We start from the raw sequence: 40,403 nt of genomic DNA, 5'->3' as shown, positions 1-40,403 counted from the left end.
TATCGGCCGTCAGCCGGTCCTCCTCGGTCGCTCGATGGAGAAGTACTCCGGAACCGCAGAGCGACTCGACTTCGTCGACTTCCCGGACGATCTGGGAATGTTCGGCCATCGCAAGTCCGTCGACCGCACGTTCAAGCGGATCATGAACGAGGGCAAGGAGAACTTCCTGCCGGTCGTCACCGGCCACCAGGGCGAGCCCCGCGCGATGCTCACCCGGATGGCACGCGGCGAGACGCCGTACGAACTGGACGACGGCGACAAGGTCGTCTTCTCCGCACGCGTCATTCCGGAGCCGACCAACGAGGGTCAGCGCTACCAGGCCGAAAAGCTGCTCGGCATGCAGGGCGCCCGAATCTACGACGACATCCACGTCTCCGGTCACATGAACCAGGAAGGACACTACAAGATGCTCGACGCGCTTCAGCCCCAGAACATCATTCCCGCCCATCAGGATCTGAAGGGGCTGTCGGGATACGTCAAGCTCTGCGAAGGCGAAGGGTACCAGATGGGACGGGACCTCCACGTCTCGCGAAACGGCAACCTCATCCAGATTGTCGACTGATATGACGACCCCAGAGGCACGAGAAGAGGCGGTGCTCGAGGCGGTCCGCAAGCGCCGCGAGCAGGTCAACGAGGCGATCCCCGAAGAACTGCCGATCCAGCGACCCGAACGGCTCTACGAAGCGTCGCGGTACCTGCTGGATGCGGGCGGTAAACGGCTTCGTCCGACCGTCTTACTCACGACGGCAGAAGCGCTAGCGGACGTCGACCCCCTGAGCGAGGACTACCGCGAGTTCCCGACGCTCAATGCCGAAACCGCCGGGTCTCGATCCGCGGCCGACACGAGCGGTCAGTCGGAAGCGCCCGACCTGATCGACGTGATGAACGCCGCCGTCAGCGTCGAGGTCATCCAGTCGTTTACGCTGATCCACGACGACATTATGGACGACGACGACCTGCGACGGGGCGTTCCTGCCGTCCACAAGGAGTACGACCTCGAGACGGCGATTCTCGCCGGCGACACGCTCTACTCGAAAGCCTTCGAGATCATGCTCGAGACGGGTGCGGCTCCCGATCGCATGGTCGAGGCCCTCGAGGTGCTCGCAACGACGTGTACGAAGATCTGCGAGGGACAGTCCCTCGACGTCACCTTTGAGAATCGCGGCGACGTGTCGCCCGAGGAGTACCTCGAGATGGTCGAACAGAAGACCGCAGTGCTGTACGCTGCCTCGGCGTGTCTTCCCGCGATATTGCTCGGTGCCGACGATGAGACCGTCGACGCACTCTACGGCTACGGCCTCGATATCGGCCGCGCGTTCCAGATCCAGGACGACGTCCTCGATCTGACCGTTCCGAGCGAGAAACTCGGGAAACAGCGCGGCAGCGACCTCGTCGAACACAAACAGACGCTGATCACCGTCCACGCCCGCGATCAGGGCGTCGATATCGAGGGGCTCGTCGATACGAACGACGTCGACGCGGTCACCGAAGCCGAGATCGACGACGCCGTTTCCGAACTCGAGGAAGCGGGGTCGATCAGTTACGCCAACGAGACGGCCCAGGACCTCGTCGCACAGGGGAAGGGGCGACTCGAAGTGCTGCCGGACAACGACGCTCGCGAACTGCTGTGTGATCTGGCGGATTACCTGATCGAACGCGGCTACTAGCCGAAACAGCCGCTTTCACACTGGTGCGTATTCTTCCGTCGGTACCGCTCTGCTCAGTTAGTGCTATATCCCCTCACAGGCTCTGAGAACGAGCGTCGAGTTATCGACGATGACGAAGCTCCCACTGGGTGCCATCGAAAACTCACTGAACGCACACCGCGGAGGTTTTGGGCCGGGACCGAATACGTCTCGGTAATGGACGACGAGTTACGAGACCGTGTCGAGCGTGAGGCCGAAAAGCACGCGCTGTTGAACGCCGTCAAACACGAGAGCGACGCCAACGTCGGCGCGATCATGGGGCCGCTGATGGGAGACAACCCCGACTTCCGTCCGCATGGCGACGAGATCCCAAGAATCGCCGGTGGCGTCATTGGCGAGGTCAACGACCTCGAGTACGAGGAAAAGCGCGAGCGCCTCGAGGATCTCGCACCCGAGGAACTCGCCGAAATCGAGGCCGAAGACGAGGCGGACGAGCACGACCTTCCCGACCTGCCAAACGCTGACGAGTACGACGAGATCCGGATGCGCTGTGCGCCGAACCCGAACGGCCCGTGGCACGTGGGCCACGCCCGAATGCCCGCCGTCATCGGCACCTATCGCGACCGCTACGACGGCTGGTTCTGCGTTCGCTTCGACGACACCGATCCCGAGACGAAACGGCCCGATCTCGAGGCCTACGACGCGATCCTGGACGACCTCGACTACCTCGGCTTCGAGCCCGACGCGACCTATCGGGCAAGCGACCGCCTCGAGACGTACTACGATCACGCCCGCGAACTGATCGAGATGGGCGGGGCCTACACCTGCTCGTGTTCTGGCGAGGCGTTCTCGGAGCTGAAAAACAACGGCGAGCCGTGTCCGCACCGCGACAAAGACGGGGAGACCGTCCGCTCCGAGTTCGAGGAAATGATCGACGGCGAGTACGAAAGCGGCGAGATGGTCCTGCGGGTCAAAACCGACATCGAACACAAAAACCCCGCACTGCGCGACTGGGTTGCGTTCCGAATGATCGACACGCCACACCCTCGAGAGGAGGCCAGCGAGTACCGTTGCTGGCCGATGCTCGACTTCCAGTCCGGCGTCGACGACCACCTGCTCGAGGTCACCCACATCATCCGCGGCATCGACCTTCAGGACTCCGCGAAGCGCCAGCAGTTCGTCTACGACTACTTCGGCTGGGAGTACCCCGAGGTCATCCACTGGGGTCACGTCCAGCTCGACGCCTACGATGTGAAGATGAGCACCTCGACGATCTCCGAACTGATCGAGCAGGGCGAACTCGACGGCTGGGACGACCCGCGCGCGCCGACGCTCAAGAGTCTCCGCCGCCGCGGCATTCGCGGTGATGCCATCGTCGACGCGATGGTCGGACTCGGCACCTCGACCAGCGACGTGGATCTCGCGATGAGTTCCATCTACGCGGAGAACCGCGACCTGATCGACGAGGAGACCGACCGCCGGTTCCTCGTCCGTGAGGGGAACCAGCTCCCGCTCGGCGGCAGCCCGCCAGACGAGGCCAACCCGCCGCTACACCCCAACCACGAGGACCGCGGTGTCCGGGAGATTCCGGTCGGCGACTCCGTCATGCTCGAGTCCGACGATCTCCCCCAGCGCGAGGCGCGAATCTGGCTCAAGGGGCTGGGATGTTTCCAGTTTACCCGCGATACGCTCCAGTATACGGGCGAAGACATCGACGTCGTTCGAGAGGGCGACGTCGACGTCGTTCACTGGGTCCCCGCCGACGAGTCCGTGCCCGTTCGGATGCGAACGATGGAGGGGGACGTCCGAGGCCACGCCGAACCCGGCGTCGGCAACCTCGATTCCGACGAAATGGTGCAGTTCGAACGGGTCGGGTTCGCGAGAATCGATCGTCACGAAAGCGACGACGAAGGCGGTGCCGAGGAGACCGTCGCCTACTACACGCATCCCTGAATGAGGGTCGGCGGGATGTGGATTAGGAGACGGTGGCTGTAGCCGTAACTTATTCCCCGAGTCGCTCGAGGTCGGTACTCCCACACTCCGGACACGAGTCGGCGTCGTTGTAGAGCCCCGTCTCGCAGTCACGGCAGCGGTACTTGGCGCTGTCCTCGCGTCCGGCTACCGCTTCCTGTTTGATCCGTTCGACTTTCTCGCCGAGACGCTCGAACATGCTCATAGCAACAGTAACATGTTGCAGACGGATAAGTTTCGGCGTCGGGTCCAAATCGGGACAGAACGGCGGTACAGGGGCTGGCGACAGGGACGGCGTGGCGAGAACTCGATTGCCGTTACAGAGACTCGGGTAACTGTGGCTCGAGAGTCACGTGCTGCTCCGTTAATCGCCCGAACCGAACGACCGCGTCCGTTCGTCCAGGTTCGTAGCCGTCCGCCTCGACAACCATCATATACTCGCCGTGATCGAGTTCGATTGTGAACTCGCCGTCCGCAGATGTCGTCGCTGTCGTTGTCGCTGTCCGCGTGGTGTCGTCGATAACCGTTACCCTCGCCTCAGGGATCGGTTCGTCGGCATCGTCCGTCACCGTTCCGGTGACCCAGCCGTTGTGATGGATCGTCCGATCCTCGTCCGGAACCTGGATTCGTGATCGGGTGAACCCGTCCTCCTCGACGTACACTTCGTCGTACCCATCGCCGTAGTCGTCGATACCCGAGACACGAATCTCCCACCAGCCTTCGGGTACGACGAACCCCCGTTCCCACTTGTCGCCGTCGGGAATCGTCCCGCCCGGTGCGACGACGCTGTGTTCTTCGCCGTTGCCGTAGATCGTCACCAGGCACTCGAGCGTCGGTCCGCCGCCGACCTCAGTCACGTAGACGTCGAACTCACCCTCGCCGGGACCCCACTCGCGTTCGAGTCCGAAATCGACCGTGACGGTCTCGTCCGTTGTGACTTCGATCGTTTGCGTTTCGGTAGCGTACCCGTCGGCAGCTACCGTAAGCGTGTACCATCCGGGCTCGAGATCGCGTTCGTACGAGCCGCTCCCGTCGGTTTCCGCGCTGTACTCGTCACTGAAGAGGACGTCGATATCCGCGAGGGGGTGATCGCCATACGTAATCGTTCCCTCGACGTGTCCCGTCTCCTCGGACGTGACCGAAGCGGCCCCGGCTGCGTTCGTGGTGCTCGCGGTGCCGAGAAGACCCGCGGTGACGAGACTCGAGCGCTGGATAAACGTCCGACGATTGGGCTGCATGATAGCTGTGGGTGTGGAGTGGCCATCCAGTCATATCTCTTCTGAACTTCGACGTTATCGCAATTCGAAACGAAAATTTCTGACGAATGTATTGAAATATATTGTGTCGGCCAGGATATTATTTCTTCCCGGACGGTATCCAGAACGCGTCCATCTCTGTAGGGAGGACACTCCCGTGTACAGTGCGCTCGAGACACCTATCGCTCGTCCTCGAGTAAATCGTCTCCGCGCTCCGTTTTCGGATCGGCGACGACGCCGTCCTGCTGGCCGAGCACGCGAGCGTGTGCGGCACAGACCGTTCGGTTGTCGGCCCAGGGAATGTGGAGTTCGACGGTTGCAGGCCGGTCGCAGTCGTCTTCCGGACAGGTCATAGCGGCTATACGACGGCACGGTAGTCAGTGTTTGTGGCGAGTCGGGACTGGAACCGAAACGGGATCACCGTACTCCGAAGACGAACACCGCGATCAGAACAGGAAGACCGAGATGACGAACGCGAACAGGATCGTGGCCGTCAACAGCGCCTGAATCGCCGTCGAGGCGAGCAGCCCGCCCGTCGCATAGAGTGCGGATCGCGTACTGTTTGCGGCGTCTCTGCCCCGGACGTACTCAATCGCGAAGACGGTTCCGAACAGTCCGACGAGCAGTCCCAGCGGACCGGTAACGATCATGAGGACGACGGCGACGACGGTGGCCACGGTGGTGGTCAGCCACGACGCGCCGCCCGCTCGAGCCGCGATCGATCCGCCGAAGAACTCGGCCACGAGCGTCAGCACGCCGAGGAAGGTGAGCACGGCGAGCGTGATGGTTCCGGGCTCGGCAAAGCCGGAGTGCCACCAGTAGAGGTACAGCCCGGACAGCGAGAGCAGTCCGCCGGGGACGAGCGGGAGGAGCGTTCCGACAACGGCGGCGACGAGCAAGGCGACCGCGATGATGGAGACCGCATCGACCATACGATAGGTGCCCAACGGCCGGAGACGACAAAGGTGTACGGCCTTCGGCACTTCGATCCCGCCCGTCGTGTCCGTCGCTGAACTGCGCTCCAGTACCATTACGTGCACCCGTACGAACGTGAGGATATGACGCAGACACGCGGTGCGATCATCGTCGGCGCGTCGTCGGGAATCGGTGAAGCGGTAGCCCGCCGGCTCGCCGACGACGGCTACGAAATCGGGCTGACGGCCCGTCGCACGGATCGACTGACGGAAATCGGCGGCGAGTTACCGACGAACGCCTACGTCGCGACGATGGACGTCACCGACACCGAAGACGCTCGCGACGGGTTTTTCGAACTCGCCGACGCGATGCAGTCGGTCGATCTCGTCGTCATCAGCGCGGGCGTCGCCCACGCGAACTACGATCTCGAATGGTCTCAGGAACGCCAAACGATCGACGTCAACGTCCGCGGGTTTACGGCGATCGCGACGGCCGCGATAGAGTACTTCGAGACCACGCCCGACCACGCGAGCGACGGCGACGGCCACCTCGTTGGGATCTCCTCGGTCGCGGCCCACTTCGGCAACGGCGGCACGCAGGCGTACAACGCCTCGAAAGCGTACGCCTCGACGTATCTCGAGGGGCTCCGAAACCGACAGGCCGGTAGTGACGCCGACGTGACGATTACGACGATCGAACCCGGATTCGTCGACACCAGACTCTCCTACGGCGATCTGTGGAAGTGTTCCCCCGAAACGGCGGCCGAGCAAATCGCTCGAGCAATTCGGAAGGAGCGATCCCACGCCTACGTCACGCGGCGCTGGCGGCTGCTGGCGTGGGCCTTCGATCTGGCTCCGGAGGGACTCCTGCGACGATTGCTCTGAAGCGGTCTCGATTCCCGCTCTTCCTCCTCGGTGTCAGCGAATCGATCCCGTTCGTTCTACTCGGTATACTCGGGGTCGGCGAACCGCTCCCGTTCCTCGAGTGCTACAGCCGGCCCGTATCGGTCGACGAGCGGGCAGAACGCGTCGCCGATCGCCCGCTTGCACTGCCCCGTCGAGTGGTACTCGAGGCGATTCGCGACGGTCGCCCAGTCGTGAGCCTGGAGGGCACGCAGGACGAGCAACCGTTCCTCGCGGACGGTCAGGTCTATCTCGTCGGGGTCGTCGATGAAGTAGCGAACGACGAGTTGACGAAACGGGCCGGGATCGACGTCGAACAGTCCGGGCCCGTACGCTGCGCCGGCGACGACGCGCCACTCGTGGTCGGTAATCTCGAGTGCCGGTGCCGCCGCGGCGTCGGCGGATCGCAGGGCTTCGCGGGCGATGTCGGGATCGAGATCGGACAGCGAGTCCGAACAGAGGGCTGCAAACCGATTCGCAAACCAGTCGGCGTGGCGGTCGTGGAGCGCGGCCCCAGAATCGCTCGTCGGCGCGAGCATGAGCGCGGAGTACTCCCCGCTGGCGTCGTTGCGGGTCGTCGAGAGGTGGACCGTCCGATAGCCGTTCTCGCGCCAGAACTCGAGAAGGGCCGGCGTCGCGCCGAAACCGGTACCGAGCCAGTCGATCGACTCGCGGGACTGTCGGTTTTGGTCTGCGTCCGAATCCCGACTCCGTTCCCCGTTGTAGGCGCATTGCACCTCACCGTCGGTTACTTCCTCGCGGACGGACTCGAGCAGGTGCGACCCGAGCCCTCGCGACCGAACTGCGTGGTGGGTCGCGATGCGGACGACCCGAAGGCCGGCCGGTTCGCTCGCGGCTTCGTCGCGAAGCTGGCTCGTGAGGACGTCGGGGAGCATGTTTCCGCGGACGCGGCCACCCTCGTACATCATCGTCCGTGTTTCCGGCGGGAGGTTTCCCTCGCGAGCCAGCAGGGCGACGCTGACGACGTGGCCGTCGTGGACGAGCGCGCGGGCCTCGAGATTCGGCGCGTCGAACAGCCGCGCGAGGTCGTTGGGTTCGGTGCGGTAGTGTGCGAGCACGAGCAGCCCGAAGGCCTCCCGAAGCAGCTGTTCGTCCGCGAGCAGCGCGTCGGGTTCGAGTCGCCGATAGGCGACGCTGTCCGGCGTCGCATCGTCGACGAGCGGATCGACTGGGGGCCGCGCATCGAGGAGCAGCGCGCGGAACGCCCAGACCTCGACGGGGTCGCCCGCCGCATACCGGATCGGCTCGAGGAGCGTTCGATCGACCACCTCGTGGTCGCTCTCGGCGAGTCGATCCCGGAACCGGACCGAGAATCCTCGACCTGCTCCCTCGTAGCCGTGGACCGTCGTCGCGAACGCGACGCGGTCAGCCTCGAGGAGCGATTCGAGTACCGAAACCGGGAGCGCAGCGGCTTCGTCGACGATGACGATATCGGCGGATTCGGGTCGGTCGGCGGCGACAGCCGGTTCGAGAAAGCGAACCCGACCGCCGGTCCCCGTCTCGAGGTGACGACGCCCCGCTGCGGTGTCGGTGTCCGCGAGCGCCTCACAGAGTTCGCCGGCGCGGTGGAAAATCTCCGCCGCGTTCCGCGACCGAGGGGCCGTGATGAGCACGTCCATCCCGTCGGCGGCGAACGCCCCCGCCGCGAGTCCCGCCGCGCTCGATTTGCCGCGCCCGCGATCCGCCTCGAGAACGACGGCTCGAGGAGACGGCTCGAGGAGGGATTCCAGGGCTTCGACCGCGTCGGCCTGATCGCTCGTGAGACAGGCTTCGTAGGCCTCGTCGGGGAATCGTGACCGAGACTCCAGGCGGGACTGGGCCTGCCATCGACCGGCCGTCGATGTCTCGAGCGACGACCGCCGGTCGCTGATCGGCTTCAGTTTCGGGCTCGTCGCCTGTTCGTCTTCCGACCGTTGGCCCGTCTTCCTCTCCCGTTGATCTTCCAGCCGCGGACCCGGGTTCGTTAGCCCGTCGTCGATGATTCGTCCGGTCTCGAGGGTGACGATGGCGATGCCGCGGTGCGCTCGGAGCGTCTCGGCGAGTCGGCGTCTGAACCGACCGGTGACGTTCGACAGCGAGAACGGAGGGACGGCGAGCGACTCGTCGAACTCGCCGTGTTCGGCGGGCCAGTCCTCGAGCGGTGGCGTCAGCAAGAGCAGGAGGCCGCCGCCGTCGACCGTGCCGACCACTTTGCCGAGTGCGTTCGGCCGAAGTCCCTCGTGAGCGTCGAGTGTGACGACATCTCGAGTCGTTCCGAGAAGGTCGCTCGCGTTGGCCTGCGGGAGCTGTTCACAGCGGAGGCGGTCGTCCGGGCCGACCAGCGTCGTCGCGGTGATCGGGACCGACAGCGTGTCGAGAATCGACTCGAGAACGTCGTATCCGGACTCGCGCTCGCCGGCGAGTACCAGCAGTCGTCGCTCGTTGGCTCGCGTCGCCTCCTCGAATAACGATTCGGCGAGTTCGACGACCTCCTCGTCCATGTGATCGAATTGGGGGCTCGAGAGTAATAGGCAACGGAAGACGACAGGCGACGGATCATCAAACCGATCAGTACGTTCTCTCCGTCCGTACTGCTCGGGGTAAATATTTCCACCGTCGTATCGGGTCGCAGTGTGTGAATTTCATTGCCGTTCGAGGCGTGCTAGAACCGGGTTTCGATCGCAGCCGAGTTCAGCAGAGGGGAGATTCTGCCGACGCGTACGAAACCCAGCGGAGCGACAGGAGAAGACCATGGTATCCACAGAAACGCAAGCGGAGATAGAGGAGTATCTCGGGCAGGTTCCGAGCTGGATCGAAGCGCTTCCGGCGGAAGCCGCGGACAACAGCTGGCACACGGTTCGTGACCTCCAGTTCGGAGAGACGGAGCTCTCACAGCGAGAAAAGGCACTCGTCGCCCTCAGTGCGGCAGCGGCCATCCAGTGTCCCTACTGCACGCACTTCCACACGGAAGAGGCGAAGCTCGAGGACGTGACCGAGACCGAACTCGCGGAGGCGGTCGCCGTCGCCAGCGACGTTCGGTACTTCTCGACGGTACTTCACGGGATGTCGATCGATCAAGACGCGTTCGAAACCGAGACCGCGGAGATCGTCGAACACGTCAAGAACCAGCAGGCTGCAGCGCCGAGCGACGACTGATACGGTTTACTGTAGTCAATCACCGCCGATCGCCGACCCCGTTCTGGCGATCGGCAATAAATAGTTACAGCAATCCGTATGAGACGGAGTGGTGGACTCGCATACGATACGACTGTCCACCGCGGACAACACCGAGAACACCGTACAGCAGCCCGGATAACTGCTGGACGTCCGGCCACTTTTCACTTTTTCGCCCGTGCCTGCACACGAAAAATTGGGAGAAAGCAATGCGGCGAAACGAGTCGCCAAACTGACTGGTCGTCGATCGAGAGAAACGCCGAATTAGCCGTGCGTCACCGTCCCATAGCCTCGGCCGTTTGAACACGCTTTTAAGGGGGGCAACGCTACTGACGAAGTACACCCTACGCGGGGTTGATGATGCTCCTAGCCTCACAGGACTTCCGCCGGAATCGATTCGGCACGGGGTACCCAGTGCCCCGGACGGCAGGGGAGCGCGAGCCCACGTGTAGGAGAGGTGAACAACCAATGTCAGTCTACGTAAACACAGACATCCCAGCCGACCTCGCCGACGACGCCCTCGAGGCGCTCGAGGTCGCACGAGACACGGGCCGAGTAAAGAAAGGAACCAACGAAACGACGAAGGCAATCGAGCGCGGCAACGCCGACCTCGTCTACGTCGCCGAGGACGTTTCTCCCGAAGAGATCGTCATGCACATTCCGGATCTCGCAGACGAGAAAGGCATTCCCGTCGTCTTCATTGAGACCCAGGACGACGTCGGCCACGCCGCCGGCCTCGAGGTCGGTTCGGCTGCCGCAGCGGTCGTCGACGCCGGCGAGGCGTCCGACGATGTCGAAGATATCGCCGACAAGGTCGAGGACCTCGACTGAGGTGATCAGAGATGAGTGCTGAAGAGGAAGAAAGCGGCTCTACGCCCGCCGAGGTCATCGAGATCGTCGGTAAGACCGGCATGCACGGTGAAGCCATGCAGGTCAAATGCCGGATCAAGGAGGGCGAGAATCAGGGACGAATCATTACCCGAAACTGCCTCGGGCCGGTTCGCGAGGGGGATATCCTCCAGCTTCGCGAGACTGCCCGCGAGGCGGACTCCATCGGAGGACAATAACCAATGGTCGAGAAGCGAACCTGTGACTACACGGGCGAAGAGATCGAACCCGGCACAGGAATCATGTACGTCCGCAACGACGGTACCGTGCTCCACTTCGTAGACTCGAAGGCGGAGAAAAACTACAAGCTCGGGCGCGAACCGCGCGATCTGGAGTGGACCGAAGAAGGCCGTCGCGGCAAGGGTCCGACCCAGGCCGACACGCCAGCCGACGAGGAAGTCGATCAGGACGAGGCCGTCGACGTCGAAGATGACGACGACCTCGAGACTGAAGACGAAGACGAAGCCGTCGACGAAGACGACGACTCCGAACCCGCCGGTGACGAGGACGTCGCCGAGGGCGAGGCCGTCGAAGGCGAAGCCGAAGCGGCTGCCGACGGCGATGCGGAGGACGTCGCTGGCGGCGCAGAAGACGACGAAACCACGGACGAGGCCGAAAGCGAGGCTCAACAATGAGCGACCACGAGCGGACCTTCGTGATGGTCAAGCCCGACGCCTTCGCGCGTGGACTCGTGGGCGAGGTTATCTCGCGACTCGAGGACCGCGGACTCAAACTCGTCGGAATCAAAGTCGAAACCATGCCCCGCGAACGGGCCGAGGAACACTACGGTGAACACGAGGACAAACCGTTCTACGACGACCTCGTCGACTTCATCACCTCCGGCCCCGTCGTCCCGATGGTCTGGGAGGGCCAGGACGCGACCCGACAGGTTCGTCAGATGATCGGCGAGACCGATCCACTCGAGGCCGAACCCGGAACGATCCGCGGCGACTATGCGCTCGATCTCGGTCGCAACGTCGTCCACGCTGCCGACCACGAGGACGAGGGCGCAAACGAACGCGAGATTGCGATCCACTTCGACGACGACGAGCTGACCGATTACGATCAGCACGACGCCGAGTGGCTCTACGAGTAACGAACGGAGAGCGACGACCTGCACTCGAACCGTCTCCCGGTCGGAGACAGCGTCGCACCGCGTCGTATTGCAGCGTTTTTCTTGACTCTGTGAGTATCGCGCCGACTGACCGGTCCTTCGGCAGCCCCTGTAAAAGGCGCGTAGCCTCGGCAGTATTCCGCGAACTGTCTCATAGATTCAACACATGTATTTTTCTAGGTAGACGTAACATCTAATGTGTCGGCTGCAGTAGAGTCGGTTGGTGGTTTCGAATGGCAACGTACGGTAGGTGGTTCGTGGATGCGTGAGACAGAGGGAGAGTCGGCGAAGATCACGGCGGAGGTAACGCCATCGTTGGATCTGATCTTCGACCTTCTCTCGAACCGGCGGCGGCGGTACACACTGTACTTTCTGCACGACCAGCCGGACGGCGTCGCAACGATCGACGAGGTCACGGAGGCCGTCGTCGCACTGCAGTCTGGTGACTCCGACGCGGGGTCAGAACACGCGCAGACGGCGATGGATCCCGGTCCCGGTCCCAGTGCCGGCCCCGATTCCGAGATCCACGCTAACGCCGACTGTAGCTCGGATCTCGAGCAACGGCGACTGCGGGTCCGGACGGAACTTCAGCATACACATCTGCCAAAACTCGAGGATGCGGGCGTCCTCGAACACGATCAGCGCAGCGAGACGGTTCGCTACTGGACCCAGCCGTCACTCGAGGAGTGGCTCGAACACGCACAGCACAAAGAGCTTTCGTAGCGAGGAGGACGGTGTTGACAGGGCTGTGACTGCCTGATGCGGACTGCTGGACGTCATTCCCGGAGCGGGGGCGAACAGTCCTGCGGTCACTTCGGGAAACAGTTACACCAGACCGTATGAAAGGTTTAACACGTGATCCGTCGTGGGATCACCCGAGGAGTGGCGAATCACACGACGGGACGACGACCGATTATGCGGTGTGGTATCGTTTCCCTCCTCAAAACTTAACAGGAGAGATGCAGATATCAAACCACGGGTGAAACCAATGGCTGACCACGAACTTCCACCACTACCGTACGATTACGACGCGCTCGAACCGGCACTGTCCGAACAGGTCCTGACCTGGCATCACGACACGCACCATCAGGGCTATGTCAACGGTCTCAACTCCGCCGAAGAGACCCTCGAAGAGAACCGCGAGTCGGGCGATTTCGGCTCGACGCCCGGCGCTCTTAGCAACGTCACCCACAACGGCTGTGGACACTATCTCCACACGCTGTTCTGGGAGAACATGGCGCCGGACGGTGGCGGCGAACCAGAGGGTGACCTCGCCGACCGCATCGAGGAGGACTTCGGCTCCTACGAGAACTGGAAGGGCGAGTTCGAGGCCGCCGCCGGCGCTGCCGGTGGCTGGGCGCTGCTGGTGTACGACCCGGTTGCCAAGCAACTGCGCAATCTCGCGGTCGACAAGCACGACCAGGGCGCGCTCTGGGGCGCACACCCCGTACTCGCGCTGGACGTCTGGGAACACTCCTACTACTACGACTACGGTCCGGACCGTGGCGACTTCATCGACGCCTTCTTCGACGTCGTCAACTGGGAGAAGGCCGAAGACGAGTACCAGACCTGCCTCGACCACTTCGAGTAATCCAGTCGCAGTTACGCGACGAGCCAGTCAATCTCGACGTTTTTTCGACCACCAGTCATCGAGCGCTGCGTCTCTAACTCGAGTGCGGATTGCCCCGTCCCCGATCGGCTCTCTCCGACTCCCTCACCACCCGACAGATCGCCTCCGGCACTGTGTGAGAATGGCACCCATAATTTTGGTCCTCGACAGCCCATTGCTGGTATGGCTACGGACCCAGTCGTGAGCGACGATCGGGTGTTCGAGCCCGCTCCGGCGGAGATCGACGTCGAAACGGCCGGCGATCTCGCGGCCGACCTCGAGGCCGCAGTCGATGGCGACGTTCGCTTCGACGAGTACACGCGGGTGCTCTACGCGACCGACGGCAGTGTCTACGGAGCCCAGCCGGCGGGGGTCGTCTTGCCGCGACACGAAGCCGACGTCCGTGCCGCGGTCCGCGTGGCGGCCGAGCACGGGATCCCGGTCCTCCCACGGGGTACCGGCTCCTCGCTCGCCGGGCAGGCCGTCGGACCCGGTTGCGTCGTCCTCGATCTGTCTCGCCACATGGACGACATTCGCGAGATCGATCCGGACGCAAAGCGTGCGACCGTCCAGCCGGGAGTCGTTCAGGACGACCTGGACGACGCACTCGAGCCCCACGGGCTCCGCTTTGCGCCCGATCCGGCCTCGTCGAACCGAGCGACGATCGGCGGCGGCATCGGAAACAACTCGACGGGTGCACACTCCGTTCGCTACGGGATTACGGACGCCTACGTCGAGGAGTGCGACGTCGTCCTCGCCGATGGGTCGCTGATCCGGACCCGAGACGTCGTCCTCGATAGCCCCGAATGGGAGGAAATCGTCTCGAAGGGCGATCGCGAGGCCGAAATCTACCGGTCGGTTCGGGCGATCGTCGAAGACAACACCGACGAGATCGAAGATCGGTATCCGACGCTCAAACGCTGTGTCAGCGGCTACAACCTGCAAAAAGTGTGCCGAACCGACGCCGAGGGAAACCGGATCATCAACCTCTCGAAACTGATCGTCGGCGCGGAGGGAACGCTCGGTGTCGTCGTCGAAGCCGAACTGTCGCTCGTGACGCGGCCCGAGCGAACCGGGCTCGCGGTCTGCTGTTACGACGACTTGCTCGAGGCCCTCGCCGCGGTGCCCGAAGCTCTGGAACTCGAGGCCAGCGCGGTCGAACTAATGGACGAGGAGGTGTTCCGGCTGGCGGCCGACTCGCCGGAGTACGCCGAGTACGCGGCTCCGATCCCGGACGAGACCGCCGCGGCGTTGATGATCGAGTTCGACTCGGAGGTAATCGACGACCTCGCCGAGGCACTCGAGGCCGCCACGACCCATCTCGTCGCCGAGGGATCCGCGTTCGACTCGATCGAAGCGCTCGCTCCCGAACGACAGGATCGGCTGTGGAAGCTTCGGAAGGCCGCGATCCCCCTCCTGATGAGCATGGAAGGGGATCCGAAACCGTACCCGTTCGTCGAGGACGCCTCCGTCCCGCCCGACGAACTCGCCGAGTACGTGGCCGGCTTTCAGGAGATTCTTGCGGACCACGACACGACGGCCGCCTACTTCGCCCACGCGGGCGTCGGAACCCTTCATATCCGGCCCGTGTTGAATCTGAAGACGGATCGCGACGTCGAGAAACTGCGCTCGATCGCCGCGGACGTCACCGACCTCGCGCTCGAGCACGACGGCGCGTTCTCGGGGGAGCACGGCGACGGCCTCGCCCGGACGGAGTTCAACCCGAAACTGTACGGTCCCGACCTCTGGCAGGCGTTCAAGGACGTAAAGTCCGCTTTCGATCCCGATTGGCAGCTGAACCCGGGGAAAGTCGTCTATCGGGACGACGAGCGGACCGATATTCGCGAGCACCTCCGATACGGAGCCGAGTACGCCTCGCTCGAACCGCGGACGGCGCTCGATTTCGACGATGACGGCGGCTTTTCCCACCTCGTCGAACGCTGTAACGGCTGTGGGGCCTGCCGACAGACCGGGAGTGACGTGATGTGTCCAACCTATCGGGCAACTGAGGAAGAAATCGCGACGACTCGCGGCCGAGCCAACCTGCTCCGGGCGGCGATCAGCGGCGAGATCGATCCCGAAGCCCTGTACGGCGAGCAATTTCAGGAGGACGTGCTCGGCCACTGTATCGGCTGCAAGGGGTGTCAGAGCGACTGTCCGACGGGAGTCGACCTCGCGAAGCTCAAAGCGGAGGTGAAACACCAGTATCACGACCGCGAGGGCGTTTCCCTGCGGGAGCGGCTGTTCGCGAATATCGATCGCCTCGCCGCGACTGGAAGTACAGTCGCACCGGTCGCGAACCGCGCGACGGCCCTACCGGGCGCACGAACGGCACTCGAGAAAACGATCGGTATCGCACCCGATCGAACGCTACCGACGTTCAAACGAGAGTCGCTGGTCGACTGGTTCCGGAGTCGGGGCCCACAGGTCGATCCGGAAACGGCGACCGAGGGCGTCGTCCTCTTTCCCGACACGATAACGAGCCACTCGAATCCCGCGCTCGGCAAAGCCGCCGTCCGACTTCTCGAGGCTGCGAACGTCCGCGTTACGGTCCCTGATCTCGGTCCAACCGGACGGGCAGCGTACTCGCAGGGGTTGCTCGACGAGGCCGCAGACCGCGGCGAGGACCTTCTCAAGGTGTTCGAGCCGTACCTCGAGCGTAACTATTCGCTCCTGTTCGTCGAACCGTCGGACGCGTCGATGGTCGTCGACGAGTACCGGTCGCTGCTTTCGACTCGAGTCGACGATGCCCGTCTCGAACGGTTCGCGTCGAACGCGTACGGCGTCTGCGAGTATCTCGATACGAACCGGCTCGACGAACGGCTATCGTTCGATCACGGGGACGACCGGGGACGGTTGACCTACCACGGCCACTGTCACCAGAAGGCTCGCGGGGCCGACCACCACGCGGTTGGGCTGCTCAGACGGGCGGGCTACGCGGTCGATCCCGTCGACTCGGGCTGTTGCGGAATGGCCGGCAGCTTCGGGTACGAAGCCGAACATTACGACCTCTCGCGGGCGATCGGCTCGCTCTTGCGCGATCAACTCGAGGCGACCGCAGGTTCGGACTCGACGGCCGGGCGGGCTGATCCGACCGTCGTGGCGTCGGGTACCTCCTGCCGGACGCAGATCGGGGACTTCGACGGCTACGATCGGCCATCACACCCGATAACGGTACTTGAGAGCGCACTCGAGGGCTGAGTCGGCGGGTGTGGTAAGTCGGCAAGTTGACGACCCTGAAACCGAACCGTTCGCGTGATCGAGAACGAACGATTTAGGCCTTCGAGGACGGTACCATCGAAAGATGCCCGTTCCAAAATCCGAGTTCGACAGTCTCCCCGACTGTGACTTCTACACGCCCGAAGAGCTTCTCGAGGACGATCAGATGTACACCGTCTACGAGATCGCCCGTCTCATGCAGGATCTCGAGCCGGACGCGGAGATCGATCAGGGGACCGAGCGCGTCCTGCTCGACTGGACGATTCCGTGGGTCATTATGAACGCCGACGACCTCGTCATCGCAGAGCCGCGAACTGACGACGAACCCGCTCGCTACGGTCTGAAAGAATGATCCTCCTCGTGGTCGGTGCCGATCGCGTCGACGCCGGCAAGACCACGTTCTCGACCGGCCTGCTCGAACGCACCGGCGCGGTCGGCTACAAACCGCGTGCGGGCAACGACTACTGGTTCGACCACGACGACTGCGAGCGGGCGCTCGCCGACGGACGACTCTACGGGAAGGACGCCGAACGGCTCGCGCGAGCGGAGAAGCGCGGCCGCGAGCCGGAAGCGCTCAATCCAGTTCATCGGCTGTGGCAGCCCACACCCGGCGGCGGAACCGGCCTCCTCGGCCGGGCCGACCGCGAGTTTCTCGTCGACCGCGTGGGCCGCCCGGAAGACGACGGCCCCGATCCGACGTTCGTCCGCAACGCCACCGCCGACATCCCCGACGCGGTCGCCGATTCGCTCCCGCTCGAGGACGCGATTCCGGTCGAAACAGTCGACGAATTTAACGACCTCGCCGAACGGCGGTACGTCCCCGCGTTCGAGCGGGTCGCGGCCGAGATCGAATCGACCGAGGTCGCCGTCGTCGAATCCTACAGCGACATCGCCCGACCGCTTCAGTCGCTCGATCCCGCGGCGATCAGCGCCGTCGCGGTCGTCGAACCGGCTCGAGCGCAGATCTACCCCGGCGATCGCTACTGTCGGGCCTGCGAAATCGCCAGCTCGAGCCCGAAAGACGGGGCCCTCGAGAAACGCGTCCCGGACGTCCTCGAGTATCTCGATCCGATCGCGCGGATTCGGCTGCCGGCGCTCGGCAGCGACGAGCGGGAGGACCCCGCACGGACCGCTCGAGCGTACGACGCCGCCTACGACGCGTTGCTGGATGCGGCGAGTCGGGTGTGATAGAGAGACAGCATCGTACGACCGCTTCGATTTCGCCTCGAACGTTCGGTCTGTTTACAGCCGGTTTGTACGCGATTCGGCGGACGATAGAATCGTTCTCGCCGCCGTGTTCTTCTTTGCACCATCGGAGTGGAGAAATCGGCAGCAAGGGCGACGATTCCCATCGACCATCGATCACAGTGGTTAAGACTACCCAGTGGAACAACCGTGTAATGAGACGACGAACGTTTCTCGGCGCTGTTAGTGGTGGAGCGACACTCGGGTTGGCCGGTTGCCTGACCCAAGACGGTGATGACGATGAAAACGGAAATGGAAACGGAAGCGGAAACGGAAACGGAAGCGGAAGCGAGGAAACAGACGACAACACGCTGACCGTCGTCACCTACGAGTCGATGATCGACGGCGAGAATCCGGCGGGGCCGTGGCTCAAAGAGGCGTTCGAGGACGAACATCCCGACGCCGAAATCGAGTGGGAACAGCTTCCCAGCCAGGGAATCAACCAGTACATCGATAGCGCGTCTCAAGATCGCGACATCGAGCCCGACGTCTATCTCGGGCTGAATATCGACGATCTCGTGCGCGTCGACGACAACCTCGAGGACGGCGGTCTCTTCCGCGAACTCGACCGAGACCAGATCGAGCGATCGGATCGCGTCCGCGACGGGCTCGATATGGGAGACCCACACGACCGCGTGCTGCCCTACGATACGGGTTACATCAGCCTCGTCTACGACGAGAGCGAGATCGACGAGCCCGAGACCTTCGACGACCTGACGGCGTCGGAGTACGAAGACGCGCTCCTCGCCCAGAACGCACAGACGTCCGATCCCGGACAGGCGTTCTTGCTGTGGACGATCGACGCCTTCGGCGAGGACGGCTACCTCGACTACTGGGAGGAGCTCGCCGAAAACGGCGTTCGAACCCTCGAGGACTGGACCGAGTCCTACTACGGCGCGTACATGGAAGCGGAGCGACCGATGGTCGTCTCCTACTCGACCGATCAGGTGTTCGCGAGCGCGGAAGGGAACGATCTCACGCGCCACCAGATCGCGTTCCCGAACGACCAGGGCTATGCCAACCCCGAAGGAATGGCAATCTTCGAGGACGCTTCTAACGTGGGTCTCGCCTACGACTTCTTCGACTTCGTTCTCTCGAACGAACCGCAGGCGGAGATCGCCCAGCGAAACGTCCAGTTCCCCGCCGTCGAAGACGAGTACGTCGACCTGGACGACGACTTTGACCAGTACGCACACGTGCCGCCGGAGGCCGTGACCGTCGGCTACGACGACCTTCGGGGTAACCTCGACGAGTGGGTCGACGACTGGGCCCAGCAGATGGCCGGCCACTAACCCGTGTCCCGTTCCCGTCCGGGTCGTATCGCTTCGGGAGCCGGTCGCATCCGCGCCTGGCTCGAGCGCAACGCCATCCGGCTGACCGCGCTCGTGACGGCGGGCATCCTCGCCGTCATGTTGTACCTCCCCGTCGGCGTCGTCTTCGTCGAGGCCGTCGTCGACGAGGGCGTCCCGACGCTCGGCCACTTCGCTGCGGTCCTGACGGATCCCTTTTATTTCGGCGTCCTCGCGGACGTCTTCGCGGACCCGCTCGCCGTCGGTACCCACCTCGGCTCGCTGGCCGGCTGGCTCGCCGCGGTGTCGATCTCGCTGTCCCTCGAGTACCCGATTCCCGGGATCGACGTCCCCGTGCCGTGGCTCGCCGTCGATACGCCCGGGGTCCGGCAGGGGCTGTTCGGCTTTACGGCCTATCAGGCCGCACTGTCGACGCTCGCGAGCGTCGCGCTCGGCCTGCCAGCCGCGTACATCCTCGCCAATTACGAGTTCTACGGTCGGCGGACGCTGCGGTCGCTGACGATCCTCCCGTTCGTCCTGCCGGGCATCATGGTCGCGGTCGGCTTCTACGCCATGTTTGGCCGCGCGGGGACGCTCAACGGTATTCTCGGCGTCGCCGGGCTCGGTCCGTTCGCCTTCATCGAGACGAGTCCGCTGACGATCGTCATCCTCGCCCACGCGTTCTACAACGCGCCGCTGGTCGCCAGGCTCACCGTCGCCGCCTGGGAGTCCGTCGACACCCGGACGGTCGAAACCGCCCGCAGCCTCGGGGCGAGCGAGCGACGCGCCTTCCGGGATATCGTCGTGCCACAGCTCGCGCCCGCGGTCCTCACCGGCGCGTTGCTCACCTTCATCTTCACGTTCATGACGTTCCCCATCGTGCTCGCCCTCGGCGGACTCCAGCTTGCGACCGTCGAAGTCTGGATCTACGACCGCATCCAGCGACTCGACTACGCCGAAGCCGCCACGCTCGCGATCCTCGAGACGATCCTCTCGCTGGGGCTGACATACGCCTATCTGCGCTACGAGTCGGTACAGTCGGGCTTCTCCCAAGCGCCGTCGCCGCCGCCGAAGGAGGCGCTGTTTCCCGACCTGCGGACGGCCCTTTCGCCGCGACGGCTGGCGATCTGTGGCTACGGCCTCGTCGCGCTCGTTCTCTTCGTCGGACCGATGGCGAGTCTCGTCGTCGGTAGTTTCACCGACGGCACCGGATTCACCCTCCGGAACTACGCGTTCTTGCTCGAGCGCCAACTCGAGGGTGCGAGCTTCCAGACGCTGCCGTTGCCGGCGATCCGGAACTCGCTGTTGTTCGGCGTCGCGACCCTCGCGGTTGCGGTTCCGATGGGAGTTGTCATCTCGGTGCTGACGGCCCGAACGGGCCGCAGCGGGACGATCATCGATACGCTCGCGATGCTTCCGCTCGCCGTCAGTGGCATCGTCTTCGGAATCGGGCTCTTGCAGGGGCTGGTCTTCGGGATTTCCCTGCCGGGGGGCTGGCGGCTCCAGATCACGGGCGCAGTCGCCATCGTCATCGCCCACGCGGTCGCGGCCTACCCGTTCGTGACGCGAAACGTCTCGCCGCTGCTTTCGAATCTCGACCCGGCGATGGTCGAGTCCGCCCGCGCGCTCGGCGCGTCCCGGTTTCGGGCGCTCGTCGACGTCGAACTCCCGCTGGTCGCCAACGGCATCGTCGCCGGCGCGGCCTTCGCCTTCGCCATCTCGATCGGCGAGTTCTCTTCGACGGTGATTTTGGCGAGCGGCAGCGAGAGCTACACCATGCCCGTCGCGGTCGAACGCTACCTGGGTCGTCGCTCCGGACCGGCGATCGCCATGGGAACGCTGCTGTTGCTCGTGACGGCCGCCAGTTTCGTCGTCATCGACCGCGTCGGCGGGAGGTACGAGCTGTGACCGAGCTTCGACTCGAGGGCGTTTCGAAGCGCTACGGAACCGGCAGGGACGACGGAGCGGCCGCGCTGCAGGACGTCGACCTGACCGTTCGGGACGGCGAGTTCTTCACCCTCGTCGGCCCCTCGGGCTGTGGGAAGACGACCACGCTCCGCACCATCGCGGGCTTTGAAGCCCCCAGCAAAGGCGTCGTCTCCTTCGACGGCGAGTCGATGATCGGCGTGGCTCCCGAACGGCGCGACGTCGGCGTCGTCTTCCAGAGTTACGGGCTCTTTCCGCACATGACCGTCGCCGAAAACGTCGGTTACGGCCTTCAGTTCCGGGAACCGCCGGACGGAACGGGCGTCGACGAACGAGTCGACGAACTCCTCGAGCTGGTCGATCTCGAGGGGATGGGCGGGCGAAACCCCGACCAGCTCTCGGGCGGCCAACAACAGCGCGTCGCGCTCGCCCGGGCGCTCGCACCCGAACCCGACCTGCTCCTGCTCGACGAGCCGATGAGCGCCCTCGACGCCCGGCTTCGGGAGTCGCTTCGGCGACAGCTCAAACGGATTCAGTCGACACTCGAGATCACGACCGTCTACGTCACCCACGATCAGGACGAGGCGCTGGCGCTCTCGGATCGCCTCGCGGTGATGAACGACGGTGAGATCGAACAGATCGCGACGCCGCGGACGATCTATCACGAACCGGAGACGCGGTTCGTCGCCGAGTTTGTCGGAGATAACAACGTCTTCGACGGGACCGTCCGCGCTCGAGACGCCGAACGGACGCGGGTCGACGTCGCCGGGACGACGTTCGATCTGCCGCCGGGTGTGGGTTTCGACGGGTCGGCACAAGAACAAGAACGAGAACGGATCAGCTTCTGCGTGCGACCGGCCGATCTCTCCCGAGCCGTCGACCAAAACCGGTTCGCCGTAAACCTCGAGACGAGCGAGTTCCGCGGCGAGAGCGTGCGCGCGTACGGGCAGTGGAACGACGTGCCGATCGTGTTGCAACTCGGAGAGGTTCTCGAGTCCGAGAAAGACGCGACCGTGACCGTCGGATTCGCGCCCGAAGACGCACACGTTCTGAACGGTGGGTGAAGACTGTTCGGGCGCGATCAGGCCTGGCGAGCCATCCGCGAGGAGAGTTCGACGTGGTCGTACGGCTCGCTCGTGACGCTCGGCCCGTGGCCCGTATGCAGTTCCGCGAGCTCCGGGTCGATCTGCTCGAGGACGCGATCGATGCTCTCGACGAGTGTTCCTCGATCCCCTTCCTCGAGGTCCGTGCGGCCGAAGCTCCCGTTCTGGAAAACGAGATCGCCCGCGAAGAGGACGCCGGCGTCGGCCGAGTAAAAACAGAGGTGGTCGTCCTTGTGGCCCGGCGTGTGGAGAGCGACGTACTCGTGATCGCCGAGTTGGACCGTTTCCTCGTCTTCGATCGCGTGGTCGACGCCGTCGATCGAGGTGTCGTACCCCCATGCGTCGACATCGAAGGCGTCTTTGACGGCCTCGAGGTTACCGACGTGATCGGGGTGGGTGTGGGTCAGGATGACGGCGTCGATGTCGTCGACCCGCTCGCGGACGGCCGCGACGGCGTCGAAGTTCGCCCCCGGATCGACGACGACGGTTCGCTCGCCGTCGACGAGATAGACGTTGCTCGTGAATGCGTGTACGCCCTGCGCGAGATTGGCGATCATGGCCGACGATACGCCGTCGACTGGTTTGTGCGTATCGACACGGGTCGAAGGGACGACTCGAGACGGAACGACGCCGTACCGGGACGGCGAACCCGAAGCGCCGGAATTTTCGGCGTAATATGACAAGTTGTTGGAACTGATGATTAGATAACATCAAAACGGTTTCTGGCAGAATACCCGCACAGACGCGACGTATTCGGCTCACAGGCCGTCGAAGTACTCGGTGGCATCGCCGTTCCGGTATTCACAAGCATTTTTAGCTCCGGCACGTAGTGGTAGACGAATGAACCGGTCGGTCTCCGTCGGTGTGGTCGTCTTTATCGTCGTCGTTTCCATCGCCGCTCTCGGCGTTCCGATGGCGTTCGCCGACACCGGAGGCGATGGACCCGCCGTGGATCACCCCCAGCAGACGGCGGCGGAGACGGAGACGGACACGTACGCGTACACGCAGACGCAACCGTTCACTGGAACCCACCAGCAAGTAACCCGGGAATCGGCGGCGTTCGATTCGATCGGCATCTCTTCACAGGAGTTTGATACGACGACGTTCGAAATTACCGTCCACGAGAACGGCAGTGCGACGTGGACGTTCAGACACGATCGGCGGTTCGGTACCGATAACGACTCCGAATCGGACGACCGCGAGGCGTTCGAAGAGTTCGCCGAGGAGTTCGAATCGGAAGAAACCGAACTGTACGATCGATTTACCAGTCAGGCCGAGGCGATGACCGAGAGCGGTGCCGAACTGACCGACCGAGAGATGGCGGCGACGAACTTCAACCGATCGGCGACCATCGAAGAGCAGTTCGGAACGCGAGGGATCGTCGAAATGTCCTTCCTCTGGGAGGAGTTCGCGGTCGTCGAGGACGACACCGTCGACGCCGGGGATGTCTTCCAGGACATCTACCTCGGCCCCGATCAGTCGATCGTTTTCGAGGCCGGCGACGGCCTCACGTTCGACCGCGTCGAACCCGAAGCCGAAGCACAGCACTCGAGAGAATCGCTCGAAAACGCCGATTCGGTTCGCTGGAGCGGTGAACAGCAGTTCCTCGCCGGCAATCCGCGAGCCGTCTTCGTTCAGAGCGAGGCGTCGAACGGCGGCGAGACTACGGGGTCGGTCTCGACGATCGTCAACGGTGGCGAGACGCCGTGGTATCTCGCCGCGGGCGTTATCCTCGCGCTGGGACTCGCCGTTGGTGCCCTCTGGTATCGACGCCAACGGACTGGGACCGACGGAGACGACGGCGAAAACGAGAGACGGAATGCCGCTCACGCCGCCGACTCGGACGAACCCGCGTCGGAAGCGAACCCACCGTCCGACGCTGATTCGGTAGCCGGTGAGGACGCCGAGTCGGATCCGCTTCCCACCGACGAACTGCTCACTGACGAAGACCGGGTCGTCAAACTCATCCGCGAGAACGGCGGCCGGATGAAGCAGGTCAACATCGTCCAGGAAACCGGCTGGTCGAAATCCAAGGTTAGCATGCTCCTCTCGGATATGGAAGAAGCGGGAACCATCAGCAAACTCCGCGTGGGTCGTGAGAACATCATCAGTCTCGAAGGATTCGAACCCGAGGCCACGAAGTCGCCGTTCGACGAGTAACGGTCACCACCGGCGTCGAGCCGCGGACATTCTCCTGGCCACTTGCAAACGGCGGATCCCCGTCCGCGGTGGAATAGTCTCGACGCGGCCAGATCCGTGGTACTGAACGACACTCCTGCGTCGAAACGGAATCCTTAAACATCGTACCGCGCAACCATTGAATGCAGACAACGCCCGCTCCGATGGTGTAGTCCGGCCAATCATATTACCCTCTCACGGTAATGACCTGGGTTCAAATCCCAGTCGGAGCACTCTTTTGCGGAACGGCGTAACGTAGACGGGAGCGCACGCTCTATGGTTTGTAGACGACCCCGCCGTTCTTCGCGGAGTTATCGACCGCAGAGTAGCCGGTAGTTGACGATTATCGTTCGTGATATCCGGCGACGTTCAGACGCGCATTCGGCCGACACCGTCCGCGCGCACCAGCCAGCAGCCTTCGGTGCCTCTCGAGCGTTTCCTCATTATCGTTCCTGATCTTAGACGGTGGTCCCGAAACCCAACGTCGGTTAGGTGCAATATTTACGAAAGTCTTACTCGGTGTTGAATACTAATTCCAGAGGAGTAAGCCGGACAGTGCCTCGAGCGGTCGCGTTCGCTCTACTCCCTCGAGGAGCGAGTCGTCCAGCCCGGGCTTCTCCGATCAACCACCAGTAACTATCACGGAAAACGATGATCGTAGAGAACAGTCTGTCTACACGGGGATTTTTGACGTTGAAGCCGTACGATCACGGTATGCAACTACACAACAGAGCGGTTCGCCAGGACGTCAGGGAACTCGGTGCGTTGCTGGGTGACGTCCTCGAGGACCAGACCTCTCGACGGGCGTTTGACACGGTCGAATCGTGTCGACGGGCCGCGATCGATTACCGGTCGGGCGACCTCGACTCTCGCGAGCCACTTGCCACGCAGCTCCGCGGGCTGTCGCCACACCAACAGCGGATCGTCGCTCGCGCGTTTACCACCTACTTCGAACTGATCAACCTCGCCGAAGAGCGCGAGCGGGTCCGCACGATCCGGACGGCCTCTCACGAGGGGACGCTCGAGGACAGCCTCGAAACGGCGGCCGAAGAGCTGGGCAACAGCGACGTCGACACCGTCAAGCAGGTGCTAGACGACGTCTTGATCGAGCCCACGTTCACGGCCCACCCGACGGAGGCCCGACGCAAGACGGTCAAATCGAAGCTGCGGACGATCTCGACGCAACTCGAGACCCTGGACGAACGGCTGTTGACCGACAAAGAGGAGGGGCAGGTCTGGCGGGATATCGACGCCGAAGTGACGAGCCTCTGGCAGACGCCGCAGGTCCGCAACCGCCAGCCCGAACCCGAAGACGAGGCGCGAAACGTTCAGTGGTACCTCGAGAACACGCTGTTCGACGTCGTCGGCGAAGTCTACGACGAACTCGCCGATGCGATCGACGAGGAGGTCGCGGGCGACATCGATATCCCGAAACTGTTCGAGTTCCGATCGTGGGCGGGCAGCGACCGGGACGGCAACCCCTACGTGACCCCCGAGGTCACCGCGAACACGCTCGAACGCCAGCGCTCGGTCGTCCTGGAGCAGTATCGCGACGAACTCAAGCGCCTCTCGGGAGTCCTGAGTCAGGACGGAAGTCGGATCGATTCCGGCTCCGCGTTCGAGGCGACGCTCGAGGAGGATCAGGAACGACTTCCGGGGAGCGCTCGAACCGCCGAGGAGCGATACCCCGACGAACCCTATCGCCAGAAGCTCAAGCTCATGCGCGAACGGCTGCAGCGGGTCGGCGACGTGCGTCCGGGCGGTTACGACAACGTCGACGAACTGCTCGAGGACCTCGAGATCATCGCCACGAGCCTGCGGAACAACGGCGCCGAAAGCGTCGTTGAAGCCCACGTCGACCCGATTCGGCGACAGGTCGCCACCTTCGGCTTCTCACTCGCGAGTCTCGACCTGCGCGAACACCAGCAGAAACACACCGACGCCATCGCGGAGGCTCTCGAAAGCGAGGGGATCGACTACCACAGTCTGACCGAAGACGAGCGCACCGAGTTGCTAACGGAGAGCATTCTGCAGGACCAGCCGGTTATCGACCTCGACGAAACGGCGGACCTCTCGGCGGAATCAGCGCGCGTCCTCGAACTGTTCGATAGCCTCGGCGACTGGCAGACCGAGTACGGCGTCCACGCTATCGACACCTACGCGATCTCGATGACCGAGGAGCCAAGTCACGTCCTCGAGGTGCTCTTCCTCGCCGATCAGTCCGGGGTGGTTTCCCTGCCCGAACACTGCGGACTCGACATCGTACCGCTGCTCGAGACCGAGTACGCGCTCTCGGGTGCCCGCCGGATCATGGGCACGCTGTTCGAAAACGAGGCCTATACGCAGGCCCTCGAGGCCCGCGGCCGAACCCAGGAGATCATGCTGGGCTACTCGGACTCGAACAAGGAGAACGGCTTCCTCGCGGCGAACTGGTCGCTGTACAAGAACCAGCGTCGGCTGGGCGAGATCTGTGACGACCACGACGTGACGATGCGGCTGTTCCACGGCCGCGGCGGCTCGATTTCGCGGGGCGGCGGACCGATGAACGAGGCGCTGCTCGCGCTGCCGAACAGCACCGTAACGGGACAGGTGAAGTTCACCGAACAGGGCGAGGCGATCGCGGAGAAGTACGCCAACCCTCGAATCGCCGAGCGAAACATCGAACAGATGCTCAACGCACAGCTTCGGGCGCGACTGCACGCGACGGACCAGCCCGAAGAGGACGTCCGCGAGGAGTGGACCGACGCGATGGAGACCATGGCCGACGCCGCTCGGGAGGAGTATCGCGACCTCCTCGAGAGCGACGGGTTCGTCCAGTACTTCGAGCAGGCGACGCCGATCACCGTCATCGAAGATCTCGACCTGGGCTCGCGGCCCGCCTCGCGCAGCGGCGAGCGGACCGTCGAGGACCTGCGCGCTATCCCGTGGGTGTTCTCGTGGACCCAGTCGCGGTGTATCCTCCCGGGCTGGTACGCGCTTGCGACGGGACTCGAGGCGTACCTGGAGGGCGAGGAGTCACGCTCCTCGGGAGACTCGAGCGGCGACGAGCCGCGAGAGGACGGCGGATCGATAAAGACCCTGCAACGGATGTACGAGGAGTGGCCGTTCTTCCGGACCACGCTCGACAACGCCGCGCTCTCGCTGTCCCGAACCGAACTCGAGATCGCCCAGCAGTACGCAGATCTGGCGGACGAAGACCTCCGGAACCGATTCTTCCCGCGGGTGACCGAGGAGTACGAACGGGCGACGGAACTGATCACCGAGATCGGACAGCGGGACCGTCTGCACACCCGGGACTGGCTCGGCGAAAACCTGGCGCGGCGCAACCCCTACGTCGATCCGTTGAACCTTCTGCAGGTCTACCTGCTCAACCAAACCCACCGAACTGATATCGAGGAGCGAACGCTTCGATTGACCGTCAAGGGGGTCGCGGCCGGAATGAAGAATACGGGCTGAGGCGGTCGCCCTCTCCTATCGTTGATCGCGCCTTCCGCCATCGCCCTCGTTGTCGTCCTCGTCGTCGCTCCGCTCGTACCGCTCCGCAGCCGATTCGAATCCCAGTTCGTCGTCCTCTCGGCCTCGGCGCTCCTCGAGCGCGGCGATCGCGCCCGTATCCGGGGCCGCGTCGTCGGTGATCCGCGCCCACGAACGGTGGACTTTGCTGTGACACCAGCGGCAGAGATAGACCGTGATCTCGTGGGAGAGTTCCGTCCCGTCTCGAGCGTAGGAGAGATGGTGTTCCTCGAGGAGCGGCCGTTCGTCGTCGTGAGCCATCCGCTTTTCTTCGAGGCCGCAGCGAACGCACTCGCGGTCGTGGTTGCACGAACGAAAGTGCGGACAGTCCATCCACGACCAGTCGGTTTCGGGATCGACGACGGGACAGTCGTAGTCGTCTCGGGCACGCTCGCGGGCGAACTCGGGATCGTGTTCGTAGTGGTCGAAGGCGTACCGACACTGTCCCTCGCCGGTCAGATGATCGCAGACGCCCGCGAACTCGTAGGGATCGTCGACGCCGACCGACGTTCCCTGTGGCGTTTTCTCCATGCCTGCTGTCCGCCTTTCGGGTCGCGTCCGTTTGAATCCTCCGAGCACGTTCCCGCGAGGGACACCGTTCTCGAAGTCACGTGTCAAAATTAAAGGGCTTGACGTGTCGGTATACTAGCTGAAACGGGAAGATTTTTTAAATATACGTAACTTGTCCATGTTAATGCTCGATACAGTCAGGGGGATTGTCCCATCATTCATTCGGCGAAGTTACGCCATGAAGTTTGGTATTGCGCTGTTATTACTGGGTCTCTCAGTAGGCGCAATCGGCTTCGTTGCAACGGCACAGATCACAGATAGTGTCGAAGAAAATACACTCGAAGATCAGCAAGCGATCGCTGGTCAGCAAGCGAACATCATCGACAACTGGAACGAACAGAACGAACGCCGAACCGCGAGTACGTCCAATACACCGGTCGTCGAATCGGGTGATGACGACGAAATTCAATCGTACGTAACCTCGCTCCAACTCGAGCTGTCGGGCCAGGTCGAATCGATCCATTACGCCGATCAGGAAACCAACGAACTGATCGCCACGACGGCAAGTGACGTCGACACGCTCGAGGATACCGGATTCCCCGACTCGGACCAGATCGAATCGGCTCGAGCCGATAGCGTCGAGCGAACGGAGGCCTACGTTACCGACGGAACGCCCGTCGTCGCGTACTACATCAGTACGAGCGGCTCTGACGACACGGCCATCGTGATGACGTTCGCCCTCGAGGACATGATGTCTAACTTCGGCGTCGAGGGTGAGTCGGTGACGCTCGCGGTCGACCGTGACGGACAGATCGTCCTCGACGACACGATCACCGGAACCGGTTCGGATGCGCTCTCCAACGACTTCGTCGACAGCACGTTCTTGACTTCCTACGACGAAGACCACGAACTCCTGACTACCGCACTCGCATCCGAGAACGCGTCGCATTCCGGCTCGATGACGTTCGAGGCCGCACCGGCATCGGTGATCAGCGAGGAGCCGTATAACTTCGACGCCGACGAGTACGTCGCCGCGTATCACGCGACCGAGATGGGGTGGACCGTTCTGGTCCACACCTCGAGCGACGATGCATACGGGTTCGTCAACACGGTCAACCAGTACGGGAACATGGCTACGGCGGGTGGCGTCTTGCTGATCGGCCTTATCGGTGCCGTGATCGGCCGCAACACGGCGGCGTCGATCGACCGCCTGACCAGAAAAGTCGGCCAGATGGAAGAGGGTGATCTCAACGTGGACTTCGAAACCAAACGCATCGACAACATCGGCCGCCTCTACGGCGGCTTCGACTCGATGCAGAGCGAACTGAAACAACAGATCACCGAGGCCGAAGAGGCGAGAGCGGAGGCCGAACGCGAACGCGAGCGCGTCCAGGAGATCAACGAGGAACTCCAGCAGGCCGCGACGACGTACTGCGGCGTCATGGAAGACGCCGCGAACGGCGATCTCACCGTTCGGATGGATCCCGAGGCGTCGGACAACGACACGATGCAAACGATCGCGACGGACTTCAACGAGATGCTCAGCGAGATCGAGGCAACCGTCGAGAACCTCAACCAGTTCGCGACCGAGGTCGCTATCGCCAGCGAACAGGTCACCGCCTCGAGCGAAGAAGTTCGATCGGCCTCGAAGCAGGTCAGCGAGTCGATTCAGGAGATTTCCGACGGTGCAGAGAATCAGTACGAGTCGCTGCGGGCGGTCGACTCGGAGATGAACAATCTCTCGACGACGACCGAAGAGATCGCCGCCTCCTCGAACGAGGTCGCCGACGTCGCCGAGCGAACCGCACAAACCGGCCGCGACGGTCGCGAGCAGCTCCAGGAAGCTATCGAAGCCTGTGAGCAACTCGAAGAGGAGCGGGATGCCGTCGTCGAGGAGTTCGAGCAACTCCGCGACGAGGTCGGGCAGGTCGACGACCTGATCGATCGGGTTGCCGAGATCGCCGAGCAAACCAATATGCTCGCACTCAACGCCAACATCGAGGCATCCAGATCCTCGTCCGGAAACGACGACGGCGGGTTCGCCGCCGTCGCGGCCGAAGTCAAGGAACTCTCCCAGGACGTAAAGTCGGCCACTGACGAGATCAGCAACCGTCTCGAGCAGATCCAGGAACAGACCGATCGGTCGGCCGAGGAAGTCGACCGGACGAGCGAGGAGATCGAACAGGTCAACGAACTCGTCACGAACGCCGGTTCGGCGCTCGAGGAGATCGCGGAGTACGCCCAGAAGACGAACGACGGCGTGCAGTCGATCTCGGCCGCGACCGAAGAGCAGGCGGCCTCCACTCAGGAGGCCGTTGCGATGGTCGACGAGGTTGCGACGATTTCCGAGGAAACGACCGCCGAGGCCGAGAACGTCGCTGCCTCCGCCGAGGAGCAGACGTCCGCACTGACGGAGGTATCGTCGTCGGCAGACGATCTCTCCCAGCAAGCGGTGACGCTTTCGGAAGCGCTCGACCGGTTCGAGACCGACGCCGACGCCGACGAGAACGCGTCGGCCGTCGACATCGACTCGGCTGAGCCCGTCGCCGAACCCGCCGTCGCCGGTGAGGTTTCCGAGTCGGACGATGAGGACGTCGCTCCAGCGACGAACGAGAATACTGTTGTGGCGCCCGCTGACGACGAGGCCGAGCTAGCCGCCGACGACGGTGACGACAACGGTGGTGACGAGGACGCCAACGACGACGACGGCGACCCACAGGAGGCTACCGACGAGACGTTCTCCTTCGGCGAGTAAGCCGAATCCGACGGCCCGTTCGGATAGCGACTGACGTCGAACTTTTTTCGCACCCAATCGATAGCCCGCACACCGCAGTCTCGAGCGCGAAAACTACGAGTATCCGCCGACGTTGCGTTCGATCCCGGCGGGAAGATTTTTGCTCCCAGCCTTCCGACTCGAGGGCGTGCGTCTGGTTCACTACTCGGCTGCCGAACGCGACACTGATTCGAAAACGAATACCGCTCCGGCGGGTCGCGGCGACGTGCTGGCGACGAACGTCGATATCGCAGACGCCATCCTGAGCCAGACTCGCGGGCTGATGTTTCGCCGATCGTTGCCCGACGACTACGCCCTCGCGTTTCGATTCGATACGGCCAAGCCTCGAGACGTCCACATGCTGTTCGTTTTCTTCCCCATCGACGCCGTCTGGATCGCCGACGGTGTCGTCCAGCGAGTCGAACGGCTCCGGCCGTGGCGCGGGTTCGCCCGCGAGGAGTGTGACTTGCTCGTCGAACTCCCGGCCGGCACTGCAGCGGATGTTGAACCGGGTGATCGGCTCGTCCTCGAATCGCCGTGAGTTACTCGAGGACTTCGACTGCCCCGTCCCGGACCCGAACGTCGAGTAAACTCGTCACGTCACGGGAAACCGACTCGTGGTCGGCGTCGACCCGCCGGAGAACGACGACGATGTCGACGAGTTCGGCCTCGGCGGCTTCGAGTGCGTCACAGACCGCTTCGATCGTGCCGCCCGACGAGAGGACGTCGTCGACCAGCACCACTCGATCGCCCGCGTCGACGCCGTTCAGGTAGAGTTCGCTCTCACCGTAACTGGTTTCCTGGTGGACGGCGACCTCGTCCGGAAACCCGTAGGATCGCTTTCGAACGACGGCCATCGGAATGTCGCTCGCGAGCGAAAGCGCCGTTCCGTGATGAATTCCCATCGCTTCGGGGGCGACGAGTTTGTCGACGGACTCGAGATCGATCCGGGCCGTGATACCGTCGGCGACCGCCTGCAACACCGCCGGTTCGACCGGCGGTACGCCGTCGGTAACGCCGTGGACGAAGTACTCGTACCCGTCGCGGTCGACGACCGGCGCCTCGCGGAGTGATCGCGCGAGCGGCTCCAAGGTAGGGTCCATGCTCGAGGACTGCTACGGCGGGGAGATGGAAGGTCGTTCGGGTCGAGCGTGTGGTTTAGGTCTCGGATCCGATCTCGATTCGGCTGTAACCCGATCGACACGTCGCGCAGATCATACCGTGACCGGCGGAGTTAAGTCGCCCTGATTCGATAAGGTGACATACAATGGCACGAGATTCCTTCTCAACGCCGGAGTCCGAGGATAGAGGAAGTCGGGGCAACCCGGCTGGGCGTGAAATTCCGCGACCAAACTAATCGCAGTTCATCACTCTTGCCTGTAACTCACTCCGCCGAGCAGACGATTCAATCCGACCGTACAGTCCGCCTTCTCGATACGACGCTTCGCGACGGCGAGCAAGCACCGGGTGTCTCGCTGTCACCCGACGAGAAAGTCGAAATCGCTCGCGCGTTAGAGCGAGCAGGCGTCTCCACCATCGAGGCGGGAAGCGCCTGTACCGGCGCGGGTGAACGCCAGGCAATCTCCCGCGTTACCGACCTCGATCTCGACGCCCGCGTCACCAGTTTCTGTCGCGGGATGCAAACCGATATCGACCTCGCACTCGACTGTGACGTCGACGGCATCCACCTCGTGGTCCCCTCGAGCGATCGACACGTCGAGGGCAAGGTCGGTACCTCTCGCGAGGATAATCTCGAAAAAACCGCCGAACTCGTCGAGTACGCCGCCGATCACGACCTCTGGATCGAAGTCATCGGCGAGGACGGCTCCCGGGCCGATCTCGACTATCTCGAGGCCCTCATGGGGACCGCCCTCGATGCCGGTGCCGACCGGGTCTGTTTCGCCGACACCGTCGGCCATACCGGGCCCGAGCGCACCGCTGAAGCGGTGTCCCGGCTCGCCGAACTCGGGCCGGTCAGCGCCCACACCCACGACGATCTCGGACTGGGCGTCGCGAACGCGCTCTCGGCCGTCTCCGCCGGCGCGGACCTGGTTCACTGCACCGTCAACGGCCTCGGCGAACGCGCCGGGAACGTGGCCCTCGAGGAAGTCGCGATCGCGCTCGCCCACGTCTACGACGTCGATACGCTCGAACTCACTGAACTGTACGATCTGTCCCAGATCGTCTCTCGAGCGACTGGCGTCCAACTGCCGCCGAACAAGGCCGTTATCGGCGAGAACGCCTTCACCCACGAGAGCGGCATCCACACCGACGGGACGCTCAAGGACGACAAGATGTACGAACCGTACGCGCCCGAGACGGTCGGTCGCGAACGCCGCCTCGCACTCGGCAAACACACAGGACGGGCGGGCGTCAAGGCGACGCTCGAGGAACACGACGTCGAGGCGACCGACGACGAGGTCGCAACGGTCGCAAATCGCGTCACCGAACTCGGCGACCGCGGCCGTCGGGTCACGGACGCCGACCTGCTGGCAATCGCCGAGGACGTCACCGGCGACGACCGCGAACGTACGGTCGAACTGCTCGACCTAACGGCCACGAGCGGCGGTGCCGTTCCGACCGCGAGTATCCGACTCGACGTCGGCGGCGAGGAACGGGTCGCGAGCGGGACCGGCTCCGGCCCCGTCGACGCCGCCGTCTCAGCGGTGCGTGAAGCCCTGGGCTCGATGGCGGATGCGGAACTCGAGTCCTATCACGTCGACGCCGTGACCGGCGGCACCGACGCCGTCGTCACCGTCGAGGTAACGATGGTTCGAAACGACCGCTCGGTCACCGTCGCCCGCAGCGAAGCCGACATTACGCGCGCCAGCGTCGAGGCGATGGTCGACGCGCTCGATCGGTTGCTCGCGTCCGACGAGCAGCCGCTGGCGCCGGCGGACGACTGATACGGTTTGCTGTTGCTGTATCCTCTAATTCTTTCGAGGCGCCGGTAGCGACACAGCCGCACCGTAACCGTTATCGTAGCCGTTTTTCGGACCGGGCGACGTTGTCACCGCACCGCATCGATCACCGTCGCGGTGCCGATCACTGAATCTTGTACCGATCGAGTACGTCCCGGGGATTGAATAGATACACGCCGGCGAGAAACAGGGCGACCACGACGACGAACAGTCGCGCGATTTCGCTCACCGTCGACGGCAGGCCCGGTTCGAGCGTGATCGCCATCAACGCCGCGACCCCGATCCAGAGACTCCCGACGATCAACCGCTGACGAACATCCATACTCGACCGTTCGTTTCAGTCGATATGAAAGCGACGGGTCGTCTCGTACGAACCTACGTTGTCGTTCGGTAGCGATCGTCGGCAACCGGTCACCGGTCACCGTGTACTGGGTACCGATAACCGACCGTCGAACGCCGGCAGCCTATCAGAAGTTGAGATCGACGGTTCCCTCGTCGAGGACGTCCTTTCGATTGTCCGTCTGGCCGACCTCGTCGTAGGCGACCGGTCCCGGAACCTGATGGGCTCCCGATCCGGGTTGGTTGCCGAGATACACGACGTTCGGATCCGTCCCGATATCGTCGAGGAGTTTGAAACTCGATTCCGGATCGCCGGCGAACTCCTCGAGCCGTTCCTGTGCGAGGTCCTCGCTCGGCCCGTCGAACTCCTCATCTTCGTCCTCGTCGGGCGCTTCGGCGAGTTCGAGTTCGATCAATAGCTCCTCGTCGAACTCGAGACCGTGGTCCTCGAGAACCGCCAGGAGTTCGAGTGCGGTCACCTCCTGTGCGACCAGCGAACTGTTCTCGTCGCTCTCGAGTTGATCGTCGTCGCTCAGAATACCGATCGCCAGCAGGAGAGCGATCGTGTCCTCGTCGACTCCCTCGACAGCGTCGACGACGGCATCGATATCCTCGTCTTCGTCCTCGAGTGCCTCTTCGACGTCCTCGACTGACGGAAGCCCTCCCTCGATGCGGACGAGCGTTCGGCTCTTGGCCGTGTTGTCGATATACCGCTGTGGATCACTGTTTGGGTTGTTCATATCCCCGAACTGGATCACTTCCGGCGGACAGGCGTCCTCGCAGGCGGTCGTGCCGACCTGTTCCTCGCCCTGTTGTCCGTCCTGACGGGTCGCACAGAACGTACACTTCTCCATGACGCCTCGCGGACCGCGAGCACCGACCGGCCGGTCGCGTGCGTCGTAGACGTGTCCGTCCTCGAGTTCGTCTTCGCCGATCTCCGGTTCCTCCCACTGGAAATAGTTGACGCCGTAGGGACAGGCAACCTGACAGTACCGACAGCCGATACAGACGTCGTAATCGGTCAGGACGAGGCCGTCCGAATCTCGGGTGTGACGGGCCGTCGTCGGACAAACTTTCTCACAGGGGGCGTCGGTACAGTGCTGGCAGGGTCGGATCAGATACTCGAAGTCTTCCGTGGACTCGTAGTCGTCGGGATCCGGCGACGAAACGGTATCGTCGTCGTACGCGAGCACGTACATCCAGTTCGCTCCCTGGTCCCAGCTGTGTTCCTCCGCACAGGCCACGACACAGGAGAGACAGCCGTCGCAGTGTTCGAGGTCGAGCGCCATCCCCCACTGGGTGCCGTCCTCGTCCGTATCGTCCGGTTCGTCCGCTTCCTGGTCCTGGGCGAACACGGCACCCGCCGGTTCATCATCGTCCCGTTGGCTCTCTACCGTCCCCCACGCGCCGAGTCCGACGGCTCCCGCACCGCCCATCTTCTTCATCATCTCGCGGCGCGACTCCTCGTCGCCGATTTTCGAGATCGTTTCCTCGAGCCGTCCCTTCTCTCTGGCCGTTTCGATCTCGTCGGCCATCGGCCGACTGTCCTCGCCGAACTCCTCGAGGACGTCCTCGTGATACCGATCGTAAAACGCCTCCTCCGAGAGTTCGCCCTTCGAGAGCCGCATCGCGTCTCTGGCCATTTCGAGGCCGAGTTCGGTATCGTACTCGGTTTCCTCGAGCTCCTTCTCGAGGCCGTCCTGCCACTCCTCGCCGAGCGGATGGAACGTGTCCTCGCGGTCTCCCCCATCGTTGGAGCTCATCGTCCACTGTCACCCCAAGCGACGGTGACTCGAACCTGCACTACGCACATTGTTATCTATTACCATGGAACGTTTCAGAGCTACTTCGATAAACAGTGTGCTTGCGAATGACAACCGTTGCGGACCGCGTCCGCTCTTGACGCCGTTCGCGGATACGAATCCCGAGAAGACCCGCTTACGATCCGGACGTTCCGGCGGCGATAGTCCAGATTCCGACGGCGGTCGCGAGGAACGTCAGGGAGATTGCGACCGTAAAGCCGTCAGTGTACGCGACGCTCGCCGTGCCGAGCGGTGGCATCGCCAGCGCGGTGATGCCGATCGCGACGTTGAATAGGCCGACGATAGCGGTGTCCTTCTCGGGCGAATAAATAGTCATGAGAAGCGGGATGTAGAGCGTCGCGGAGCCGCCCAGTCCGAGTCCGATCAGAAAAATCGCGACCGGGAGCGTCGAGACGCCGGGCACGAACAGGAGAGCGATACCGACGGTCGCAGAGACGAGCGATCCGAGGAACGCTCGTCGCGAACCGATGGTGTCCGCGAGATAGCCGCTTCCGATCCGCGAAATGATGCTGACGCCGCCGATCAGGCCGAACGCGGCCGAGGCGCCGGCCGCCGTCAGTCCGCGAGCGGCGAACAGATCGACGGCGTACGCGGCCAGCAACTGGTACCAGGCGAACGAGAGCGCCATCCCGACGAACAGTAACTGGAACGTTCGCGTTCCGCCCAGTCGAGCGAGCCACTCGAACAGTTCGTCGGCGGTCGCGGTCGATTGTTTGGCCCATCGCGGCCGTCGACAAACGACCCCGGCCAGCAGAAACGCGACCGTCGTTATCGAAATAATCCCGAGAAAGCCGCGGCGAACGCCGAACTCCGTCAGCGCGACCTGCCAGACGGGCGGAAGCACGAACAGACCGAGCCCGTTCCCGACGAAGATGAGTCCGGTCGCCGCACCGCGACGGCTCTCGAACCAGCGCGGCACGATCGACGCGACGAGGACGTAGACCGTCCCCGATGCGAGTCCGAGGGCGGCGAACACGACGGTCAGCCCGACGACCGATCCGGTAAAATACAGCGCGGGGGCCAGTACAGCCGTCGCGAGCCCGCAAACGAGCAATATCGCTCGAGCCCGGTACCGTGTGCCGAAGACGCCGATAAGTCCGGAGCCGATAAAGAACGTAAAGAGCATGACGGCGAACACGCCGGAGAGGACGATCGGCGAGATCCCGAAGGCGTCACTGAACGGGTCCCGAAAGATGCCGTACGACATCGGCGTTCCGAAGGTGAACACCATCGCTACGGCGCCGATACTCGCTACGACCCAGCTACGGTAACTGTCGGGGCGTTCCGCCCGATCGGTACGCACGGCAGACACTCGACTATGTGCGATGGAAAGGGTTCTGATTCGCCCGAGTTGGCGGGTTCCGAACTCGAGTCACAGCGAAGCTGTGAGCACTGTAATGGCACCGACTCGCCGCGCTCGTCAGCGTCGCTCGTCGAAAAAACGCCGAGAGGGAGATTTGAATAACGCCCGAGAACCTGCGCCTGCGGCACAGAACCTCGGTCTCGTTCAAATCACCGTTCCGCGTTCTCCGCTCACGAACTCCGAGCACACGCCACGCGGTGCTCGGCGATGTGGTTCGTGGAAAAACGCCGAGAGGGAGATTTGAACTCCCGAGTCCGTGGGGACAGTAGATTTCGAATCTACCGCCTTGGCCGGGCTAGGCTATCTCGGCTCACCTGCATATACCCGTGTAACGTTTTTACCGGTTTCGATTTTCGAGCCGAATGTGACGGTGTCTCGTCCCGCTCGAACGAAACGAATTTGACACGAGAGGGCGACGGCGTTTCCATGAACGAACAGCAGGCCACCGTCGACTGCGAGGCCATCATCGAGGCGGTCAGCGAGGCCGTCATCTGCGACCGGTCGTTCCTCGAGGAGATCCTCGTCGGGGTCGTCGGTCGGGGCCACGTCCTGCTCGAGGACGTCCCAGGGACCGGCAAGACGTTGACGGCACGCACCGTGGCGACCGCACTGGGCCTCTCGTTTTCGCGCATTCAGTTCACGCCCGATCTGTTGCCCGCGGACGTCACCGGCACGCACATCTTCAACGAGCAGGACCGCGCGTTCGAGTTCAGCGAAGGTCCCATCTTCGCCAACATCGTCCTGGCCGACGAGATCAACCGGGCGCCGCCGAAGACACAGGCCGCCCTGCTCGAGGCGATGGAGGAGGGACAGGTCACGGTCGACGGCGAGACCCGACAGCTCCCGGACCCGTTCTTCGTCATCGCAACCCAGAATCCCGTCGAACAGGAGGGGACCTTCCCCTTGCCCGAAGCGCAGGTCGATCGCTTCCTCGTCAAGACCTCGATGGGGTATCCGGACGAAACCGGCGAAGTGGAACTCCTCCGGCGGCGGGCCAGCCGCGAGACGACCAGTCCGACGGTCGAACCCGTTCTCGAACCGGAGGAAGTCAGTGCGCTGCGACGGGCTCCCGAGACGGTCCGGATCGACGACGACCTCCTCGAGTACATCGCCGCACTGGCCCGGTCGACGCGAACGGACGGCCGCGTCGAGACCGGCGTCTCACCGCGCGGGACACAGCGACTGTTCGAGGCGGTGCGTGCCTACGCCGTTATCACCGGTCGGGAGTACGTCACGCCCGACGATATCAAACGCGTTGCCAAGCCCGTACTGGCCCATCGGCTGGTGTTGACTCCCGACGCGACGGTCAACGCGGTCGACAAGGAGCGAATCATCGAGAGCGTTCTCGAGTCGGTTCCGGTCCCGACGCTCGAGTGAGAGCGAGTTGCGGGGCCGACCGCCGGACGTGATCCGTAGTCGATCGGTCAAACAGCCAAGTAGCCGAGTAATCGAGTAATCGATAAGTCGATCAGTCGGTAAGTTGGTCAGTCAATAATATCGCCGACGCGTCGCGGCTCCCCCTGAAGGTTCGGCTGTTCCGCGACGATCTTGAGCACTTCGTGATCGGTGACGTCGTAGTACGTCTTCTCCGTTGCCTCCTCGATGAGTTCTTTCTCGAGTCGGAATTCGGTGCCTTCGTAGACGACATCGACGCCGTCGTCGTCGAACGCGAGGGTTGTCATGCCCAGGGCTACGAGGTGGGGGAGTAAAAGGGAGGCGACCTGCGACTGTGAGTTGGCGGTCGTGGGTCGGTAACTGATGATTGGTGGTTGGTGACTGGCAACTGGTTGTTAGCAATTGGCGACGAGTAACCGGTAACTGCCACCCGATGTGACGGGCGTCAGACGAGCGGCAGACAACGCGCGAGGTTTATTAGTGGATGACGCCTTTGGGGCGAAGTGTGGCCCTCAGTACGGATCCGCTCGATGAATTGGTCGTCCCCGACGGCACGGAAGCCAAGGAAGTCGACCTCGTAACCGACGGGGACGTCCTCGTCGGCGCGCGGTCGACCGTCGAGTTCGGCGTCCGCGGTCGAAACGTCCTCGCCGGCGAGAGCGTCGAGTTCGGCGGCGCTATCGAAGCCGAAGGCGACTGCCGCCTCGACATGTGGTGTGACGTCGCCGAGAACGTGCTCGTCGGACAGGACGCCTACATCGGCGAGCGCGTCCACGTCGGCGGCGAGATGAAAGTCGCCGGGGATCTAGACATCGGCGACGACGTCGAGATCGAGGAGGGGTTCGAGGCGAACGGCTGGATCGTCATCCGGAATCCGATGCCGACGATCGTCTTCCTGTTCGTCTACCTCAAACACCTCCTGCTCATCGGCGAGGAACAGACGGCCCAGCGGCTGGTCTCAGAACTCGTCGACGAGGAGGCGGAAGCCGACGTCGAACCCCTCGTTATTCCCCGAAACGCGACGGTCAGCGACGACGCCTGGCGGGTCTCGACGCCCGCGACGATCGGCGACGACTGCCGCCTCCATGGCAACGTCCGCGCCGAGACGATCGACGTCGGCACCGATACGACGATTTTCGGGAGCCTCCGCGCTCGTGGCGACATCTCCGTCGGTGAGGGGACGCGGATCCACGGCGATCTCACTACCCGCGACGGCGACGTCGTTATCGAGGAAAACGCACGCATCCTCGGCGACGTCTCCTGTGCCGACCTCGAACTCGGCCCGGGGGCCGAAGTCGACGGGACGATCCGCGCCGACGGCGAGATTACGA

36 protein-coding genes and 2 tRNA genes (1 of these 38 running past the window's edge) are annotated in these 40,403 nt (G+C 63.4%); 25 read left to right on the top strand and 13 right to left on the bottom strand.

What is annotated here, in order from left to right:
- From GS429_RS22165 to GS429_RS10615, 3 genes are all read left to right on the top strand, one after another.
- Positions 1-562 (top strand): MBL fold metallo-hydrolase RNA specificity domain-containing protein (locus GS429_RS22165; protein ID WP_328821344.1); only part of this gene is annotated, 562 nt, incomplete at its 5' end.
- 1 nt (position 563) lies between these two features.
- Complete coding sequence (gene idsA3, locus GS429_RS10620) at positions 564-1,667, top strand: geranylfarnesyl diphosphate synthase (RefSeq protein WP_160065334.1); 1,104 nt, start codon at positions 564-566, stop codon at positions 1,665-1,667.
- Between the two features lie 195 nt (positions 1,668-1,862).
- Entirely contained in the window at positions 1,863-3,599 is a 1,737-nt protein-coding gene (locus GS429_RS10615; RefSeq protein WP_160065333.1) for a glutamate--tRNA ligase, read from the top strand.
- Positions 3,600-3,648: 49 nt separating this feature from the next.
- On the opposite strand, the gene GS429_RS21850 is transcribed toward GS429_RS10615, so the two are convergent.
- The 4 genes from GS429_RS21850 to GS429_RS10605 all read right to left on the bottom strand — a co-directional run bounded on the left by GS429_RS21850 (position 3,649) and on the right by GS429_RS10605 (position 5,805).
- A complete protein-coding gene (locus GS429_RS21850; RefSeq protein WP_201293999.1) occupies positions 3,649-3,822 on the bottom strand; it encodes a PhlB family protein in 174 nt (57 codons plus the stop codon).
- Positions 3,823-3,934: 112 nt separating this feature from the next.
- Positions 3,935-4,855, bottom strand: a complete 921-nt coding sequence (locus tag GS429_RS10610) for a carboxypeptidase-like regulatory domain-containing protein (RefSeq protein ID WP_160065332.1) — start codon at positions 4,853-4,855, stop codon at positions 3,935-3,937.
- Positions 4,856-5,052: 197 nt separating this feature from the next.
- Entirely contained in the window at positions 5,053-5,226 is a 174-nt protein-coding gene (locus tag GS429_RS21845) for a DUF8014 family protein (RefSeq protein WP_201293998.1), read from the bottom strand.
- A gap of 93 nt (positions 5,227-5,319) precedes the next feature.
- A complete protein-coding gene (locus tag GS429_RS10605) occupies positions 5,320-5,805 on the bottom strand; it encodes a DUF456 domain-containing protein (RefSeq protein ID WP_160065331.1) in 486 nt (161 codons plus the stop codon).
- Between the two features lie 126 nt (positions 5,806-5,931).
- Here GS429_RS10605 and GS429_RS10600 point away from each other — a divergent pair, with 126 nt between their 5' ends.
- A complete protein-coding gene (locus GS429_RS10600; protein WP_160065330.1) occupies positions 5,932-6,672 on the top strand; it encodes an SDR family NAD(P)-dependent oxidoreductase in 741 nt (246 codons plus the stop codon).
- 56 nt (positions 6,673-6,728) lie between these two features.
- Here the strand turns inward: GS429_RS10600 and GS429_RS10595 are convergent, their stop codons facing one another.
- Positions 6,729-9,191 carry a tRNA(Met) cytidine acetyltransferase TmcA domain-containing protein gene (locus GS429_RS10595; RefSeq protein WP_160065329.1) on the bottom strand — a complete coding sequence of 821 codons (2,463 nt, stop codon included), beginning with the start codon at positions 9,189-9,191 and terminating at the stop codon, positions 6,729-6,731.
- 250 nt (positions 9,192-9,441) lie between these two features.
- Between GS429_RS10595 and GS429_RS10590 the strand changes: the two genes are divergently transcribed.
- The 13 genes from GS429_RS10590 to GS429_RS10525 all read left to right on the top strand — a co-directional run bounded on the left by GS429_RS10590 (position 9,442) and on the right by GS429_RS10525 (position 22,218).
- Positions 9,442-9,846 (top strand): carboxymuconolactone decarboxylase family protein, encoded by a 405-nt coding sequence (locus GS429_RS10590; protein WP_160065328.1) that lies wholly within the window; start codon positions 9,442-9,444, stop codon positions 9,844-9,846.
- A gap of 486 nt (positions 9,847-10,332) precedes the next feature.
- Positions 10,333-10,695: a 50S ribosomal protein L7Ae gene (gene rpl7ae, locus GS429_RS10580; protein ID WP_160065327.1), complete on the top strand. Its 363-nt coding sequence runs from the start codon at positions 10,333-10,335 to the stop codon at positions 10,693-10,695.
- An 11-nt stretch (positions 10,696-10,706) separates the two neighbouring features.
- The gene (locus GS429_RS10575; RefSeq protein ID WP_008159535.1) at positions 10,707-10,931 is read left to right on the top strand and encodes a 30S ribosomal protein S28e; all 225 of its coding nucleotides are present in this window, start codon (positions 10,707-10,709) and stop codon (positions 10,929-10,931) included.
- 3 nt (positions 10,932-10,934) lie between these two features.
- Complete coding sequence (locus GS429_RS10570; RefSeq protein ID WP_160065326.1) at positions 10,935-11,387, top strand: 50S ribosomal protein L24e; 453 nt, start codon at positions 10,935-10,937, stop codon at positions 11,385-11,387.
- Positions 11,384-11,848: a nucleoside-diphosphate kinase gene (gene ndk / locus GS429_RS10565; protein WP_160065325.1), complete on the top strand. Its 465-nt coding sequence runs from the start codon at positions 11,384-11,386 to the stop codon at positions 11,846-11,848. Before GS429_RS10570 ends, ndk begins: the two co-directional genes overlap by 4 nt.
- A gap of 279 nt (positions 11,849-12,127) precedes the next feature.
- The gene (locus GS429_RS10560) at positions 12,128-12,589 is read left to right on the top strand and encodes a DUF7344 domain-containing protein (RefSeq protein ID WP_160065324.1); all 462 of its coding nucleotides are present in this window, start codon (positions 12,128-12,130) and stop codon (positions 12,587-12,589) included.
- Between the two features lie 265 nt (positions 12,590-12,854).
- A complete protein-coding gene (gene sod / locus GS429_RS10555) occupies positions 12,855-13,457 on the top strand; it encodes a superoxide dismutase (protein WP_160065323.1) in 603 nt (200 codons plus the stop codon).
- A gap of 201 nt (positions 13,458-13,658) precedes the next feature.
- On the top strand, positions 13,659-16,676 hold the full coding sequence (locus GS429_RS10550; RefSeq protein WP_160065322.1) for an FAD-binding and (Fe-S)-binding domain-containing protein: 3,018 nt from the start codon (positions 13,659-13,661) through the stop codon (positions 16,674-16,676).
- Between the two features lie 103 nt (positions 16,677-16,779).
- Positions 16,780-17,046 carry a DUF5827 family protein gene (locus tag GS429_RS10545; RefSeq protein WP_160065321.1) on the top strand — a complete coding sequence of 89 codons (267 nt, stop codon included), beginning with the start codon at positions 16,780-16,782 and terminating at the stop codon, positions 17,044-17,046.
- Complete coding sequence (locus GS429_RS10540; RefSeq protein ID WP_160065320.1) at positions 17,043-17,882, top strand: ATPase; 840 nt, start codon at positions 17,043-17,045, stop codon at positions 17,880-17,882. Before GS429_RS10545 ends, GS429_RS10540 begins: the two co-directional genes overlap by 4 nt.
- A 212-nt stretch (positions 17,883-18,094) precedes the next feature.
- The gene (locus GS429_RS10535) at positions 18,095-19,231 is read left to right on the top strand and encodes a thiamine ABC transporter substrate-binding protein (RefSeq protein WP_160065319.1); all 1,137 of its coding nucleotides are present in this window, start codon (positions 18,095-18,097) and stop codon (positions 19,229-19,231) included.
- A 3-nt stretch (positions 19,232-19,234) separates the two neighbouring features.
- Entirely contained in the window at positions 19,235-21,136 is a 1,902-nt protein-coding gene (locus tag GS429_RS10530) for an ABC transporter permease (protein WP_328821343.1), read from the top strand.
- A complete protein-coding gene (locus GS429_RS10525; RefSeq protein ID WP_328821342.1) occupies positions 21,133-22,218 on the top strand; it encodes an ABC transporter ATP-binding protein in 1,086 nt (361 codons plus the stop codon). Before GS429_RS10530 ends, GS429_RS10525 begins: the two co-directional genes overlap by 4 nt.
- 17 nt (positions 22,219-22,235) lie before the next feature.
- On the opposite strand, the gene GS429_RS10520 is transcribed toward GS429_RS10525, so the two are convergent.
- The gene (locus GS429_RS10520; RefSeq protein WP_160065318.1) at positions 22,236-22,814 is read right to left on the bottom strand and encodes an MBL fold metallo-hydrolase; all 579 of its coding nucleotides are present in this window, start codon (positions 22,812-22,814) and stop codon (positions 22,236-22,238) included.
- Positions 22,815-23,097: 283 nt separating this feature from the next.
- Here GS429_RS10520 and GS429_RS10515 point away from each other — a divergent pair, with 283 nt between their 5' ends.
- From GS429_RS10515 to ppc, 3 genes are all read left to right on the top strand, one after another.
- The gene (locus GS429_RS10515; RefSeq protein ID WP_160065317.1) at positions 23,098-24,417 is read left to right on the top strand and encodes a DUF7343 domain-containing protein; all 1,320 of its coding nucleotides are present in this window, start codon (positions 23,098-23,100) and stop codon (positions 24,415-24,417) included.
- 176 nt (positions 24,418-24,593) lie between these two features.
- Positions 24,594-24,668 (top strand) — tRNA-Glu (locus GS429_RS10510).
- 481 nt (positions 24,669-25,149) lie between these two features.
- Positions 25,150-27,891 (top strand): phosphoenolpyruvate carboxylase, encoded by a 2,742-nt coding sequence (ppc, locus tag GS429_RS10505; RefSeq protein WP_160065316.1) that lies wholly within the window; start codon positions 25,150-25,152, stop codon positions 27,889-27,891.
- Positions 27,892-27,906: 15 nt separating this feature from the next.
- Here the strand turns inward: ppc and GS429_RS10500 are convergent, their stop codons facing one another.
- Entirely contained in the window at positions 27,907-28,479 is a 573-nt protein-coding gene (locus GS429_RS10500; protein WP_160065315.1) for a DUF7097 family protein, read from the bottom strand.
- Positions 28,480-28,642: 163 nt separating this feature from the next.
- Between GS429_RS10500 and GS429_RS10495 the strand changes: the two genes are divergently transcribed.
- Positions 28,643-31,213: a methyl-accepting chemotaxis protein gene (locus GS429_RS10495; protein ID WP_160065314.1), complete on the top strand. Its 2,571-nt coding sequence runs from the start codon at positions 28,643-28,645 to the stop codon at positions 31,211-31,213.
- A gap of 166 nt (positions 31,214-31,379) precedes the next feature.
- On the top strand, positions 31,380-31,772 hold the full coding sequence (locus GS429_RS10490; protein WP_328821340.1) for a DUF192 domain-containing protein: 393 nt from the start codon (positions 31,380-31,382) through the stop codon (positions 31,770-31,772).
- 1 nt (position 31,773) lies between these two features.
- Here the strand turns inward: GS429_RS10490 and hpt are convergent, their stop codons facing one another.
- On the bottom strand, positions 31,774-32,334 hold the full coding sequence (gene hpt, locus GS429_RS10485; protein WP_160065312.1) for a hypoxanthine/guanine phosphoribosyltransferase: 561 nt from the start codon (positions 32,332-32,334) through the stop codon (positions 31,774-31,776).
- 270 nt (positions 32,335-32,604) lie between these two features.
- Between hpt and GS429_RS10480 the strand changes: the two genes are divergently transcribed.
- Positions 32,605-34,137: a (R)-citramalate synthase gene (locus GS429_RS10480; RefSeq protein ID WP_160065311.1), complete on the top strand. Its 1,533-nt coding sequence runs from the start codon at positions 32,605-32,607 to the stop codon at positions 34,135-34,137.
- A gap of 139 nt (positions 34,138-34,276) precedes the next feature.
- Here GS429_RS10480 and GS429_RS10475 read toward each other — a convergent pair whose 3' ends face one another.
- The 4 genes from GS429_RS10475 to GS429_RS10460 all read right to left on the bottom strand — a co-directional run bounded on the left by GS429_RS10475 (position 34,277) and on the right by GS429_RS10460 (position 37,987).
- Complete coding sequence (locus tag GS429_RS10475; RefSeq protein ID WP_160065310.1) at positions 34,277-34,474, bottom strand: hypothetical protein; 198 nt, start codon at positions 34,472-34,474, stop codon at positions 34,277-34,279.
- Between the two features lie 145 nt (positions 34,475-34,619).
- Positions 34,620-36,254 carry a 4Fe-4S ferredoxin N-terminal domain-containing protein gene (locus GS429_RS10470; RefSeq protein ID WP_160065309.1) on the bottom strand — a complete coding sequence of 545 codons (1,635 nt, stop codon included), beginning with the start codon at positions 36,252-36,254 and terminating at the stop codon, positions 34,620-34,622.
- A 175-nt stretch (positions 36,255-36,429) separates the two neighbouring features.
- The gene (locus GS429_RS10465) at positions 36,430-37,617 is read right to left on the bottom strand and encodes an MFS transporter (RefSeq protein ID WP_328821339.1); all 1,188 of its coding nucleotides are present in this window, start codon (positions 37,615-37,617) and stop codon (positions 36,430-36,432) included.
- Between the two features lie 285 nt (positions 37,618-37,902).
- Positions 37,903-37,987, bottom strand: a tRNA-Ser gene (locus tag GS429_RS10460).
- A gap of 116 nt (positions 37,988-38,103) precedes the next feature.
- On the opposite strand from GS429_RS10460, the gene GS429_RS10455 reads away from it, so the two are divergent.
- Positions 38,104-39,054, top strand: a complete 951-nt coding sequence (locus tag GS429_RS10455) for an AAA family ATPase (protein WP_160065307.1) — start codon at positions 38,104-38,106, stop codon at positions 39,052-39,054.
- Between the two features lie 107 nt (positions 39,055-39,161).
- Here the strand turns inward: GS429_RS10455 and GS429_RS10450 are convergent, their stop codons facing one another.
- Complete coding sequence (locus GS429_RS10450) at positions 39,162-39,359, bottom strand: DUF5800 family protein (protein ID WP_160065305.1); 198 nt, start codon at positions 39,357-39,359, stop codon at positions 39,162-39,164.
- 218 nt (positions 39,360-39,577) lie between these two features.
- On the opposite strand from GS429_RS10450, the gene GS429_RS10445 reads away from it, so the two are divergent.
- Positions 39,578-40,403 carry the 5' portion of a polymer-forming cytoskeletal protein gene (locus tag GS429_RS10445; protein ID WP_328821338.1) on the top strand. The gene runs 29 nt beyond the window's last position, so only the first 826 of its 855 coding nucleotides appear in the window; its start codon is at positions 39,578-39,580; the stop codon falls past the right edge of the window.

Source organism: Natronorubrum halalkaliphilum (assembly GCF_009834785.1).
GTDB classification, from domain to species: domain Archaea; phylum Halobacteriota; class Halobacteria; order Halobacteriales; family Natrialbaceae; genus Natronorubrum; species Natronorubrum halalkaliphilum.
This window is presented reverse-complemented; position numbering and strand designations above follow the sequence as displayed.

Bases quoted from the DNA above. Each gene is read 5' to 3' on its own strand.
- idsA3 (WP_160065334.1), top strand. From the start codon at position 564: ATGACGACCCCAGAGGCACGAGAAGAGGCGGTGCTCGAGGCGGTCCGC.
- GS429_RS10615 (WP_160065333.1), top strand. From the start codon at position 1,863: ATGGACGACGAGTTACGAGACCGTGTCGAGCGTGAGGCCGAAAAGCAC.
- GS429_RS21850 (WP_201293999.1), bottom strand. From the start codon at position 3,822: ATGAGCATGTTCGAGCGTCTCGGCGAGAAAGTCGAACGGATCAAACAG.
- GS429_RS10610 (WP_160065332.1), bottom strand. From the start codon at position 4,855: ATGCAGCCCAATCGTCGGACGTTTATCCAGCGCTCGAGTCTCGTCACC.
- GS429_RS21845 (WP_201293998.1), bottom strand. From the start codon at position 5,226: ATGACCTGTCCGGAAGACGACTGCGACCGGCCTGCAACCGTCGAACTC.
- GS429_RS10605 (WP_160065331.1), bottom strand. From the start codon at position 5,805: ATGGTCGATGCGGTCTCCATCATCGCGGTCGCCTTGCTCGTCGCCGCC.
- GS429_RS10600 (WP_160065330.1), top strand. From the start codon at position 5,932: ATGACGCAGACACGCGGTGCGATCATCGTCGGCGCGTCGTCGGGAATC.
- GS429_RS10595 (WP_160065329.1), bottom strand. From the start codon at position 9,191: ATGGACGAGGAGGTCGTCGAACTCGCCGAATCGTTATTCGAGGAGGCG.
- GS429_RS10590 (WP_160065328.1), top strand. From the start codon at position 9,442: ATGGTATCCACAGAAACGCAAGCGGAGATAGAGGAGTATCTCGGGCAG.
- rpl7ae (WP_160065327.1), top strand. From the start codon at position 10,333: ATGTCAGTCTACGTAAACACAGACATCCCAGCCGACCTCGCCGACGAC.
- GS429_RS10575 (WP_008159535.1), top strand. From the start codon at position 10,707: ATGAGTGCTGAAGAGGAAGAAAGCGGCTCTACGCCCGCCGAGGTCATC.
- GS429_RS10570 (WP_160065326.1), top strand. From the start codon at position 10,935: ATGGTCGAGAAGCGAACCTGTGACTACACGGGCGAAGAGATCGAACCC.
- ndk (WP_160065325.1), top strand. From the start codon at position 11,384: ATGAGCGACCACGAGCGGACCTTCGTGATGGTCAAGCCCGACGCCTTC.
- GS429_RS10560 (WP_160065324.1), top strand. From the start codon at position 12,128: ATGCGTGAGACAGAGGGAGAGTCGGCGAAGATCACGGCGGAGGTAACG.
- sod (WP_160065323.1), top strand. From the start codon at position 12,855: ATGGCTGACCACGAACTTCCACCACTACCGTACGATTACGACGCGCTC.
- GS429_RS10550 (WP_160065322.1), top strand. From the start codon at position 13,659: ATGGCTACGGACCCAGTCGTGAGCGACGATCGGGTGTTCGAGCCCGCT.
- GS429_RS10545 (WP_160065321.1), top strand. From the start codon at position 16,780: ATGCCCGTTCCAAAATCCGAGTTCGACAGTCTCCCCGACTGTGACTTC.
- GS429_RS10540 (WP_160065320.1), top strand. From the start codon at position 17,043: ATGATCCTCCTCGTGGTCGGTGCCGATCGCGTCGACGCCGGCAAGACC.
- GS429_RS10535 (WP_160065319.1), top strand. From the start codon at position 18,095: ATGAGACGACGAACGTTTCTCGGCGCTGTTAGTGGTGGAGCGACACTC.
- GS429_RS10520 (WP_160065318.1), bottom strand. From the start codon at position 22,814: ATGATCGCCAATCTCGCGCAGGGCGTACACGCATTCACGAGCAACGTC.
- GS429_RS10515 (WP_160065317.1), top strand. From the start codon at position 23,098: ATGAACCGGTCGGTCTCCGTCGGTGTGGTCGTCTTTATCGTCGTCGTT.
- ppc (WP_160065316.1), top strand. From the start codon at position 25,150: ATGCAACTACACAACAGAGCGGTTCGCCAGGACGTCAGGGAACTCGGT.
- GS429_RS10500 (WP_160065315.1), bottom strand. From the start codon at position 28,479: ATGGAGAAAACGCCACAGGGAACGTCGGTCGGCGTCGACGATCCCTAC.
- GS429_RS10495 (WP_160065314.1), top strand. From the start codon at position 28,643: ATGCTCGATACAGTCAGGGGGATTGTCCCATCATTCATTCGGCGAAGT.
- hpt (WP_160065312.1), bottom strand. From the start codon at position 32,334: ATGGACCCTACCTTGGAGCCGCTCGCGCGATCACTCCGCGAGGCGCCG.
- GS429_RS10475 (WP_160065310.1), bottom strand. From the start codon at position 34,474: ATGGATGTTCGTCAGCGGTTGATCGTCGGGAGTCTCTGGATCGGGGTC.
- GS429_RS10470 (WP_160065309.1), bottom strand. From the start codon at position 36,254: ATGAGCTCCAACGATGGGGGAGACCGCGAGGACACGTTCCATCCGCTC.
- GS429_RS10455 (WP_160065307.1), top strand. From the start codon at position 38,104: ATGAACGAACAGCAGGCCACCGTCGACTGCGAGGCCATCATCGAGGCG.
- GS429_RS10450 (WP_160065305.1), bottom strand. From the start codon at position 39,359: ATGACAACCCTCGCGTTCGACGACGACGGCGTCGATGTCGTCTACGAA.